Below are 57671 nucleotides of genomic sequence, written 5' to 3' on the forward strand. Positions count from 1 at the left end.
ACAGTACCATGGGATATTTTGTTGAAGTAACGGGAAAAGCCGGTGTTAAAACTCGCTATCTCCACCTCAATAAAATACTCGTTACTAAAGGGGCCAGGGTTACACGGGGAGGTGCTATTGCGTTATCCGGTAACAGCGGACGTTCATCCGGTCCTCATCTGCATTACGAGCTGGTCATCAATAACAACCCTGTTAACTCTCTGGCGTTCCGGGCAGCGGCACCCGCTGATAACAAACTCGAACAGCATGCCTTTGCGCATGCCAGAGACTACGAACGATACCTGGACTGATAACGGGACCGCGACGCGGCCCCGTCTGCCGGATTAATTTTTTTTATCGTTTTCACTTCCGTGATGTTGATGATCTCCATGCCCTCCGTGGCCGTGGAAAAGATGCATTAGCGGGCAGACCAGCAATAACAGATATGGCCAGTAACCTGCCACATGTGACCAGTGTTCGCGCAGGAGGGCAAATGCCGCGATCGCGGCGACAGCAATAAGCGCATAGGTGGTACTTTTCATACTGGACTCCTTCTGTTCGTAACTGACCCTTCACTCAGTGTTATTTCCCGAGCCTGACACTTTTCAGACGCAACGCATTCACAATGACGCTGACGGAGGAAAGAGCCATGGCCGCCGCCGCAATAACTGGCGACAGCAGTATTCCATACACAGGATAAAGCAGACCTGCAGCCACAGGCACGCCAAGTGCGTTGTAGATAAATGCAAAAAACAGATTCTGACGGATATTTTTCATGGTGATCTCTGACAGATGACGGGCCCTGTTCAGTATCATCAAGTCGCCTTTGAGAAGGGTGACTCCGGCACTTTCAATTGCCACATCTGTACCCGTTCCCATGGCTATACCCACGTCAGCCGCTGCCAGCGCCGGGGCATCATTCACACCGTCTCCGGCCATCGCAACCACATGGCCAGACTCTTTCAGTCGGGTTATCACTGCTTTTTTGCCATCCGGCAGAATTCCGGCTTCAACCTCATCTATTCCCAGTTTCCGTGCGACTGCTTCAGCAGTAAGCTGGTTATCCCCGGTGAGCATAACAATGCGGATCCCCGCCTGACGCAAAGCTTTAAGCGCATCCGGCGTGGTTGTTTTCACGGGATCCGAGATAGCTATCAGGCCTGCAAGGTCCCCGTCTGTGGCCACATAGATAACGGTAGCGCCTTCCATCCGCAACGTATCCGCAACGGCCTTTTGATTATCAATAACGATACTGTTTTCCTGCATAGCCAGTTCATTACCAATAACAACCCGTTGACCTTCGACATCGCCTGAGACACCTTTACCCGACGGTGCATCGAAATGAGTGACTGCGGGTATTGCGATCCCCTTTTCCTGTGCTGCTTTAACTACTGCCATACCCAGCGGATGCTGCGAGCCTTTTTCCACTGCGGCTGTTACACGCAAAAGAGATGTTTCCCCACCCGGATTGAGACTGATAATCCCTGTCACCGTAGGCGAACCTTCCGTGAGCGTGCCTGTTTTGTCGACAACCAGCGTGTCCACTTTTTCAAGACGCTCAAGGGCTTCGGCATTCCTGATTAACACCCCGGCCTGGGCTCCTTTGCCCACCCCCACCATTATCGACATCGGCGTGGCCAGCCCCAGCGCGCAGGGACAGGCAATAATCAGGACCGACACAGCCGCAATGAGACCGTGCGCCATCCTGGGCTCGGGCCCCCAGACAGACCAGATCACGAAAGCAACAACCGCGATAAGTATCACCAGAGGAACAAACCAGCCTGAAACGCTGTCAGCCATTCTCTGGATGGGGGCACGCGAACGCTGTGCATCAGCGACCATCTGAACAATTCGTGAGAGCATTGTTTCATCACCGACTTTCTCTGCACGGATGATGAGACTCCCTGTCTGATTAATGGTCCCCCCGATGACAGGGTCACCCTCCGTTTTGGTAACCGGCATAGATTCCCCGGTCACCATCGATTCATCAACGGTTGTTTTGCCTTCGATCACAATACCGTCGACCGGAATACTCTCTCCTGGTCTGATGCGGAGCTTATCGCCAGGCAGAACATCTTCCGCATTAATATCCGTTTCATGACCGTCATGATCCAGCCGCCTGGCGGTTTTGGGGGCAAGATTCAGTAGTGCAGTAATGGCACCTGAGGTTTGTTCCCGTGCCCGCAGCTCAAGAACCTGTCCCAGCAGAACAAGCACCGTAATAACTGCTGCGGCTTCAAAATAAACGGCCACCAGGCCATCCATGTTTCTGAACGATGCAGGAAACCAGGAGGGGAAGACGGTTGCAATGACGCTGTACACCCAGGCTACGCCGGTGCCCATTGCAACAAGGGTAAACATATTCAGGGAGCGGTTACGTAACGACATTCCGGCCCGGGCGAAGAATGGCCAGCCACACCACAACACGACAGGAGAGGCCAGAAGCAGCTGCAGCCATGTGTTGTACTGTGGCGGTACTGTATTCCTCAAGGCGGGAAACAGATGAGATCCCATTTCGAGTACCAGAACCGGAAACGCCAGCAACAACCCCAGCCAGAAGCGTCTTGTCATGTCGCGAAGTTCATCACTTGGCCCCGTGGATGCCGTAGCTACGAGCGGCTCCAGTGCCATTCCACAGACAGGACAGCTTCCGGGACCACTGCGGCGTATCTCCGGGTGCATCGGACATGTCCACACACCTTCAGAATTCTCTTTCTCCGCCTGGTGGTGAGGCTGTTTTATCTGATCAGGGCTGACTTCGTGATGATCGTGGTGATGGTGATGGGAATGTTCACTGGCATCTTCGGTAAGATAACGATCGGGATGGGCTTTAAATTTACTCTCACAGCTGGCGGAGCAGAAATAAAGTTGATGGTCCTGGTATCGAATGCTGCTGTGCGCCCTGTCGGGCAGGATGTCCATCCCGCACACGGGATCTCTCACCTTATGCAATACGTGGCCCTCGTCCGGGGATAATGTCTGCTCAGAAGCAGTCTGGTTGTTGTGTTGCACTGCATTGTCATTTTTCACAGTAACTCTCCTTATGCATACCGAAGCATCTTCTGTCTTCAGGGTATGTCATGGATGCGATTACCACGAATGCCGCCGGCATAAGAGTGCCTGCTGCCGGCGTCCCGTTATCAGCCGTTCCGCTGACTATTCGATTCGCTGGAAGACTTTTTTACTTCCATCCGGTGAGAATGCGATAACATCGTAAGCCTCTTTTCGGGCTCCCATCTCCATTCCAGGACTTCCTGCTGGCATACCGGGGGTGGCGAGACCGTATATACCTGAACCAGACTGCATTGCCTTATGTATCGTTGTCGCAGGCACATGGCCTTCAATGATCAAATTACCGGCAACCGCGGTATGACAACTTCGCAGTCCTGCAGGAATAGCATGCTTTTCTTTCAGGGCTGACAGCGCCTGATCATTCATGACGTGAGTTCGTACTTCAAACCCGTCTTTTTCCATCGCTTTGCCCCACAGGGAACAACAGCCACAGTTTTCAGATTTGTACATATCAATCACTTTTTCACTCGCCATCGCGGGCAGTGAAAGGCCGAGAGCCAGCGCCATCAGAACCACTTTTTTCATACTCACCTCTGTATATTATCGATTTAAACCCTGACGTCAGGGTGAATCAGTAAAGAAGGACACCCACAGGGGGTGCCCTTTCAGGTTCAGGACACGCTTTTTTTATGTCTGCGCAGCCAGATTAATTTGTAGGCGGCAGGAATAATGAACAGGGACAGCAGCGGAGCCGTGATCATCCCACCAATCATGGGTGCCGCGATACGGCTCATGACTTCTGAACCTGCACCGGTTCCCCAGAGTATTGGCAGCAGACCCGCAATGATCACCGCCACGGTCATGGCTTTCGGCCGGACACGCAGTACGGCACCATGATAGAGGGCTTCATCAAGGCCTTCCGGTGTGAACGTCTCTTTACGGGACAATTCCGGGTGCGCTTCAATGGCATGACGCAGATACATCAGCATGACCACGCCAAACTCTGCTGCCACCCCGGCCAGGGCGATAAATCCGGTTCCGGTCGCCACAGACATATGGAAGCCCTGCCAGTACAGGAACCATATCCCGCCAATCAACGCAAACGGCAGACTCATCAGAATCAGCAGGGCTTCGTCAACACGGCGAAATGCCAGATATAACAGGATGAAAATGATCATCACCGTCATCGGTACCATCAGTTTTAATTTCTTGTTGGCGTGCTCGAGTAATTCAAACTGTCCTGAGAATGCCACACTGGTCCCCGGTCTCAGTTTCACTTTCTCGCTGATGACCGTCTTAATATCGTTAACCACTGACACCATGTCCCTGCCGCGGGCATCAACATAAATCCAGCTGGCTGGCCGGGCATTTTCGGTTTTCAGCATGGTTGGTCCGGAAACGACTTTAATATCGGCAACATCGCCCAGTGTGATCTGCTGCTTCATCGGGGTCAGGATCGGCATATGTTTCAGCGCCTGCGGACTGTTGCGGTAATCCTGTGGGTAACGAATGTTAATAGGGTACCGGGCCACGCCTTCCACCGTTTCCCCTACCGTCGCACCGCCGATGGCTGATGAGACGAACAGCTGGACATCACCTACTGTCATCCCGTACCGGGAAGCTTTTTCCCGGTTAATGTCCACATCAATGTAACGTCCACCTTCCAGTCGCTCAGCCAGGACAGACACCACACCCGGTACCGTTTTGGTTACCGCCTCGATACTCTGCGCCGTCGCGTCGATATCCGACAGAACAGTCCCGGACACTTTGATACCTATCGGGCTTTTGATCCCGGTTGAGAGCATATCAATACGGTTACGGATTGGCGGCACCCAGAGGTTTGCCAGCCCCGGTAAACGGACGGTCCTGTCGAGTTCTTCAATAATCTTGTCAATCGTCATGCCTGGACGCCACTGATCCTCAGGTTTGAGCTGGATCGTGGTTTCAACCATTTCGAGCGGTGCGGAATCCGTGGCGGTCTCTGCTTTACCGGTCTTGCCAAATACAGAGGCCACTTCAGGAACGCTTTTGATTAACTTGTCCGTCGTCTGCAGGAGCGCTGCAGCTTCAGCCGGAGAGACACCCGGCAGGGTCGACGGCATATACAACAGGTCGCCCTCGTTAATCTTCGGCAGAAACTCACCGCCCACCTGGCTCAGCGGCCAGATAACGGTGAAAATGGACAAGGCCGCAACCAGCAGGGTTGTTTTTGGCCAGTGGAGAACCCGCAACAGCAATGGATGATACGCTTTGATCAGTACCCGGTTCAGGGGGTTACTGGTCTCTGCAGGAATTTTCCCCCGGATCCAGAATCCCATCAGAATCGGAATGACGATGATGGCCAGCGCGGCCGCGCCCGCCATGGAGTACGTTTTCGTGAATGCCAGCGGGCCAAACAGACGTCCTTCCTGACCTTCCAGGGTAAAGATAGGAATAAAGGACAGGGTGATGATCAGCAGGCTGATAAACAGTGCGGGTCCCACTTCAACGGAGGCATCGGTAATCACCTTCCAGCGGGTGGCGTTGTCAATCTGCTCACCCGGATGCTGATGATCCCACTCCTCAAGCCGCTTATGCGCATTCTCAATCATCACAATGGCGGCATCCACCATCGCACCGACGGCAATCGCTATCCCTCCCAGCGACATGATATTGGCGTTCAGTCCCTGGAAGTGCATGACGATAAAGGCGATACACAGACCAAGCGGCAGAGAGATAATCGCCACCAGGGCAGAACGTACGTGCCACAGGAACAGGGCACAGACGATGGCCACCACGATAAACTCTTCCAGAAGTTTGGAACTGAGGTTATCAATCGCCCGGTCGATGAGCTGGCTGCGATCGTAGGTGGTCACGATTTCAACGCCTTCCGGCAGGCTGGCCTTCAGCGTCTCAAGTTTATCCCTCACTGCCGTGATAACGTCGCGTGCATTTTTACCCGACCGCAGGATCACCACGCCGCCAGCGACTTCGCCCTGGCCGTTCAGCTCGGCAATACCACGCCGCATTTCAGGCCCGGTCTGCACGCGGGCAACATCCCGCAGATAAACCGGCACGCCGTTCTCGCCTGTTTTCAGGACGATGTTATTAAAATCATCAATGCTCTGAAGATAACCGCTGGCACGGACCATATACTCAGCTTCGGCCATTTCAACGGATGAGCCACCGGCCTCCTGGTTAGACGATTCAAGGGCCTGTTTCACTTCGGGCAGGCTGATACCATACTGAGACAGTTTTACCGGATTGACCTGAATCTGGTACTGTTTCACCACGCCGCCAACCGAAGCGACCTCAGCCACGTTCGGGATGGTTTTCAGCTCAAATTTCAGGAACCAGTCCTGCAGAGAACGCAGTTCTGAAAGGTCGTGTTTTCCGCTGCGATCGACAAGGGCATATTCAAATATCCAGCCCACCCCCGTGGCGTCCGGACCGATTTCAGAACTCACACCGGCGGGCAGTTTTCCCTGTACCTGGTTCAGGTACTCCAGCACGCGGGAACGGGCCCAGTACAGATCGGTGCCGTCTTCAAAAATGACATACACATACGAATCACCGAACTGTGAAAAACCACGCACGGTTTTTGCGCCAGGCACGGACAGCATGGTGGTGGTAAGTGGATAGGTGACCTGGTTTTCTACAATCTGCGGGGCCTGGCCGGGATAGCTGGTTTTGATAATGACCTGCACATCTGACAGGTCAGGCAAGGCATCGACAGGCGTGTTAATAATCGTCCATGTGCCCCAGATGCTGAGAAACAGGGCCCCCATCATGACCAGGAAACGGTTGGCGACAGAGCGCCGGATAATCCATTCAATCATCGTCGTCTCCTCAGTGCCCTGAATGCATATTTACAGGCTGGTCAGACATTGCTGGCATACTGCTTTCTGTTTTTTCAGGGTGGCGCATACGTTCCAGTGCGCCCGTAATATTGGCTTCAGAGTCAATGAGGAACAGGCCACTGACCACCACGGTATCGCCTTCATTCAGGCCGGAGCCGATGCCGGACTGTTGCTGTGACTCATGCAGAACGTGGATCTGTTTCGGCACAAACTTGCCTTCATCATCAACAGTAATCACGCGCTGTTCTTTGCCGGTATCGATAACGGCCTGGCTTGGTATCAGCAGCATCTCCTGGCTCCTGGTATTCAGTTTCAGATAGGCATTCATGCCCGGCTTGAGAAACTCATCCTTATTAGAAACCTGGAGACGGACCTGAAGCGTACGGGTTGTCTGATCCACGCTGGGAAGAATGTTCCATTTTTCGACATGGAATGTTTTATCCGGATAAGCCGGTACCGAAATTTCAAACTGCGACGTATCTTTCAGCAGATAGGCGATAGATTCTGGCACTGCAGCGCTGATCCAGACCGGGTCCATTCCCTGAATCTGAGCCACCACCTTATCTTTCGAAATATTCATGCCGGTGCGCAGGTCAAATGCAGTAATGACGCCATCAATAGGTGCTTTAATGGTAAAACGGGTCTGGATGGTGCGGGTTGTACGCAGCCTTTGAATATCCTCTTCCGGCATACCAGCCAGACGAAGTCGCTCCAGAACCCCTTTTATCTGGGTTGGCGTACCGCCTGTACCGGATAACAGCAGGAACTCACTTTGTGCCTCAACCCATTCAGGAATGGTGATATCGATAAGCGGCGTGCCTTTCTTCACATGATCGCCAATCGTCAGGGGATACACTTTTTCGACGAAACCGTCAGAACGCGCCTGCACAATGACAAACTGATACTCGTTGTAACTGACATTAGCCGGGATTGTCTGAGAATAATTCAGCATTCCTCGCGTGACTTTTTGCGTTTTTAATCCCAGATTCTGAACCTGGGTTGGGTCGATACGGATCCCGCCACTGCTTTTATCGCCACTTTCATCAGCATATTTTGGCACCAGGTCCATATCCATAAAGGGCGATTTTCCGGGTTTATCAAATTTGGTATCCGGTTTCATCGGGTCATACCAGAAAAGTACCTTTTTCTCCGGTGCCTTTTGTTCTGTTTGTACTGTTTTTTGTGATGAGTTTACATACTGCCAGGCAGTAACCGATATCAGCCCTCCTGCTATGAGGCTGCTGATAATTATTGCAGCATATTTTATCTTTAAAGAAGCCATACAATTTCTCGCTGAAAAATCAAAACACCTGGCATATGCGCCCGATCATTCATTCACAGTAATCCCTTAATGAATGTTCAGGCGCACTGGATGTATTCGCTCCGGACTGTTAATCAGGATTGCGTCACGTTAATGCTTTTGAGTAAGGAGATATTGCCCTGCTGAATAAACGAGAAATCGACATGGTTGCCGGTTTTCAGGGCATTGATAGCGTCGTCTGCATTAACAAAAGTGAAGCGCATGGTCATTGCAGGCCAGCCCACCGCAGGGATTGCTTCGTGCGAAATGGTGATTTTTTTACTATTCATATCAATGTCTTTAACGACACCGGTGCCCTTGATAACCTGCTGTACCGAAGCATCACTGGCAGCATTCATATCGCCATGCTGATGTGTTTCAGCATGAAGACCGGCAGAGAACATGACAGAGAAGGCACCAAATAAAACGGCTTTAAGTGAATTACGCATTTTTAATTTCCTGATTAATTAAATAAATTTACTCTACCCAACCGCCACCCAGCGCGGTAAACAGATTAATTTCGTTAACCTGTCGGGAATAGGTAAGATCGAGAATGGTTTGCTGCGTAGCGAAGAGGGAACGTTCTGCATCCAGCACTTCGATGTAACTGACAGCACCACTTGCATACAATCCTCTGGCACGCTGGAGAGTTATCTGAAGTGAATCAAGATAACGCTGCTGTGACTCAAGTTGCTGGCTAAGGCTGTCGCGCAGCGCAAGCGTGTCGGAAACATCCTTAAAGGCTGACTGAATTTTTTGTTCGTAATTAACCACCGACTGTTGCTGGCGAATTTCAGCCAGCTTCAGATTGGCTTTATTCCTGCCAGCATTAAATATAGGAATTTCAATTTTAGGGATAAAATTCCACATTCCACTTCCTGACGTAAACAGGCTGGACAGCTCCGTACTGCTTGCGGAAAGACCACTGGTCAGGGTAATGGAGGGGAAAAAGGCCGCTCGCGCTGCGCCAATATTGGCATCAGCCGCTTTCAGCTGATATTCCGCTTCCATAATATCCGGTCGCTGCAGCAAAATTTGTGAAGACAGATTTGGTGGCAATTTTACTGGTGCTATCTCCCCGCCTTTCATCCCTTTTTCTGACGGAAGTGCGCGGTACGTTCCCAGCACCAGTTGCAGGGCATTGTTTGCCTGAGCCAGATCGCCTTCTCGTTTGGCTATTTCGGCGCGGGTACTTTCGATTTGTCCTCTCGCCTGTTCAAGCGCCAGAACGTTCGTACTCCCGGTCACGAGCTGCTGCTCAACGAAAGCATAGGACTGTTGATAATTTTTCAGCGTTTCCCGCGCAATACGGAGTTGTTCGTACGCCAGTTGCTGGCTGAAATAGCTTTGTGAAACGTTGGATACCAGCAGGATGTGTACGGCCCGACGGGCTTCTTCGCTGGCAAAGTAGTTCTGGCGATCAGCGTCACTCATGTTCTTAAGTTTGCCGAAAAAATCGAGCTCATAGCTGAGTTCCAGACCCGCGTCGTACTCCTGTGTGGTCGGCTTGTCGCCTTTCAGGCCACCGCTGTATGTGATCCCGGATGAGGCATTCAACTGGGGATAACGATCTGCATCCGTGACGTTGAACTGGGCCCGGGCCTCTTCAACCTTCAGGGCAGCCATTCTCAAATCACGGTTATTATTCAGGGCTTCAGTAATCAGCCGTGTAACCTGGGGATCGACAAAAAAGTTACGCCAGCCCGTATCCTGATAACCATTCACTGCTGGCGTCAGGCTGTTTCGGGACAGTGAAAACTGCTGGGGTACCGGTGCTGCCGGGCGCTGATATTCAGGAGCCAGAGAGACACAACCGGCCAGGATGAATATCGTGCTAATGCTGAGTAATTTTAATTTGAACATAACGCTTCTCGTCCAGGCAGACCTGGTAAATGGTTCAAATGAAGTCCAGAGTATTGATAGGGGTACTTTACCGAACGCTCTCTGTTTGGCGGGTGACAGGATAATGACAATGTTGTCATTTTTGCTGTAATCCGTTGATAACGATCGTGGGCGCAATAGAATGACCTTAGCAGCCAGCCGGGGAGCAAGATGAAAATATTGATCGTCGAAGACGAAATTAAAACAGGTGAATATCTCAGCAAAGGGCTTACAGAGGCAGGGTTCGTAGTGGATCACGCTGATAATGGTCTTACCGGATATCATCTCGCCATGACAGCCGAGTATGATTTAGTCATTCTGGACATCATGCTGCCTGATGTGAACGGCTGGGATATCATCCGCATGCTGCGCACTGCCGGAAAGGGTATGCCGGTCTTACTGCTGACGGCCCTCGGCACGATCGAACACAGGGTCAAAGGACTGGAACTGGGTGCGGACGATTATCTGGTTAAACCCTTTGCGTTTGCCGAACTGCTGGCCCGGGTGAGAACCCTTCTGAGGCGGGGAAACACGATGATCACGGAAAGCCAGTTGAAGGTGGCTGATCTCTCGATGGATCTCGTATCCAGAAAAGTCAGTCGCGCCGGAAACCGCATTGTGCTCACCAGTAAAGAGTTCAGCCTGCTGGAATTTTTCATTCGGCATCAGGGCGAGGTTCTTCCCCGCTCCCTGATTGCCTCTCAGGTCTGGGACATGAATTTTGACAGCGACACTAACGCGATTGATGTCGCCGTAAAGCGACTCCGCGCTAAAATAGACAACGATTACGGGACAAAGCTGATCCAGACTGTCCGGGGCGTGGGCTATATGCTGGAGGCCCCGGATGCATAGCAAACCTTCCAGGCGCCCTTTCTCACTCGCCCTGCGGCTGACCTTTTTTATCAGCCTGTCCACGATACTGGCTTTTATCGCCTTCACCTGGTTTATGCTGCATTCTGTTGAAAATCATTTTGCCGAGCAGGATGTCAGCGATCTTCAACAAATCAGCACTACCCTGAACCGTATACTGCAGTCCCCGGTGGATCCGGATGAAAAAAAAGTAAGCAAAATAAAGGAGTCGATTGCCAGCTACCGCAACGTTGCCCTTTTGCTCCTCAATCCCAGGGGGGAAGTGCTCTTTAGTTCAGCGCAGGGGGCGGCACTACGCCCGGCCGTGAATTCCGCAGATTTTAGCGAGCACAGCCGCGCACGGGATGTCTTTCTCTGGACGGTGGAGGATCCTGCGAGACCGATGGATACCGGGTCTGAAATGAAGATGGAAACATACCGGATTATCGCCTCCTCTGGCCAGGCGATATTTCAGGGCAAACAGCAGAACTATGTCATGCTGACTGGCCTCTCCATTAATTTCCATCTCCATTACCTCGATGCGCTGAAAAAAAATCTGATTGCGATCGCCGTCGTGATAAGCCTGCTGATTGTTCTGATCATTCGCATCGCTGTCCGTCAGGGGCACCTGCCCCTTCGTAATGTCAGCAATGCCATTAAAAACATCACCTCCGAGAATCTTGATGCGCGGCTGGAACCGACACGCGTTCCCATTGAGCTGGAGCAGCTGGTTATCTCGTTCAATCATATGATTGGAAAGATTGAGGATGTCTTTACCCGCCAGGCCAATTTCTCTGCCGATATCGCGCACGAGATCAGAACGCCCATCACCAATCTGGTGACGCAGACTGAAATCGCACTGAGTCAGGATCGAACCCAGAAGGAACTTGAGGATGTCCTCTACTCCAGTCTTGAAGAGTATAACCGGATGACCAAAATGGTCAGCGACATGCTGTTTCTGGCGCAGGCGGACAATAATCAGCTGATACCTGACAGGGTCCGGTTTGACCTCAGAGCAGAAGTCATGAAAGTCTTCGAGTTTTTCGAAGCCTGGGCCGAAGAACGCAATATCACGCTCAAATTTAACGGAATGCCCTGCCTGGTTGAGGGAGATCCACAAATGTTCAGAAGAGCGATCAATAATCTGTTATCCAATGCCCTGCGTTATACCCCGGAGGGACAGGCCATCACCGTCTCAATAAGAGAGCAGGAGAGTTTTTTTGACCTTGTGATTGAAAATCCGGGGAAACCAATCCCTGAAGAACATTTATTAAGGCTTTTTGACCGTTTTTATCGGGTGGATCCGTCCAGACAACGAAAAGGAGAAGGCAGCGGCATCGGCCTTGCGATTGTAAAGTCAATCGTGGAAGCACATCACGGAAGAGTGCGGGTGGAATCGGACGTACGCTCCACGCGTTTTATCTTATCCGTGCCCAGACTGGAGAAAATGATCCCGGAAATCCAATGCTGAGAATAAAGATTTAAATGACAAAGATGTCATTAGCCTGTCATGCAGCAAACAGAAGCCATTCGATATAATTAGTGCAACTTATCAGGAAGGCTGGATTGCTTCATCAATACCCGGCGTCAGAGTACGCCAGGAAATGAATATCCAGCCTTCTCCCGGAGAAATAAACGCTGCCGAACCTGTTTCAGTTATGGAACTGAAAACACCGGTTGTACTTCCCCGGACATCACTAATTCAGAAATGGAGAGTTATCATGAAAAATATCGTATTAGCATCTTTGCTGGGCTTTGGTTTAATTACATCGTCCTGGGCCACTGAAACCGTGAATATCCATGATCGCGTCAACAATGCACAGGCTCCTGCTCACCAGATGCAGTCTGCTGCGGCTCCTGTCGGGATCCAGGGGACTGCTCCTCGTATGACCGGTATGGACCAGCATGAACAGGCCATTATTGCTCATGAAACCATGACGAACGGCTCGGCGGATGCGCACCAGAAAATGGTGGAAAGTCATCAGAAGATGATGGGAAATAACACAGTATCCACGACCGTCCCGTCAACATCTTACACGGCGATGAATGAGCATGAAAGAGCAGCGGTTGCCCATGAATTCATGAATAACGGGCAATCCGGCCCACATCAGGCCATGGCCGAAGCGCACCGCCGCATGATCAATGCAGGCTGAATGCGACTGTAGTATCCGTGCTTTTACCCTTTCCTTGATAGATTATTCCTTAACCGGATATGTTGTGAGATTTTTGCCCCCGTCAGGGGGCTTTTTTATCTGACTCAGCTACAATTAACCGGTACCTACCTGAAAAGGATTTATTAAATGAAAATCAAAAACACCCTTTTTGTAATATTAATGTTATCCCTGCCAGCCATTTCTGCTGAACATTCGGAAATGAAAATGTCAGATATGCACTCATCGGCATCGTCACAGGAATATATGGCTGGCATGAAAGACATGCATGACAAAATGATGGCCGCCGTTAATGAGCCCGATCCCGATAAGGCCTTTGCAAAAGGTATGATCGCACACCATGAAGGAGCAATAGCAATGGCTGAGACCGAACTTAAATACGGAAAAGATCCCGAAATGAGAAAGCTTGCGCAGGACATCATTAAAGCTCAGAAAGGTGAAATCGAGCAGATGAATAAATGGCTTGGCAGTCAAAAATAAAGATTGCAAAAACGCCATAATAAGCGTAATTTTAATTCACTCCCGGGCACGGGAGCCTGTTAAACGTTAAATAATTAAAACCCGATTAATTTCGGGTTTTTTATATACTATACTCCGGTCCTTTGCTGTGGACCGGAATATATGCAGCAGCGATAATTTTTACACATTATCTCGTCATGGCAACAATATCGCTCAGGATCTCAACCAGCTCAATCCTTTCCTGCATTCCGTCATGATAGGTTGATCTTGAGATGATTCTTTCCGCTGTCATCCGGGGCCAGAATTTATCAAGCACATTATCGGGCTTCATTCCCACCGCCCGGCCAATTATTTTTTTAGCATCACAGGTGTCCGTAAACGTGACGGCTACACCGGTCATTTCTTCGATCAGATCCGGGCAGAGATAGTTCTCTATTTCACGTTTACGCGTGGCGAAGAATACCTTACCGGCATCCTCCACTTCTCTTTTACGTTTCTGAATGGACATAACCTGTGCAGGGTCTCCCCCAATATCGGAGTCCAGAAAAACGCACCAGGGAAGCCCCAGATCGTTGGCCAGATTCAATGTAACCCAGTGTTTGACGCTGCCACACCCTCCTATGAGGACTGGCACTATTTTCACGTCCTCCAGAGAGGCTGGCAGCACACCTGACTGTTTTAATGAACTGGCCGCATGCCTCAGGAAAGTGACATCCGACTTTCCCTCTACCAGAACAATCCCCTGCGCCCTTTCCATACCGGTCTCTGGCAGCACCCCCAGGCTTTCAGTGGCTTCCTTCAGCACAGCGTCATCCGGCATTTTTACTACGGGTTCACCCGCCTCATTTCGGGTGACATAACGTACACCTTCGACAGGGATCAATCCGGCCAGCGCCGGGACATGGGTGGTGACGATAATCTGACGGTGCGGCTGGCCTGCCAGTGCCAGCAACGCTTTCATCAGCATCATCTGATAGTTTGGATGCTGTGACGTTTCAGGCTCTTCGATGGCATAAATCATGTTTCTGGGCGTCCCCGCGACATTCTTTTCAGCCTCAGCCCGGAAAAAATTCAACAGGATAAGCCTCCTTATCCCGCTGCCGCGCTTATTGATGGGGATGCCATTTTCCCCGTCCAGGGTGAAATTGAAGGTCCACTTGGGTTTTTCCTTAAATCGTGGAGTCAGTTCACTGGCGAGTTCGGGGGCCATTTCACGTAATTTATCCAGCGTTCTCTGTGCGACATCCAGTACGCTGTCCTGGATCTCATTTTCCAGCGCTGTAATTTTGTCCTGCAGCGCCGCCTGAGCGTCTTTTACGGCCTGCTGTAAGGGGTTTTTAGCTTCTGAATCCCCGTCGCTGCTTTCCCTGTCGGCTTTGAAAATCGCATACGTGGGCAGCAAATCGAGGATCTTACCCCATAATGATTTTGTGTCGGTTCCAAACTCTTTATCGACATCCAGCAACATTTCCGAACAGGTATAGGGAGCGGCGGCTTCCCTGATGGCCTGACGCCATAACGATGCGGTGCGTTTATCCGCCACATTTTTTTCAACTTCTTTTCCCACCGCCTTGAGTTCGGAAATTTTCATGCCCAGTAAATTTCTCAGGGGCTCCTCATCCGGGTGGATGCAGCGGATGCAGGTCTGCTCCGGTTTTCCTGAGGTCGTTGCTTTAAACGTTTTGACGATTTCAAAATTGCCGTCTTCATTCAGCAGATGTTCTGAGGCGAGCGTGGTCTGCACCCTGTCGTCGATCATGATAAAATCGGGCAGATCATCGAATTCACAGGCTATTTCAAAACGGCCCTCCCCTTCTCTCAGGCTGAAACAGTTCATGTCATTCTTGTCAGCCTTCATTCCTTCTGTTTCAAAAAAAATAGCCAGCGCTTCCAGAAGCGTTGATTTCCCAAAGTCATTACGACCAACAATGCCCGTCATGCCTTCATCAATAATGATTTCAGTAGAGTTTCTGTAGCCTCTGAAGTTTTTCAGTTTTAATTTTTTGAGCCGCATATGAAGTCCTGTGTGTAAGAAAGCGTTTTGCTGCAACCTGAATACAAAATATATTTTCAAATGCCTGCCAGCATGCAGGGATAACCGTTATTGAGAATATCTTAACGACATTTCTGGATTATGATCTGGTCGCGCTTTCTGAACTTTACTGCTCCTCAAAACACCGGAAGCCAACTTGTGGTTCGATACATGGCTAAGTTAAAACTCCAGAATGATGGGTAATAATTTCAATGCTCATTATATTTTTTGGAACTGACTCATGGCTTTTATGACTTAAATGATAATAATACACATTCTTTGATATTAATTATGTCGTACGGACATTGATAAATTTAAAGGTAGATAGATTTTCATTTACGGATTATTTCCTAAATTCATCGATAATGTGATCGACATAAAATTTTCATTTAAGAGTGAAGAGATAATTTATGGTTGTCCGAAACAGCTCAAACTGGTGTATTTAACATAACAGAAGAAACGAAAGGCTTCATAGCAACCTGATACTTCAGGCCGCTAAGGGGTTAATATTGCTGCAGACAATTAGACCGGGAAGCGCATGGCGTCACCATTTCTCCCGCCTGGCTGGAAGTGAAGAATCATTGTGCAAAGCTCCGTATTCGGGCTTTGCATCTGACAATGGTTCCCTGGATGAAAGTACGATCTCCACTCCAAGGACGCTGAACACTCTAAACAAACGCTCAAAACCCACACTTGCAGGGTTGGCCTCCAGTCGGGCATAAGTTTGCTGTGTTACACCCAAACGTTCAGAAACATCTCTTTGCGTCAGTCCATTGGCTTTGCGAAAGCCGATTAAAACAGGACGCAACTGATTCAAGGTCTTCAAAGCGTATTGAGTGTTCATAAGTGATCTTCCGTATCGACGGGTTAACAAGCACAACGAATGGATTTACAGCAGATAAGCTGTAATACTCATTAACAGACTATAGGCTGTAATACGCCTCTTGCCAAGATTCGGCATCTTTCAAAAACAAGGCCGTGTTGAGTAAGCAGTACTGGTATCTAGCACCCCTGACCACTTTGCTTGAGAGTGACCCAGTGACATTTATCGTGATCGTAGGTCTTTTAGACGTTGTTGCTAACCGGCATCATACTCAGGTGGTAACCCCCAGGGATACTCGGGAAGTGATAATTTATTCCCGCCCTAATCAAAATATATAACCCTATCTTATTAGCTTTCTTAGTAGTTTATAAATGAAGTAAAAATTAGCGAAGAAGCTTTACATTAAAAAGTGAGCAAAAATTTTTACCATTGAACCGGCAAAATTTGCAATCTGCGGCTTTTAGCCTGAGAAAATCCACATTAACAGAATAATCATCAAGTCCAACAGAGGCATAACTTACGTCCTCGAATAAATCGGTAATAAATGAGTTGAAATTACAAAAATTAACCTCACTCAATATCCTGAACACCGCAGAAATATAACTACTATGCATTATCCTGACTTCAATAACCTTTAATAAACTAGAATGCGATTTACTTTTAAAGAGGTCAAAGAGAAAGTAAACCAGCTCATTTTTATTGTCAGAAATCCATTTTAAAATTTTATCCCTGGCACATGGCAATAAATACACTGGAGTTTTGAAAGGATTTGAAATGTCAACCACAAGGGAACAATAACCATGAGGATTTATTCCACTTATAATTAAGTCACTAAGTCCTTTCACTGCATCCAAATAGTTGTCAAAACAAACCTCATATAAACAGGTACTATGAGCTGCACATTTAGATTCAAACAACCATCTATGACGAAGATAACCAATGCCTTTAGAGTGTATATCTTCAATAATACATTTATGGCAGTAACGAATCTTTGAGATGTTTACCAATGGATATGAATTAGTTATGTGTAAATTATTTCGACAGGCATCTTCAACAGCGTTGAAATACCCGTAAACACCAGAAGATAACGACACTATATTGGAAGTTAGTATATAACCATTTCTTGTGGCAAGAATGTCATATATATCCTGCAAACTATGCAATTTGTACATATCAATCAGTTCGAGCCGAGGAAAGGCATCGTACCTTAGTTCACCATGCTTAGATATTATGTTCCTGCAATTGGATAAGTTATACATTATCTGTGAACGCAGAAGAAAACTGTGCCACAATTCATTTTCGTAAACCATATCACTCCCTCTTATTTAATTAGATTCTTTTTCCTGAGAAGTGTCATTGTCATTGGTAGTTTATCTCTGTATTTCAAAAGCCAGTTATGCCCCCCCAGTAAAGCATCCAGGCTTGTAAGTGACATCGGGTATTGCCCCTGAGATAAAACAACATTTATTAATGATGATGAGATTATATCTCTCTCGCTCCAGTCTACTCTTTTATTTCTATAACATCGTACTGCTTTAGGAAGACAGGAATTAAGCCAGCCATTTTCATGTTTATTTAGCCAAAAGAAACTAGCATAACAACTTTCCTTGACTAACTTTCGCGTTACAGAAATGGATTGATTATGTATAAATCTTAATATTTTCTGCTTATGACGCCGTCTTAAAGAATCTTTTTTACATTTTTTACGCCATGAGCATAAACCGTAACAAGATGAAATTACAGAGGATACAGTTCCTTCCGATAATGAGTTTTTCTCAGCTATGGATGCCAGACTAAACCCCCTTACAGCCATAGACTTGATAAGCAATTCAGTGAATATATTAATTTTTGTGTTTCGCTTAAACGCCCTCAGGTATTTTTTATAAATAAGTGTTTTAATGTAACATCTGCTGCGATTAAATTCTCTCCCAAGGTTGCTAACACTAGTATTATTATCAGCCATATGAAAGCTGTATTCCTTATGACTTTTAAAGATTTCTTTCTTTTTATTAGGACGACTTCCTGCATACGTTGGCCAGCAAGTATTTAACAAACAATAACAAAGCAAAAGGTGCTTTGTGGGATGCTGACAACATTTATCTTTGAGTATAGGCTCCCAGTAGTGATAATCAGTAAGGGATGTCGGTAGAAGCTCCGATGAACCCTCCCCAAATAACTGGCACTTAGCATAAACATGTGCGTAAAATACATTTTTCTTCAGATTCCCGTCCAATGATAATAAATTTAACTTTTTAAGTACATCCATGTAATTTGGGTGACAAATTTCTTTTCTTCTGATTATATTTATGGACTCATAACAAAATTTAGCAAAATCGAAGTCTGTCTCATTGCTGAGTTGTTCTGTATACGAAACAGGAGGCATCAGTCCAATACGTATGTGCGGTGCAGAAGGGACATTGATGCTTTCAAGCACTACCTGGTGCCGATGGCAGGTTGTAACCCCATGAAGTTGATGCGCCAGATGCCAATAAGTAACACCATAATGAAAAGTATCTTCACGAGCGCAAACCGGGCAAAACTTCAATAGTGTCCGCTGTCCTAGTGAAAAATTACTAAGGCGGCACAATCGATTAAGCCTGGCAGGGGTCGTGTTGAAATCCATAATTTCATTACGACTGATTGGTAGTGCCCAGGCAAACAGAGGGAGTAAAGTCTGTTCATGCCAGAGCTGGTCTGCACTTTCGGATGTATGAAGAGAAATAGCCTTTAATCCTGAATTGAGAATTGGATGGACGCTCATATCAGGTTTGTGGAAAATGATCGTTAACAGAGAAGATGGGGACATACCGTACACGGTAGCTGTCCGACAAAACCGACTGAACAAGGATTCATCAGGTAAAACAGACAACATTCTCATTTACCCCACCTCTCTTTGACCGTTACGAACTGATGACCTCATTACAATTTATTAAGTGGATCTGTATTTATAAGCCCGCAACGCTGAAGAGCATCGTAGGTATTTTTCTTTTCAGCTGTTCTGGTGATAACAAGATCATGGTCAAGAGACAGTATTTTCTCGTCGAAATTGCGCATAACCTCGTCTATTTTTCTTACGAATTCCTTGTGCTGTGGCCTGTCTATATCTCCAGGGATCAAAGCTTTTAAGGGCTTCTCTGACATGAACTTAGCCGAAGCATCACTTTCATTAGATGCAGAGAGCCATTTGGCTTCCTCGTCTTCAGTCGCTGCCCCCGGGAGTAAAGTATCCTTATATTCCTCCGTATGGCTTACGAGTACCGGTACAGAGGCCGACAAGACTGCACCAGTTATGATTTCATTACCGCTACCGATAACCTTTAATTGTGCCCCCCGATAAATCATCTGAGCCAATCCAATGTTGCCTTTAGATAAAATGAATAATTTTTCGTTTAACTCATCATTTAATGGTGTTTCAACATTTGTCCATTGTAATGGCCATAAATAATGAATAAACGATTGCCAGTCTTGTGAGTCGTATCTGACATTTGAAATTTTCATATAACCACCAGACTCTGCCCGCCTGGCAATTCTCATTTTCTTTGTCAGAGTCTCGTCAAAAGGATGATTTCCACAAAAAACCATAGATACCCCCATCGAATCTACAATTTCATGTAAAAAATCAATCAACTTACTCTCACCTCCAGTTCTTGAAAATTTTAGCCTCTGCATTTCATCAATAACAAGGATACCTAAAAATGATGATTTTATTCTTTGCGCAATCTGGCGAGCCAGAGCACCATTTCTAATCTCTGGTGTAGTTCGTTCAATACCAATTGCATCATCTAATTTTTGTAAAATCTCTTCACAAAGGTCTCTCACACTTGAGTTGTATGGACAATTAATCTTTACCCATACGATTTGCTTACTGAAGCCGGGAAAAACTCCTTTATAGCTGCTGTGTTCTATAATCTGAGGGAAATGATCCATGACTTGCTCGATCATGGTAGTTTTTCCAGAACCACTCATTCCAACTATCGTAATGGTTTCAGCCTGGGATTTAAAATATCCACTTTCGGGTTCAATATCAGGACGCTCAGTCCCATAGTAATGAAGATATTGAATAGTTCCGCTTTTTAAAGGATTACGGGCTGCATAGCTTTCCCTAAGTGCCCGTAAAATCATTTTATAAGCCTGGATAAGATTGGTTTGAGGGCAACGGAATTTCTTTATACGTTCGACATACTGCTCTCTAACATTCGCCGGGGCAGTCCAGCGGATTTTTTCGTCAATTTCGGGAAAATAACTCATTTCCAGAAGTACTTCATCTTCCGTAAGCGCTTCAGGAAGTGCTTCAATTAAGGGGTTGCCACGATACTCAGGTAACTCCTGTTCTTTATATATCGCTGAAACGCTCCGTATAAGGTTCATTATTCTGCGTCCTCAGTCTTCTTCTTACCTTTTAACCATCTTTGTTTCTCCTCCCGGCCAGGCAAAAGCAGAACCTTACTGGATGACGGAAGTAGGGGTTCAGGTCTTCCATTAGCAACATCAGTTCGCCCTAATGAATCAAGTTCATTTTTCCTGTTCTTTTTAATATCTTTACCATGTACCCGTCGAGATTCGTATATTTCATTTAATCTTTCGTTACCTTTCTTGTTAAAATCATCTTTATTATTGATATTGCTGAGTGAATCCAGAGTAAATAAATTAATTTCTTTTTGAGTATCTACCCAATCAGCCATTACATCTGTATCAAGATGAGCTTTACCTTTAAATATATCTCTTTTCTTAAGCAGGTAATGCTTTTTGAAAATGCTATTTTTGTCAAATCTTACATATATATAATCTACGCAATTGTCATCTATTCTTGCTTCACAAGTGGTTCTTCCAAATACTCTGGCACCTGATGCAATGTCTGGATCACATTCATAAAAAAGATTATTGTACTGAATCCCACCGGCGGTAATGTTAGCGTTCACAGGGATCAACAATCGTGCGATCACTTCGTCGGCCCCAACGGCTCTTGCGCTGAATCTCCCGTGCTTTAAGCTTATCATCCAACTATTTTTTGGTGATATTACGAGATCATTTTCAATCAGTAAGGGATTGATATAAGCCAGTTCTTCATATGTTCTCTGATTATGTGCAAGTATCTCCCGAATCAGTAAAGACGTGACCTCCTGAATCGTTAAACAAGCCCTGGATTGCGGTGTTGGCTCTCCTTTAACAATCTTACCCCTTCGTGTTGTTCCAATAAGCCTATGAATAACTTCATCATTTAGAATACCGAAACAGCGTTCAACAATGCTTTTTCTGTCGCCTCTACCGACTGGCGCAAACTCAAGTTTTGTCAGGGGGGTCATCTTTTCCTGAGGTTTAAGACCAATCATCTCCCCGTTGTCACACATCAATGTTAATGGAATATGAGAACAAGGCCAATCATCATTAGTAATAGAGATTCCAAATAATCTACAATATTCTTTTTTTGGCATAAAGCAATTTGCTAACGCTTGTCGGGCAGCTCGCCATGAAGCATGGTATAAAGAAACATGAAGGCCAACAATCATTCTTGTTGCGCGATCCACCACTGTATAAATAGTTGGGCGCCCAATGACTTTTCGTCTGTTTAAACTCGAAATAAGATGTACATCAGCGACAGTTGAGTCTATTTCGAAAACATCACCCGGTAAAACAGTTGTATTAGCCGCACTACCTAAAAGCGCCCGCATTTTGAGGTCTATTTCTTTTTTCGTGTTCTTCTTCTTTATCGAGAAATCTTTAGTGAAGAGTTTTTTATTCCAGTATGAAAATTGTTTTAAAGAAGGAACATATGGAGCTCTATTTTCTAAGTTCGCTGTTTTAATTTCATCCCTAAAATACAAATCAATATGTCTCTCTAATGTTTTCTTTATCGTATCTCCGTTAACTTTATAATGATACATAATGAGAGATTTTCTAATATTATTTATATCTCTTTCATTAAGAATGAAAACACGTGAACGTTCATTAGGTAATGCTCTGTTTTTCTTGGAATTCCCAAGTTTAATTTCATGTTTGATTCTACTTTTCCCAGCGGCACCACAGTTCGAGAATGCGGGTAGTAATGCATAAACATCCTGCCCATGTCGCCAGTACAACGCCAGAAGCGTTCTGATAGTATATTGTGATATTTTTTTATTTCTGGAGTAGTCCATTAAAAGGTGAGACTTTTTATGTAATGCATAGTCGAACAGAAACATTCTGTCATCTACAAGATCTTTAATGATATTGTAATTTTCATCTCGCCTTCCCCTGTCTTCATCTGTTATTTCTTTCTCATCTACTAACATATATGAAGGGTATATATAATCTTTACAAGTTATGCTATTTGATTCAATATAATATTTAAACAATGAAAATGAGAAAGGAATTGGCTTACCCGTTCTTTCTGATTTTATTTTAAACAAAATTAACAAATCAACCTTTTTGTCAAAATCCAAAACACGATAAAGCCCCTCTGCAAGCAAATCAGTGCCTTGAGAGAGCCAGACTGAATTTCTAATAATATCCATTTGCGTTCAGTCCTATATAGTGGCCATTGGATATTATCTTTATCAGACCGGTTTCGAGTATTGGATATGATAAATCAATTTTTATCATTTTTAATCCAATCATTGCCTGCAATAACATCATCGCTTCTTGTGCATCTACCCCAATGATTGATGAAATCATTGCACGTAGTCCCACTATGGGATAAACATCTGGTTTAAGCTTCCATAGGATTTTATCAAGAGGATATTTATCATAAAATACAGAACCATCTCTTAATACAGAAGTAACCCAACAAATATTTTTACCGACGACGTTATTGAGTTCCGAGCCAACATAAATTTGAAACTCAACATCAATCAACTGCCAAAACATCCTCTCTATTTCAAGTTTTTGGGCTTCGCGTTCAGGTATGCTCTCGTTTTGTTTTACTGCTACAGCTTTGTATCGAAGTCCGCCTTCAGGAGTTCTCAAGGTCAGTAAAAAATCGGTTGTCATAACATTCAGAACTTCGACAGGTACTCCTCTTACTCCCCTCACCATAGGATGTTGAAAATGTAGATGATTTGCTATTTGTTGGGTAAGCCGGAGAGGAAAGAGTGGGAATTGTTCCCGGATATCAATCACCGAGTCATTAAACTCAGCCAGATAGAAAAAGTTACTTTCGACAGAAGAAAGGAGATGATGGTTTCGAAACGTCTTAAGGCCAAAGACTATCGAACGGTTTCCACGGGATTTAACGTCCTGAGCTCTAAGCCAGGGCTGATAACTTTGGCCATAGCCCACTCCTATGCCGTCACCTAGCGCATTTTCATAATCCAAATAGGATTTGAGACGCCTACCCCTACCCATGATCGTACCCAAAAAACGACATTGATACGTACCTATATGTGCATTTTATAGTCTCCAACCCTATAACCACACATTCAGTAAGTATACAACATTAGCGTCGTTTTTTGAGAATGGTTACAACTTTAGTGCTTTGTGTACAACTTTATTGTCTTCGGACATCGGCCAGCGCCTGCGCACACGCCCAGGCACTTGCCCACGCCCACTGGAAGTTATACCCGCCGAGCCAGCCGGTGACGTCCATCACTTCGCCGATAAAGTAGAGCCCCGGCACGTTGCGGGCTTCCATGGTGCGCGAGGAGAGTTCATTTGTATCAACGCCGCCCAGCGTCACTTCCGCCGTGCGGTACCCCTCGGTGCCGTTTGGCTGAACGCGCCAGTTTGTCAGCGTCTCCACCAGCGTCTCTTGCTCGCGGCTGTTCAATTGCTTAAGCGATACGTCCGGGATCTGCCCCAGCACCTGAAGGCACTCCACCAGACGTTTTGGCAGCTGCATCGCCAGCGTGTTTTTCAGGCTCTGATTCGGGTGCGCCTCGCGCTGCTCGTTGAGGAACGCGTCCAGGTCGCAGTCCGGCACCAGATTCACCGTGACAAATTCACCCGGCTGCCAGTAGCTGGAGATTTGCAGTACCGCCGGGCCAGAGAGCCCCCGATGGGTAAAGAGCAAGTTTTCACGGAATACCGTCCCGTCTTCGGCAGTCATGACGGAAGGAACGGAGACGCCAGAAAGCGTCTGAAGCTGTTCAAGAAGGGGTTTGTGCAGCGTGAACGGCACCAGACCCGCGCGCGTGGGCAGTACCTTAAGACCAAACTGCTCGGCAATCTTATAGCCGAACGGGGACGCGCCCAGACCCGGCATAGAGAGGCCACCGCTGGCGATGACCAGATTATCAGCACTGACGGTTTCACCGTTCAGCTGCAGCGTGTACCCCTGTTCGTCGCGGGCGACCTCCAGCACTTCCGTGCGCAGACGCACCACCACGCCGCCCTTCTCGCACTCGGCGACCAGCATATCGACAATCTGCTGCGCGGAGTCGTCGCAGAACAGCTGTCCCAGCGTCTTTTCATGCCACGCGATGCCGTGCTTGCCCACCAGGTCGATGAAGTCCCACTGGGTGTAACGCGCCAGTGCAGATTTGCAAAAATGACGGTTTTGGCTCAAATACGCCGCGGGTTCGACATAAAGATTGGTGAAGTTACAACGCCCGCCGCCCGACATCAGGATCTTGCGGCCAGGCTTTTTTCCGTTGTCCAGTAACAGCACACGACGACCCGCCTGTCCGGCCATCGCCGCACAAAACATACCCGCCGCACCGGCGCCAATTACCACGGCATCAAACCTTTCCACGTCAAAATCCTCTTCGTTAACTGCCGCGGATTGTAAAGTTTCCTCTGTGGTCACACCAGCGTAAAAAGTTCTTACAAAGCCATTCCATTGAAATTTAACGATTATCCCTTCAAGCACTTTTCTCAAATCAGGTGGTATGTCAAAAAAAGTCTATATTTCACTTTGCCCGTTGCGCATTTGTCCTGGATAATGCGCCGCGTTCATGTCCTCAAAATGGCGTAACGTCCTATGCTACATTTGTTTGCCGGCCTGGATTTACATACCGGGCTTTTATTATTGCTTGCTCTGGTTTTTGTACTGTTTTACGAAGCGATCAACGGCTTCCACGACACTGCAAACGCAGTAGCAACGGTTATCTACACTCGCGCAATGCGATCGCAACTTGCGGTTGTTATGGCGGCGGTATTTAACTTTTTTGGTGTCCTTCTGGGCGGACTGAGCGTGGCGTATGCGATCGTGCATATGTTGCCAACGGATCTGCTGCTTAACGTGAGTTCCGGTCATGGCCTTGCCATGGTGTTCTCAATGCTGCTTGCTGCCATTATCTGGAACCTCGGTACCTGGTATTTTGGCCTGCCTGCATCCAGCTCTCACACTCTCATCGGCGCGATTATCGGTATCGGGTTAACGAACGCCCTGATGACCGGGACATCCGTCGTTGATGCGCTGAACCTGCCTAAAGTACTGGGCATTTTCGGTTCTCTGATCATCTCTCCAATTGTGGGTCTGGTGGTTGCGGGTGGACTGATTTTCATCCTGCGTCGCTACTGGAGCAACACCAAGAAACGTGCGCGCATCCACCTGACGCCAGCAGAGCGTGAGAAGAAAGACGGTAAGAAAAAACCGCCATTCTGGACGCGTATCGCGCTGATCATTTCCGCTATCGGCGTGGCCTTCTCTCATGGCGCGAACGATGGGCAGAAAGGCATTGGTCTGGTGATGCTGGTACTGATCGGTGTCGCACCGGCAGGTTTCGTGGTTAACATGAACGCCTCTGGTTACGAAATCACCCGTACCCGTGATGCCGTCAATAACGTTGAGACCTATTTCCAGCAGCATCCCGATCTGCTGAAAAAAGCGACCGGCGTTGATCAGCTGATCCCATCTCCGGAAGCCGGTGCAACTAACGCGCCGGGCGAATTCCACTGCCATCCGGCAAACGCGATTAACGCGCTGGAACGCGCCAAAGGCATGCTGGGCGATATCGAAAGCTACGACAAACTGGCCGTTGAACAGCGTGGTCAGCTGCGTCGTATCATGCTCTGCATCTCTGACGTGACCGATAAAGTCGCGAAACTGCCAGAGGTGAATGCCGAGGACAAACGTCTTCTGAAGAAACTGAAAAGCGATATGCTCAACACCATTGAGTACGCGCCAATCTGGATCATCATGGCCGTCGCGCTGGCACTGGGTATCGGTACAATGATTGGCTGGCGTCGTGTGGCAACCACCATCGGCGAGAAGATCGGTAAGAAAGGCATGACCTATGCGCAGGGGATGTCCGCGCAGATGACGGCGGCGGTTTCTATCGGCCTGGCGAGCTACACCGGGATGCCGGTATCCACCACCCACGTACTCTCCTCGTCCGTGGCAGGTACCATGATTGTTGACGGTGGCGGTCTGCAGCGCAAAACCGTGACCAACATCCTGATGGCCTGGGTGTTCACCCTTCCGGCGTCCATCCTGCTGTCTGGTGGTCTGTACTGGATTTCGCTGAAGCTGATCTAATCAGCTGAAGGCGACAAAAAGCGGGTCAGGAAACTGACCCGCTTTTTTTATGCTCAGTGCCAAATCATCAATGCAATCATACTGACCACAACCAGCCCGCACAGGGCGCTGGTCAGAATGAACTGCCGACGCAGACGCTCGCAGCGACGGATAAACTCTTCATCGTGATGATCGCGGTAACGCTGGTAGTAGATGTATCCCACCAGTCGCATCTGTTTGCTGGGCTGTCCATGCGAGGTGAAGAACCCTCCACCGTCCACATACTGATAAAGCAACGGATCGCAACCACGAAGTACCACTAACAGCGCACGTAACGATGAGAAGTAGCGCGCCATATTCACTATGCAAACTACGCATAACGCCCAAAACAATGCGACGGTGCTAATCATACATCCTCCCCGGCGTCCGCCCACGGAGCAAGGCTCCTGAGCTCCCGCACCCCAATGCCCTGACAGACAGTTCAGTGAAAGAATGACCAAAAGTCGATCCGGTTCGCGTTTTAATATCCGAACGGCTCATTAAATAGTGTAGGAGATCCGTTAATTTTTTTGCCACAAGGTTAATCGTTATCAACACCAAAGCTTGAAAAATATGTTTAACTGGGCCGTAATGAAAGTATCAGACGACGGCATTCTCATTTAGTCATCGATAACTTAAGGAAGGAGTAACACTATGGCTTACAAACACATTCTCATCGCGGTAGACCTCTCTCCGGAGAGCAAAGTGCTGGTTGATAAAGCGGTATCCATGGCACGCCCCTACAACGCGAAAGTTTCCCTGATTCACGTTGATGTGAATTACTCCGACCTCTATACCGGTCTGATCGACGTGAATCTCGGCGATATGCAGAAGCGCATCTCCGAAGAGACGCATCACGCCCTGAGCGAACTGTCCACCAACGCGGGCTACCCGATTACCGAGACCCTGAGCGGCAGCGGCGACCTGGGTCAGGTATTGGTTGATGCGATTAAGAAATATGACATGGACCTGGTCGTATGCGGTCACCACCAGGACTTCTGGAGCAAGCTGATGTCGTCCGCGCGCCAGCTGATCAACACCGTTCACGTGGATATGCTGATTGTTCCACTGCGTGACGAAGAAGACGAGTAAGTGCGTTAAATTCCCCTCACCCTAACCCTCTCCCAAAGGGAGAAGGAATAGATCGAGGATGTAGGCCGGGTAAGGCGAAGCCGCCACCCGGCTTTTTTTATTCCGGTGTACCTGAATAGATATCAAACCGGTGCCCTTTCGTGGTCACCGCGTTAGTCGTGGCCACGTCCGCCAGGGGCGGCGCGTAGTCAGGGCGCTTCACCACCACCCGCTTCGTTGCGAGCTGTCGGGCAGGCTCCAGCAGACCATCTGCATCTAAATCCGGCCCCACCAGCGACTGAAACACCCGCATCTCTTTCTTCACCAGCGCGCTTTTCTGCTTATGCGGGAACATCGGGTCGAGATAGACCACCTGCGGGCGCGGGGTGATATCAGTGAGCGCCGTCAGGCTGGAGGCGTGGATCAACTGCAACCGCTCCTGCAGCCACGGGCCGATTTCCGGGTCCGCGTAGCCACGCGTCAGCCCGTCGTCGAGCAACGCGGCGACCACCGGGTTACGCTCCAGCATTCGCACACGACAGCCAACAGACGCCAGCACAAACGCATCGCGACCCAGCCCCGCCGTGGCATCGACCACGTCCGGAAGATAGTTCCCTTTAATGCCCACCGCTTTGGCCACCGCCTCGCCGCGACCGCCGCCGAACTTGCGCCGGTGCGCCATCGCACCGCCGACAAAATCGACAAAAATCCCGCCGAGTTTCGCTTCGTCGCGCTTACGTAATTCAAGATGCTTCGGTGTCATCACCAGCGCCATCAGGTTATCTTCATCGTGCTCCAGCCCCCAGCGGGCCGCCAGAACAGATAAGGCGCCGTCTCCGGCGCCTGTTTCATCCACTAAGCAGATTTTCACGAACTATCAGCCTTTGATCCCGTAATGCTCAAGCATCGCATCCAGCTGCGGCTCGCGGCCACGGAAGCGTTTGAACAGTACCATTGGCTCCTCAGAACCGCCGCGGGTCAGGATGTTATCGAGGAACGACTGGCCGGTTTCACGGTTGAAGATCCCCTCTTCTTCGAAGCGGGAGAAAGCATCCGCTGCCAGCACGTCGGCCCACAGGTAGCTGTAGTAACCTGCCGCATAGCCGCCTGCGAAGATGTGACTGAACGCATGCGGGAATCGGCCCCAGGTTGGCCCAGGGATCACAGCAACCTGCTTTTTAATCTCGGCCAGCGTTTCGAGGATTTTCGCCCCTTGTTCCGGGCTAAACTCGGCGTGCAGACGGAAATCAAACAGGCCGAACTCCAGTTGACGCAGGATGAACATCGCTGCCTGGTAGTTCTTGGCCGCCAGCATTTTATCCAGCAGCTCTTTCGGCAGCGGTTCGCCGGTCTCATAGTGACCAGAGATAAACGCCAGCGCGTCCGGCTCCCAGCACCAGTTTTCCATAAACTGGCTTGGCAGCTCGACCGCATCCCACGGTACCCCGCTGATGCCAGCCACGCCTGCGGTTTCGATGCGGGTCAGCATGTGATGCAGACCATGACCGAACTCGTGGAACAGGGTGATCACTTCGTCGTGAGTGAACAGCGCAGGTTTGCCATTCACCGGACGGTTAAAGTTACAGGTCAGGTAAGCGACCGGCTTTTGCAGAGAACCGTCGGCTTTACGCATCTGGCCGACGCAGTCATCCATCCACGCTCCGCCACGCTTATTCTCACGCGCGTAGAGATCAAGGTAGAAGCTGCCGCGCAGCTCATTCTTGTCGTCATACAATTCGAAGAAGCGCACGTCCGGATGCCAGACGTCGATATCGGTTCGCTCTTTGGCTGTGATGCCGTAGATGCGCTTCACCACTTCGAACAGGCCGTTAACGGCTTTGTTTTCCGGGAAGTACGGGCGCAGCTGCTCGTCGCTGATGCTGTAAAGATGCTGCTTCTGTTTTTCGCTGTAGTACGCAATATCCCACGGCTGCAGCTCGTCCACGCCGAACTCCGCTTTCGCAAAAGCACGCAGCTGAGCCAGCTCTTTCTCACCCTGAGGACGGGCGCGTTTTGCCAGATCGGTCAGGAAGTCGAGCACCTGCTGTGGGTTCTCCGCCATTTTGGTGGCGAGGGATTTGTCGGCGTAGTTTTCGAAGCCCAGCAGCTGTGCCAGCTCGTGACGCAGGGCGAGGATTTCCGCCATCACCGGGCTGTTGTCCCACTTACCGGCATTCGGCCCCTGATCGGAGGCGCGCGTGCTGTAGGCGCGGTACATCTCTTCACGCAGGGCCTGGTTGTCGCAGTAGGTCATTACCGGCAGGTAGCTTGGGATATCCAGCGTTAACAGATAGCCTTCCTGCTCTTTCGCTTCGGCCTGCGCTTTCGCTGCTGCCAGCGCGCTTTCCGGCATCCCGGCCAGCTCGGATTCATCGGTAATCAGCTTCGTCCAGCCCATGGTGGCGTCGAGGACGTTGTTGCTGTACTGGTTGCCCAGCTCGGACAGGCGCGCGGCGATTTCACCGTAGCGAACCTGCTTCTCTTTTGGCAGACCAATCCCGGACAGCTCGAAATCACGCAGGGCGTTATCGACCGATTTTTTCTGCGCCGTGTTCAGCTCGGCGTAATGGTCGCCGTCACGCAGATCGCGATACGCTTTGTACAGCCCTTCGTGTTGGCCGACCCAGGTGCTGTACTCCGAGAGCAGCGGCAGGGTCTGTTCATAGGCCTCGCGCAGTTCCGGGCTGTTTTTCACCGAGTTCAGGTGGCTTACCGGGGAGAAGATACGCCCCAGCACGTCGTCCACTTCGGCCAGCGGCTGACACAGATTTTCCCAGGTGTACGGTGCGCCCTGCGCCACCACGCTTTCTACCGCCGCGCGGCAGTTGTCCAGCGATTGCGTAACGGCTGGAACCACATGCTCAGGGAGGATTTTAGAAAACGGCGGCAACGAAAAAGGCGTCAGTAATGGATTGGTCATAAACGCTGTCCTGTTGAAATAGGTGAATGAAGCGCGCATCCGGCGCTGTGCATATCATTAATTAATGGGGTTAAGTGTAGAGGATTTCAATGCCGGACGTCGTGGAAAAGCGCCCGGTGGCGCTGCGCTTACCGGGCCTGCGGGTAATCTGTGCCGTTCTGCTGTAAACTGTGGCAAATCGTCAATTCAGCGGAAAATCATTACCCATGCTCAGTTATCGCCACAGCTTCCACGCTGGCAACCATGCCGACGTCCTCAAACACACCGTTCAGAGCCTGATCATTGAATCGCTCAAAGAGAAAGAGAAGCCGTTTCTCTATCTGGACACCCACGCGGGCGCGGGCCGTTATCAGCTGAGCGGCGAGCATGCCGAGCGTACCGGTGAATATCTGGAAGGGATCGCCCGCATCTGGCAGCAGGACGACCTGCCAGCCGAACTGGAACCGTACATCGGCGTGGTGAACCACTTCAACCGCAACGGCCAGCTGCGCTACTACCCAGGCTCACCGCTGATTGCCCGCCAGCTGCTGCGCGAGCAGGACAGCATTCAGCTGACCGAACTGCATCCGAGCGATTTCCCGCTGTTGCGCTCTGAATTTCAGAAAGATAATCGCGCCCGCGTGGAGAAAGCCGACGGCTACCAGCAGCTGAAAGCCAAACTGCCGCCCGTTTCCCGCCGCGGCCTGGTGCTGATCGATCCGCCGTACGAAATCAAAACCGACTATCAGGCGGTGGTGACCGGCATCCACGAAGGCTACAAACGTTTTGCCACCGGCACTTACGCCCTGTGGTACCCGGTGGTGCTGCGCGCGCAAATCAAACGCATGATCAAAGATCTGGAAGCGACCGGGATCCGCAAAATCCTCCAGATTGAGCTGGCCGTGCGGCCGGACAGCGACCAGCGCGGCATGACCGCCTCCGGCATGATTGTGATTAACCCGCCGTGGAAGCTCGAAGCGCAGATGAACAACGTACTGCCGTGGCTGCACAAAACGCTGGTGCCAGCGGGTACAGGCCACGCCACCGTCAGTTGGATCGTGCCGGAGTAATCGCAGCCATCGGTGGAAACTATTGATTTCAGGTATACAATCGCGGCAATTCACGATTAAGGATAAAAGCTATGACTAAGCATTATGACTACATCGCAATCGGCGGCGGCAGCGGCGGCATCGCCTCCATCAACCGTGCGGCCATGTATGGCCAGAAATGTGCGCTGATCGAAGCTAAAGCGCTGGGCGGCACCTGCGTGAACGTGGGTTGTGTACCGAAGAAGGTGATGTGGCACGCAGCGCAAATCCGTGAAGCTATCCATATGTACGGCCCGGATTACGGCTTTGACACCACCCTCAATCACTTTGACTGGGACAAGCTAATCGCCAGCCGTACCGCCTACATCGACCGTATTCACACCTCCTACGACAACGTGCTGGGTAAGAACAACGTCGATGTGATCCACGGCTTTGCCCGCTTTGTGGATGCGAAAACGATCGAAGTGAACGGTGAGACGATCACCGCCGATCATATCCTGATCGCCACCGGCGGTCGTCCGAGCCACCCGGACATTCCGGGCGTGGAATACGGCATCGACTCAGACGGTTTCTTTGAACTGCCTGCGCTGCCTAAGCGCGTTGCCGTGGTTGGCGCGGGTTACATTGCGGTAGAGCTGGCGGGCGTGATCAACGGCCTTGGCGCGGAAGCGCACCTGTTTGTGCGTAAACACGCGCCGCTGCGCAGCTTTGACCCGCTGATTGTCGAGACGCTGGTTGAAGTCATGAACGCTGAAGGCCCAACACTCCACACCCACGCGGTGCCGAAAGCGGTAGTGAAAAATGCGGACGGCAGCCTGACGCTGGAGCTGGAAGATGGCCGCAGCCAGACCGTCGACTGCCTGATCTGGGCGATTGGTCGTGAACCAGCTAATGACAACTTTAACCTGGCCGTGACCGGCGTTAAAACCGACGAAAAAGGTTATATCGTCGTCGATAAGTTCCAGAACACCAGCGTACCGGGCATTTACGCAGTTGGCGATAACACCGGTGCCGTAGAGCTGACCCCGGTGGCCGTTGCGGCGGGACGTCGTCTCTCCGAACGTCTGTTTAACAACAAGCCTGACGAGCATCTCGATTACACCAACATCCCGACCGTGGTCTTCAGCCATCCGCCCATCGGCACCGTTGGCTTAACCGAGCCGCAGGCGCGCGAGCAGTATGGCGACGACCAGGTGAAAGTGTATAAATCCGCGTTCACCGCGATGTATACCGCCGTCACCTCTCACCGTCAGCCATGCCGCATGAAGCTGGTCTGCGTGGGCCCGGACGAGAAGATTGTGGGTATCCACGGCATTGGCTTCGGCATGGATGAGATCCTGCAGGGCTTCGCCGTGGCGCTGAAAATGGGCGCGACCAAGAAAGACTTCGACAACACCGTGGCAATCCATCCGACCGCCGCGGAAGAATTTGTTACCATGCGTTAAGGCAGAAGCCCCTCCCCGGAGGGGCTTTTTTTATTCACATTCATAAATCGTTGCAAAACGAATGCTCCGAAAATAGTGATCTACCGCACATTTCCCTCCCCATCTACCGAAGCGAATGTCTACGCTTATAAGACGCCCGGAAAAAAACTGTCTTTAAGTACACACAACCGGAGGTCCCTATCACCATGTTCAACCAGAAACTACAGGCTACCGAGAATATCGAATTCGAGATCGCAGAAGAGCTGCGCTACGAGACCGATCCCTGCGAGTTGAAACTGGATGAAATGATTGAGGCGGAGCCGGAACCCGAAATGATCGAGGGGCTACCCGCCTCCGATGCCCTGACGCCCGCCGATCGCTATCTGGAACTGTTCGAGCATGTTCAATCAACACGCCTGTTCGCGGACAGCAAAACCTTCCCTGACTGCGCGCCGAAGATGGACCCGCTGGATATCCTGATCCGCTATCGTAAAGTGAAACGTCACCGGGATTTCGACCTGCGCCAGTTTGTAGAGAACCACTTCTGGCTACCGGCCACCTACGGCACGGAATATGTTTCTGACCCCGGTCTGTCGCTAAAAGAGCACATTGACAGCCTGTGGCCGGTGCTGACGCGCGAACCGCAGGACCATATCCCCTGGTCCTCTCTGCTGGTGTTACCGCAGGCCTATATTGTGCCCGGCGGGCGATTCAGTGAGACCTATTACTGGGACTCCTATTTCTCCATGCTGGGGCTGGCGGAGAGCGGACGTAATGACCTGCTGAAGTGTATGGCGGATAACTTCGCGTGGCTGATCGAACGCTACGGGCATATCCCAAACGGTAACCGTACCTATTACCTCAGCCGCTCTCAGCCGCCGGTCTTTGCCCTGATGGTCGAGTTGTTTGAAGAGGACGGGGTACGCGGCGCGAAGCGTTACCTTGAGCACCTCAAGATGGAGCACGCCTTCTGGATGGACGGTGCCGAGTCGCTGCTGCTTAATCAGGCCTATCGCAGCGCGGTACGTATGCCGGATGGATCATTGCTCAACCGCTACTGGGACGACCGCGATACGCCCCGGGACGAATCGTGGATTGAGGACGTAGAAACGGCCCGTCACTCCGGACGTCCGCCAAACGAAGTGTATCGTGACTTGCGCGCGGGTGCAGCCTCAGGCTGGGATTACTCCTCCCGCTGGCTGCGTGAGCCTGGCCGACTGGCCAGCATTCGCACCACGCAGTTTATCCCGATCGATTTGAATGCTTTCCTGTTCAAGCTGGAGAGTACTATCGCCAATATCTCGGCGTCGAAAGGGGATAAAGAGACCGCTGAACTGTTCCATCAGAAGGCCAGCGATCGCCGCGCCGCGATTAACCGCTACCTCTGGGATGAAGAAAGCGGCTGCTATCGCGACTATGACTGGCGCCGCGAAGTGATGGCGCTGTTCTCTGCGGCGAGCATTGTGCCGCTGTACGTCGGTATGGCCACGCATGAACAGGCCGATCGACTGTCGGATGCGGTGAAAACGCGACTGCTGACGCCGGGCGGGATTCTGGCAACCGAGTATGAAACCGGCGAACAGTGGGATAAACCCAACGGCTGGGCCCCGCTGCAGTGGATGGCCATTCAGGGGTTCAAGCAGTATGGCAATGACTCACTGGGCGATGAGATCGCCTGGAGCTGGCTGCAGACGGTGAATCATTTTTATAAGACCCACCACAAGCTGATTGAGAAGTATCATATCGCCAGCAGTACGCCACGCGAGGGGGGCGGGGGTGAATATCCCCTTCAGGACGGCTTCGGCTGGACCAACGGCGTAGTGCGACGGCTGATAGGGTTGTATGGGGAGCCTTGAGTGGGGTGCGGTCTGGTGCTCTCACCCCGGCCCTCTCCCACAACAGGGAGAGGATAAAGGAATCAGCGGATAACCTCATAAATGGCAGTCTGAATAGACTGCCATTTTTTCGTGGTGGCATCCGGTTGCGACTGCGCACGCCGCCTAGCCATATCCAGATCGTGCTGCTGGCGCTTCACCACGGCGGGCACGGTGCAGAACGCTTTGAGATACGCTTTACGCACTGAGGTCAGGGACTCACCGTTCGACATCGCGTGGCTGAGCGTGTTGATAAAGCGACGGCATGGCTTCTCTTCCGTCATGTTCCGTCGGTAGCGCAGCATGAGTTCCAGCACGTCGTCATGGCCTGCCGACATCGCCTCTTCGGTCCATGACAGCTTCCAGTCCATCCCGCCCTGCAAAAAGAGCTGCGCGACACGGGTATCGTTGCGATTAATCGCTGAACGGAAATTATTGTCGTCCCAGGTCACCCCCATGCGGGTCAGCGTCTCGCGCGCAGAAGGGGTTTCGCGCATATCTTTCGGCGGCGCCGCTTGCGCAGTGTGTTCGGCCGATGGCTGCGGTTTGCTGCTGGTCACCAGCCAGAAGCCGCCCACCAGGATGGCGATTACCATCACGCCAACCGCGCCCCATAACGCACCGGAGATAAGCTGCTCACGCTGTTCGGGCGTGCGCGGCGCGCGCTGGGTCGGCTTTTCAATCGTGTCACGAACCTCAAACAGATCGCCACCGGTAACCCGATCCATTTTCTGCGCCTTTTCCCAGAAAGTGTGCAGTTCACTGGCGTCCACCGCCATCAATCCGGCCGGGTTGACGCGCGTTCTCCCCTCTTCGAATGCACGTTGAACCGGTCGGGAAATCTGCATGTAGTAGTTATCCAGCAGCTGAATTTGCGCCGAACTTAACGTTTTCTGAACCGTGATGTTGTTGCGAATTTGCCGAATATCATCAAGGAAGGTTTGCAGCGTTTTACGCGGTTCTACCAGGAGCGTCAGCATGGCAGGATCGTTAAACAGCGAGGCGTAATACCGGCTGAACTCTTTTTTATCCACCAGCATCTGCGCCAGTTCACTGAACATCATCCCGCTCAGGATATCGTTGATCTCCCCGAGCTTCAGCCAGCGTCTTACCCGGTCGGCATTAAATAAGGTCTTAAGATGATTATTGAGCCGCACCTGATCGGGCCAGGCCTGCTGAATAAGTCCTTTAATCATCAGCTCAATGGCGCGAACCTGCTTGTGCGCCTGCTGTTGCTGCAGTTCGCTACCCGTTGCCAGCTCCGTGCTGTAAGTCAGCAACGGTTGCTGCAAACGAAGATGTTCCAGCGTGGTCACAAAGCGCATCGCCGCAATCAGCTGGTTTTCGCTGACATCCTGCCCGCTTTCATACTGTGGAACGCGCTGCTGCAGCAGGCGCAGCTGCAGCGTAAATTCCGACATCTCGGCATCATTCAGATTGAGCGTCTTCGCAACGGCTGCCCATCCCCCGAGCGCTAAACGTGCGCTATCCAGTTGTTCCAGGAGCCAGCGTGGATCTTTTCCCTCAGAAACATGTACATTCAGGAGAAGCAAAATTTCAACCGACGCCTGGCGAATGACCGCCAGACAGTGTTCAAACTGTTCGCGAATATGATGTGATGTGCTGAGAGTCATTGTTTTCCTTAAGCGACAACGAAGACATCAGGAATGGGCACTTATGGCCATTTTTCTTTTATTTATACATGCTTAACCATACCTGACTTTCTGTTGAAATAAAGTGACAACCCTAAAATCATTAAAAATGTTTCAGGAGAATCTTAATGCCGGTTTTAATGACTTCACGCCTGAATTGCTCGCCTCTGCAGGAGCATGACTGGCCCTTTTTTCTGGCGTTGCAGCAACATCCTGACGTGATGCGCTTTGTGGCGGAAAACCGTCCCGTTGCCGCGATTCGTGAGGCGTTTGATTCTCGTCTGCCCCTCTGGACGCCGGGCAGCACGCACTGGCTGTGTCTCGTCGTCCGTGATGCCACCTCTCAGGCACCGCTGGGCGTGACCGGGTATATTCATCGTGAGGACGATTGCGCTGAAGTGGGCTTTCTTTTTGCACCCGAGGCGCAGGGGAAAGGTTACGGTTTCGAATCCCTGCAGGCGCTTTGCGATTACGCCTTTCGTGAGGGCGGACTACGTCGGCTCACCGCCACCGTCACGGCGGGAAATGTCGCCTCCAGACGTCTGCTGGAAAAAGCCCACTTTCGTCTGGAGGGGGAGCTTCGCGAGAGCTATCACCTTTCCGGACGCTGGCAAAATGACTGGTTATTGGGTTTATTGCGGCATGAATATCTGAACCATAACGCCTGATCAACAGCCATTTGGCGGATATTCTTCATTGTTCAATTCCTCTACAGTATCGCCATTACGAGGAAATGAATATGAAAGGTCATGCGCTGAATATCTCTTATGCCGCCATTGATTTAATAAAGAAGCATCAGGGGCTTTCACTGGAGAAATATCGTGATGAAAATGGTTTATGGGTGATCGGCTATGGACATGCGATCCATGAGGAGGACAATTTTCACGGAGGCATTACTCCGCTCCAGGCAGAATGTTTGCTTCAGGAGGATATTCAGTTATGTGAGAGGCTGCTGCGGGAAAATATAACACGCCCATTAACCCAACAGCAGCATGATGCATTGGTAGTATTGATATTCAGTTTCGCCGAGACGCCTTCACGTCTGAACGCGCTGTATCAGGCTATCGCCCGGGTATAGTACATGGCCGCCTGGGTCCGGTTTTTCACCTCCAGCCGCCGAAAAAGTGCTTCCAGATGCGCTTTTACCGTGGCCGCGCTGATGTTGAGATTGCGGCCAATCTCTTTATTTGACTCCCCCGCAGCCAGCAGTTTGAGTACCTCGCGCTGACGCTCGCTTAAACAGAGTAACGGCTGCGCTGATGATTGCTGGCTAACCCACTCCCCGGGAAAGCAGACCATCCCTCTCGACACGGAATCCAGCACGGCGGCAAACCGTTCGGGGTTAGCGTTACGGGGGATAATGGCCATCACGTTTCGCTGCATGAGCTGCTCAACCCATCTGGCCTCTTTTCTTGCCAGAACCATAATCACCCGTATCGCCGGGAAGGAATCCATAAGCTCTTCCAGGAAAGCACTCTCCTCTTCCTGGATCAAATTGCCGTCAATCATCACGATAGCAGACGGTGAAGCAGATATTTGCCCCCATAAATCGTCCGCCTGACAAGCGCCCGTTATATTTATTTCAGGAATTAACTCCTGCAGACCGTGTATCGCTCCATGAATAAATATCGACTGCCTGTCAAACATGATTACTCGCATCGTTTTTCTCCCTCTGAGAATAGCGAAGGGGGATTCTACAGAGGCAGTATTTAAGAAAAAACTCAATGAATGGAGAGGTTACAAATCCGCGAGTGGTTTTTATATTTGCCCGTATTTTGACACATCGGCATTAAGGATTTCCTTAAGGGGTTCCCTCCCCTTTACAGCAGGCCTCACAGGAACATACCGCCTGACACCTCAATACGTTGCGCATTCATCCAGCCCAGCTTATCGCTGAGCAGTGCCGCGATGGCATCGCCGATATCGTCCGGCAACCCCACCCGCCCCAGCGCCGTCTGTGATGCCAGCATCTGATTAAGCTGCGCGTTGTCGCGAACGCGTCCACCGCCAAAGTCGGTTTCTATCGCGCCCGGCGCGATAATATTGACGGAGATACCACGCGCACCCAGCTCCTTCGCCTGATAGCGGGTCAACACCTCCATCGCCCCTTTCATCGCTGCATAGGTACCGGAGCCTGGCTGGGTAAAACGGGCCAGCCCGCTGGAGACGTTGAGGATCCGGCCTCCGTCATTCAGCAGAGGCAGCAGGCGCTGTGTCAGGAAGAAAGGCCCTTTGAAATGAATATTCATCGCCTCATCAAACTGGGCTTCCGTTGTGTCGGTATAGGGTGCATATAAACCCGTCCCGGCATTGTTCAATAAATAATCAAAGGTGTCGCGTTGCCAGACGGTCTTAAGGATTTCCTGAAGCTGCTGAGCAAACTTATCGAAGCTGGCAATATCACCGACGTTGAGCTGTAATGCTGCAGCATTCACGCCTTTTTCCTGAATTTCGCGAACAACCTCCAGCGCGTCCTGCTGATTGCTGTGGTACGTCAGAACAATTCCCGTTCCGTCTGCCGCCAGCTTCAACGCCGCGTTTTTACCCAAACCACGGCTACCACCCGTCACTAATGCGATACGTTCAGTCATCATAAACCTCGTTTTGGCTGTTATGGAGATTGAGAAAGAGCTTATTAGGTGATAGAAGATCAATAAAGAGGGTTTAAAACGCTTCACTGTTTCAACAGCAACAACAATGAGCTTCATCTATGGATAAAATTCACGCAATGCAGCTGTTTGTGCGCGTCGCGGAACTGGAAAGTTTTTCCCGTGCTGCAGAAACCTTAACGCTGCCGAAAGGCAGCGTTTCGCGGCAAATTCAGGCCCTTGAAAACCGCCTTGGCACCCAGCTGTTGCACCGGACCACGCGTCGCGTCAGCCTGACGCAGGACGGCATGGTCTATTACGAACGGGCAAAAGATCTGCTGGCAAACCTTGATGAACTGGACGGACTGTTTCAGCACGATCCCTCCACCATAAGCGGAAGGCTGCGCGTGGATATGCCCGTCGGCGTTGCTCGAAATTTAGTCATCCCCAGACTGCCGACTTTTTTGCAGCAGTACCCGGGTATTGAACTGGAACTCAGCAGCAGCGATCGTCTGGTGGATGTGATTCGCGAAGGGTTTGATTGCGTGGTCCGCGTGGGTTCCCTGAAAGATTCAGGGTTAATTGCCCGGCCGCTGGGGAAACTGACGGTAATTAACTGTGCCAGTCCGGATTATCTGGCGCGTTTTGGCTACCCTGAAACGCTGGATGATTTGGGCTCACACGCTGTGATTCACTACGCCGCCATGCTGGGTACCCGTCCGCAGGGCTTTGAATTTTATAACGGCAGTGCAACGCAGTGGATAAAGACGGGCGGCGTATTAACCGTCAACAGCACGGAAACCTATCAGGCGGCCTGCCTTGCCGGGCTGGGCATCATTCAGGTTCCACGTGTTGGGGTACGTGATTTACTGCGGGCGAAAAAACTGATTGAGATCCTCCCGCAATATCGCGCGGAACCGATGCCCGTGTCCCTGATTTATCCCCATCGCCGCAACCTCTCCCGTCGGGTACATCTGTTCATGGAGTGGCTGACCGAACTCACAAAAGCTTACGTGGATTAGTCGCAAGCTATAATTCAGTAACATCCAGCCTAACGAAAAGGAAAAGACGCGTGACGCCGGAAAATAACCCGCAACGACCCACCCAACATTTAGATTATGATCCCATCAAGAAGATGGAAACCGGGCCAGAAAAGGCTAAAACCCCAGGGGCGGCCAGCAAGACGCTGGGCACCGTCACCAGCCTGGCAGAAAGAATTCAGCAGTTTCCCATGGTTGCGCATTTAATACGTGCGACCGAGCGCTTTAATGACCGCATGGGGAACCAGTTTGGTGCTGCCATCACCTATTTCTCCTTCCTGTCGATGATCCCCATTCTGATGGTGTCGTTTGCAGCGGCCGGTTTTGTGCTCGCGTCACACCCGACGCTGCTGCAGGATATTTTCAATAAAATCCTGAATAACGTCAGTGACCCGACCCTCGCCACCACGCTAAAAAGCACGATTAATACCGCTGTTCAGCAACGTACGACCGTTGGGATCGTTGGTTTGCTTATCGCCCTTTACTCCGGGGTAAACTGGATGGGCAACCTCCGCGAGGCCATTCGCGCCCAGTCGCGTGAGGTGTGGGAGCGTAAGCCGCAGGATCAGGAGAAAATATGGGTTAAGTATCTCCGCGACTTTGTTTCGCTGATTGGCCTGCTCATTGCGCTCATCGTTACGCTTTCAATTACCTCCGTGGCGGGCTCCGCACAGCAGATGATTATCTCTGCACTCTATCTGGATTACATCGAATGGCTGAAACCGGCCTGGCGCGGCATTGGGCTGGCGATTTCCATTTTCGCCAACTACCTGCTGTTCTTCTGGATTTTCTGGCGTTTGCCCCGTCATCGTCCGCGCAAGAAGGCCCTGCTCCGCGGAACGCTGATTGCGGCGATAGGCTTTGAAGTGATTAAAATCGTGATGACCTACACCCTGCCGTCGCTGGTGAAATCCCCGTCGGGCGCGGCGTTCGGCTCCGTGCTGGGGTTGATGGCCTTCTTCTACTTCTTCGCCCGCCTGACCCTGTTCTGCGCCGCGTGGATTGCCACCGCCGAGTACAAAGGCGACACACGCATGCCGGGAAAAACACACCGCTAACCCCTCTCTCGGGCTGAAATTTCAGCCCGACTCATCATTTCAGCATATAAATCCAGTCCGTAACTTTTATTTAACCAAAAACCAGTTTTATCCACCAATATTTAAAAACTGTGAAGCATTTCATGGAAGCATTTTCGCTGGCCTGAAAATTATCCGCTTTTTGTTGCTTTTATCACCAGAACGCGACTTTGTTACAGATTGAAATGTCGCTTTTGCTGTGCGTAATATGGCCTTTCGTTCGATAAAAAATAAGAAAATATTATGCAAGCAACAGCCACAACACTCGACTCTGGCGCGGAAAACGTCCCGGTCAACTCGCGCAATAAAGTTGTCGTCGCATCGCTGATTGGCACCGCCATTGAGTTCTTCGACTTTTACATTTACGCCACCGCTGCGGTCATCGTCTTCCCGCATATTTTCTTCCCGCAGGGAGACCCGACGGCGGCGACGCTGCAGTCTCTGGCAACCTTTGCTATCGCGTTTGTTGCACGTCCGATTGGCTCTGCGCTGTTTGGACACTTTGGCGACCGTATTGGTCGTAAGGTCACCCTGGTGGCCTCGCTGCTGACGATGGGGATCTCCACCGTGGCGATCGGCCTGCTGCCGACCTACGAAACCATTGGCATTCTGGCGCCGGTCCTGCTGGCGCTGGCGCGTTTTGGTCAGGGTCTGGGGTTGGGCGGTGAATGGGGTGGCGCGGCGCTGCTGGCGACCGAAAATGCCCCGCCGCGTAAACGCGCGCTGTACGGTTCATTCCCGCAGCTTGGCGCGCCGATTGGCTTCTTCTTTGCCAACGGGACCTTCCTGCTGCTTTCCTGGCTGCTGACGGATGAACAGTTCATGAACTGGGGCTGGCGTATTCCGTTTGTCTTCTCTGCCGTGCTGGTGCTGATTGGCCTGTATGTCCGCGTGTCCCTGCATGAGACGCCGGTGTTCGCTAAAGTGGCCGCGGCGAAAAAACAGGTGAAAGTCCCGCTGGGCACGCTGCTGACCAAACACGTCCGCGTCACCGTGCTGGGCACGTTCATCATGCTGGCAACCTATACGCTGTTCTACATCATGACGGTTTACTCCATGACCTACAGTACCGCCGCCGCGCCGGTTGGGCTGGGTCTGCCGCGTAACGAAGTACTGTGGATGTTGATGATGGCGGTCATCGGGTTTGGTGTGATGGTGCCGATTGCCGGCCTGCTGGCGGATAAATTCGGTCGTCGTGCGAGCATGATTACGATCACCACGCTGATCATTCTGTTTGCCCTGTTCGTCTTCCCGCCGCTGCTGGGTTCGGGTAGCCCGGCACTGGTGATGGCCTACCTGCTGATTGGCCTTAGCCTGATGGGGCTGACCTTCGGCCCAATGGGCGCGCTGCTGCCAGAGCTGTTCCCGACGGAAGTGCGTTATACCGGTGCGTCGTTCTCCTACAACGTCTCTTCCATTCTGGGGGCGTCCGTTGCGCCATACATCGCCACCTGGCTGCAGGCAAATTATGGTCTGTTCTACGTGGGCGTTTACCTGGCGGCCATGGCGGCGCTGACGCTGATTGCGCTGCTGCTGACGCATGAGACTAAGCATCAGGCACTGTAAGCTCATGCCGGGTGGCGGCTACGCCTTACCCGGCCTACGATTCAAAATGTTGGCCGGGTAAGCGCAGCGCCACCCGGCAAAAACATCCCGCACCTTACTTCTTCATCTGCGACAAAATTGTCCGACACTGGTTCGCCTCACCTTCTGACGGCGAGATCAATGCCAGCAGCGCGGCGGCTGGGGTGACCAGCGTCGCGAGGGCTGCGGCCACCGCACCACGCGCGATCAGCGGCCCGGGCTTCACGCCTGCCTGCGGATTTTTAAAGGTGCCGCGGACATAAAGCGGCGAGCGCAGGGTAATAATACGGATCCCTTTACTTTCCGGGTCGATCGTCAAATCCAGCTGCTCTGAGGCCATGCTGGCGGTACCGGTCACGTTAATCACCGCGTTTTCCGTGTCGAAGGCAAAAATCTGCGGACGCGCCACGCCGTTAACCAGATCCAGATTGGCCGCGGCGCAGTTCACCCGCACCTCGTCATCCCCGAAAATTTGCCCGATGATAAAGTTGCCCACGTTCAGCCCCAGGATCTCCATCAGGTTGCGGCTGACCAGGCCGTCGTTCATCAGCAGTTTCAGGTTACCATTGCCGCTGCCCAGCAGCGCCGCCACGGAATTCCCTACCCCGCGAATGTCCGCGTCACCGTTCATTTCACCGAGGGTTTTCTGCATCAACTCCACGTTTGGCATCAGCTCTTTCAGCTTCAGCCTGCGGGCCTGAATTTCGGCGCGCCCCTGCATCGGCTTTTTATCGCCCTCGAGGTGAATGTTCGAGGAAATCGTTCCGCCCGCCATACCAAACTTCAGCGGCTGCAGGCGCAGATCGGCGTTTTTAAGAATGACATGCGTCGAGAGATCGCTCAGCGGCAACGTGCTGCCATGCTCAATTTTACGCCCTTTGAAGCGTACATCGGCATCCATCACGTCCCATTTGTCAGTTTCGAAGCGATCGTAAGGCAGCACTTTCCCCGCAGGCTGAACGTCCTTTTTGACCTCTTTCGACTTCGTGCCTTTGCCCGAATCCACGCCAATCAACGGGCCCAGATCGGCCAGACGTAGCTGGCGGGACTCCACATCCCCTTCCAGTTTCGGGCGCGGTTTTCCAGTGGTGTAGGTTAGCGAGCCGTGGATATCGCTGTCACCGATGCGGCCGTTAAAATCCCGGTAATCAAAGACAGACGATTTTTCGGTGTCGATTTTGGCAACCAGATGCCCGTCCGTTTCGAACGGCGGCGTATCGGGCAGCAACACACCGGTCAGCTCATACAGTTCACCCAGCGAATCACCGGCAAATTTCAGCCGCAGATCCACGCCCCCCATGTTCATCGGGTCGTTGACCGTGCCCACGAATGCCACGCGCGTATTCCCTGAACGGAAATCCGCCTGCACCGGGAACGGCGTACCTTCGCTCCTGAGCGCCAGCATGCCGCCCATTTTTCCTTTCCCACTCAGCGGCTGGCCGTTGTAGCGCCCTTTGGCCGTCAGGCCGAACACATAATCTCCCGCCTTGGCGTTATCGCCTTTCGCCTGGTTGCCCGTCACTTCGCTAAACGGTAGCGGTTTACCCAACGGATCGACCAGGATCTCCACATCCGCCTTGCTGACCTTATCGTCGATGGCGATCCGCCCGCGATCGAAAAGAATATTGTCCAGACGGAATGACCATGAAGAGGGCCGGGCATTGGGATCTTTTTCGCCGTCGCTGGCAAGGTTAAACGTCCAGTTGTTGTTCTTTTCAGAAAGGCGGATCAGACGCGCATCGGGCTGCTGGAGTTTAATCCACGGCAGATAGACGGTTTTGGTCAGGAGCGCTAACGGCGCCAGCGTGGCTTCAACGCGTGGCAGATGGACCATGGTGACGTCCGGAATATCCGGCGGGTTGCCGAGAATAATGTCGTCGGCGTGGACGTGCGGCCAGGGGATCCAGCTTCGCCAGCCGGTCTCCTGTTTCTGACGTTCCCATACCACGCCCAAATCGCCGCGGATGGCGAAGGGACGGTTCAGCTCAGCTGAGACTTTCTGGTTGATGGTCGGCTTAAGGCGATTCCAGTCAAACGTCGCAATAATGACGACGATAACCACGATCAACAACAAGAAAATCCCTGTAGTCCAGGAGATAACCCTGGTTGTCTTTGTCATTTTTGTCCCCTTTCCTGATGGCCTGTCCTGTAAAACTATAGTCCAGACAAGGGGAAACGGGCGGATCAGAGGTTAGTTATGACGGTATCGAGGGTATCCATAGGAACCGGACGAGAGAGGAAATAACCCTGTGCGGCAGCAGCGGGTGAGTGTTGCAAATCGCGCCACTCTTCCAGCGTTTCCACACCTTCGACAATCACCCCTTTGCAATAGCGGTTCATCAGCTGCAATAACAGCGTAAACAGGTTTCGCCCTTCCGGGGTCTGACGCAGCATAATAAACAGATCGCGGGCCACTTTGATGTAGTCATAACGCACTTCGCTCAGCGCAGAGAAGTTCGCAATGCCCGTACCAAAGTCATCCAGCCACAGCGGGCCAAATTCACACATCGAGGCAAACGAGGAGTCCTGGGGCAGCCGGACGTGCTCCACCAGTTCAAAACGCATCCACGGCAGAGTGGCGATCAGTTCCTGCAATTTTGCATTCTGACGCAGCGCCAGCAGTGTCGGGCCATCCACGTTAACCGAGGCGAGGATATTGTGCCGCTCGAAAAAGGCCTGTTTGGTCGCCAGCATACGAAGCTGCTCTTCCAGCACGTCAAGGCGCTGGCGAACGGCAACTTCGGCAAAATAGCGATCTGGCGCGATACGCTGTAAAGGGTTTGACGGGTGCGTAACAACGGTCAAAATTTCAATGGCCATCAGTCGACCGTCCGTTCGGTAGATCGGCTGATAGGTATACGCACGCTCACATTGCAGCCAGTAGCGATGCTCCTGCAAGTTCTCAATACTTGCCTCAGGCGTAGTGCTCAGCCGCTGGATAACCTGCTCTGACTTCATTTCAGATGTCCTGTTGTTGGATGGCCTTTCTGGACTCGTCACTGGGTTATCGGCGCGACAATTGAGAACTTTATGTTCAATTCACCGGGAAAATGAAATTAAGATGACAGAAATTTGCCGGAACACGTGCTGGCTCAAATTAAATAATGGAACGTCGTTTTAATATAGTTGACCATCTAATTCACTCAGCGCACACTGCTGATAAATTCTTCTGTTCAGGTTCACGACTATGTCCAAAAAAATTGCCGTGATTGGCGAATGCATGATTGAGCTGTCCCAAAAAGGCGCGGAAGTCAGCCGCGGATTTGGTGGCGACACGTTAAACACTTCCGTCTATATCGCCCGTCAGGTTGCGCCAGAAGCACTCTCCGTGGACTATGTTACCGCCCTCGGCACGGACAGCTTCAGCCAGCAGATGCTGGAAGCCTGGCAGAATGAACATGTGGGCACCGCGCTGATCCAGCGTATGGAAAACCGCCTTCCCGGGCTTTACTACATCGAAACCGACAGCACCGGCGAACGCACGTTTTATTACTGGCGTAACGAAGCCGCGGCGAAGTTCTGGCTGGAGAGCGATGCAGCCCCGGCCATTTGTGAAGCACTGGCAAGCTTTGACTATCTCTATCTGAGTGGGATCAGCCTGGCGATCCTCAGTCCAGTCAGCCGCGAAAAGCTGCTGTCGCTGCTGCATAAATGCCGCGCCAACGGCGGTAAGGTGATTTTTGATAACAACTACCGTCCACGCCTGTGGGCCAGCCGTGAAGAGACGCAGCAGGTTTATCAGCAGATGCTGCAGTGCACGGACATCGCGTTCCTGACGCTCGACGATGAAGACGCCCTGTGGGGTGAGAAGCCCGTAGATGACGTGATTGCACGCACGCAGGCGGCGGGCGTAAGCGAAGTCGTCATTAAGCGCGGGGCGGAATCATGTCTGGTCGCGATGGCGGGTGAAGCGGTGGTTGAAGTCCCGGCGGTGAAGCTGGCCAAAGAGAACGTGATTGATACGACAGCGGCAGGGGACTCCTTCAGCGCGGGTTACCTGGCGGTACGTCTGACCGGGGGAACGCCGGAAGCCGCGGCACAGCGCGGACACCTGACGGCCAGCACCGTGATTCAGTATCGCGGGGCGATTATTCCGCGTGAGGCGATGCCTGTTTAACCAAAGTGCGGGCTGATGCCCTCACCCTGGCCCTCTCCCACAGGGAGAGGGCATGTCTACGCATTACTGTCCTTGCGGAATATCCGTCGCGTCCGGGTGTAAATCATCCGCTGCGGTCGCCGGCTGCGGCGCGGTAACCATAATAGAATCCCAGGTCTTCTGAAGTTCCTTCATGTCATATTCCGGCTCGCCTTTCGGCTGCATAAGGATCAATGCCATATCCTGCGACAGCTGCTGACGTAAATCCTGATTTAACATATCCACGGTCAAACCGTTCAGGAAATCCTGACGAAGCTTCTGGTACTGTTCAGGCGCAATGTCGACAACCTGATTCTGCAGGGAGCGGATGCGCTGGCTGATCAGAATATCGGTATCGGCACGCGCGTAGGTCGCAAACAGCTTCTGCAGCTCCAGTTTTTTCTGGGCCACCAGCGCATTGAACTCCTCTTCAGAGAGGCCCTCTTTACGCACTTTTGCCAGCTCTTTGGCGACCACACCCAGATTCGCATTCAGCTTATCGCCCGGCGATTCAACGTTAATGGCACATTGCGCACGCTGGAAAAGCACGCGACAGTCAAAGCCAAGACCAATATTCTTCACGTTATTCTTACTGAGCGTCTGCTGGACGTGCCAGAACAACGCTTCACGCGCCAGGTCGGCACGCCAGTAGCGCAGCAGCGCGGCGGATTCGCGGATAGGCTGCCAGGCGTTATCCCACATCACGGAGAGTCGGTCCTGACGCACGGTGTCCGTCATAATGCTGACAGGCTCGGCGCGCAGCGGAGAGAGTGTCGGAACCGGGGCAGGCGTTTCACGCTTGCCTTTCAAATCGCCAAACGCTTTGTTGATCTGTTCAACCACCGCGCGGCTATCGACATTGCCAACCACAATCAGCGTCATGGCGTCCGGGGTGTACCATTTCTGGTAGAACGATTTCACCTGTTCGGCATCGACCGGCTGCTTCAGCGGCTCCGCCGGATCGTGACCCAGCAACGTTGAACCTTTCAGACGGTAGCGCCACCAGCCCTCTTTGGTATCCGCAGGCCAGGTCGCCACCATGTCGCTGTTGCTCAGCGCATAGTTAACGGTATCCGGCGTAATCGCCAGGTTGCCTGAGGCATCAGCGAGATAGGTCAGCGCTTCTTTGAGCAGATCGTTACGGTTATTTGGCAGGCTCAGGTTAAACATGGTGTAGTCATAGGAGACCACAGCCGGAGGCAGCGGGCGTTTTGGATCGATGGCCTGTTGCCACAGCGAACGCACCTGAACCGCTTGCAGGCTGCCGCTCTGAGTGAGCGCCAGACGGGGAATAAAATGGCTAAAACCGGTTTGCTGAGTACTTTCCGTAAGGGAGCCGGTATTAACGGACAGACGGATTTCAACACGATCGCTCGGACGTTGCGGGGTGGATAAAACCTGCCACTGGAAACCGTTCGCTAACGTGCCTTGTTGCCAGGCCGGGTCTGGCTGGAGCGCATCTGCCTGCACATAACTGGCTGCTGCCATCATCAGCAAACCGCCGGTTAAGAGTCGAATTTTTGTGCCCTGCATGTGAACCCCTGATCAACATTCCTGGTTAAAAAGAGTGTCTCGCGACGCGCTGCACTCTAAAAGATGACGATGAAAACACGTCGATTAGACCGCGCGTTCGGCAAAACGTCACGGTCCGAAGTGAAATATACCCAAAAAAAATCTTGTCGAATTATGACAGGTATGAAGGGTTATTATGCGCAGGAGCCCGCATCCCGACAAGGGAATGCGGGCATTTGTAACAAGATTAGGAGGTTAAACCAGGAGTTTTGCTATCAGACACGCGATTATTCAGCGTATCGTCGAGTTTTTTGTGATCCAGCTCTTTCACCCATTTCGCGACAACGACCGTCGCCACACCGTTACCTACCAGGTTGGTTAATGCGCGCGCCTCGGACATAAAGCGGTCAATACCGAGAATCAGCGCCAGGCCCGCCACCGGCAGATGCCCCACCGCAGAAATGGTGGCCGCCAGCACGATAAAGCCACTGCCCGTTACGCCTGCCGCGCCTTTCGAGGAGAGCAGGAGCACCACCAGCAGGGTGATCTGATGGAAAATATCCATATGGCTGTTGGTCGCCTGAGCGATGAACACCGCCGCCATCGTCAGGTATATCGACGTACCATCAAGGTTGAAGGAGTAGCCCGTCGGGATCACCAGCCCGACCACCGACTTACGGCATCCGAGTTTTTCCATCTTGTCGAGCATACGCGGCAACGCCGATTCTGAAGAAGAGGTCCCCAGCACAATCAGCAGCTCTTCACGAATGTAACGGATAAATTTGAAGATGTTGAAACCTGTCGCACGGGCAATGGAGCCTAGCACCACCACCACGAAAAGAATACAGGTGATATAGAAGCAGATAATCAGCTGGCCCAGCTGCACCAACGTACCGACGCCATACTTACCGATGGTGAAGGCCATCGCACCGAAGGCACCGATTGGCGCCAGGCGCATGATCATATTGATGATGCCAAAGATGACCTGTGAGAAGCTCTCAATCACGTTAAAGATAAGCTGGCCTTTGCTGCCCAGACGGTGCAGGGCAAAGCCAAACATGACGGCAAACAGCAGTACCTGCAGAATGTTTCCGCTGGCAAACGCGCCAATGACGCTGCCGGGTATCACGTCCAGCAGGAAGGCCACCACGCCCTGATCCTTCGCCTGCTCGGCATAGACCGCGACCGCTTTGGCATCGAGCGTTGAGGGGTCAACGTTCATGCCCGCACCAGGCTGGACCACGTTAACGATAATCAGACCAATAATCAGCGCAAGGGTACTGACCACTTCGAAATAGAGCAGCGCCACAGCACCGGTACGGCCTACCGCTTTCATGCTTTCCATGCCAGCGATGCCCGTGACAACCGTACAGAAGATTACCGGGGCGATGACCATTTTGATGAGCTTCACGAACGCGTCGCCAAGCGGTTTCATTTGCGCGCCCAGCTCAGGGTAGTAATGCCCCAGCAAAATACCGATGGCGATGGCTGTCAGGACCTGGAAATAGAGACTTTTGAAGAGTGAGGTTTTCATAAGGTGTCCTTGGGAAGAAAAACCACAGGTTTTGTAAGGTTATGGTTAACCTGCGGCTCTAAAATAACACCCGTATAACAGGACAGAAATAAACTCAGTTCAAATTTGAAACACAAATGTTAAGAACTTTGAGCTGGCTCGCACAAGCCAGCAACAAAATTACACTTTTGCGTGATTGTCAGCACCGGGAAGGTAGCGTTGTTCAAAGACATCCGCAGGAACAGCAGCGGCAAAAAGGAAGCCCTGACCGCTCTCTACGCCCGCCTCTGCCAGCCAGATGCGCTGCGCGTCGGTTTCAATCCCCTCGGCAATCAGATGCAGATTGAGACTGCGCGCCATCTGAATAATGGCCTGCACCATGCTGCTGTCCTCTGGCAATCCTTCGACAAACGCTTTGTCGATTTTCAGCACATCCACCGGCAGGGTTTTCATATGCTGAAGCTGACGCAGCCCGGCGTAGCCCATACCAAAATCGTCCAGCGCGATGCGAATGCCGGCATTGCGCAGCGGCTTCAAAATGGCAACGGCTTCGTTAGGATCGTCAATGCGTCGGCTCTCCGTCACTTCCAGCGTCAGCGTATCAGGCTTGATCCGGTAGCGATTGATCAGCTCCAGCATTTCGGAAACCATCGTCGGATGCATGAGCTGCAACGCAGACAAATTAACCGACAGCGGCAGCGTCACGCCGCGCTCCTGCCAGGCGGCAAGCTGGCGGCAGGACTCCTCCAGCACCCAATAACCGACGGTGACCATCAGGCCACAGGATTCAATGCGTTCAATCAGCCCCTCCGGCAGCTCCCATGAGCCGTCCGGCTGCTGTACACGAAGCAGCGCCTCGGCGCTTTTTACTTCACCCGTCTGTAAATTCACCTGCGGCTGTAGCCAGAGAGCAAACTGACGGTTATCCAGCGCGGTCAGGATATCGCTCTCTTCCGTCAGGCGCTGCTGCGCCTTTTCCATCTGTTCCGGGTCGAAGAACTGGATCTGATTTTTGCCTTTGCGCCGGGCGGTAAACGCCGCCGAGAACGCGCGGCGATACAGCTGCTCCGCCGTTAAATCACCGTAGTACATGGCGATACCGATACTGGCGCTTGGACGCAGCTGGATCCCCTGAACAGGCAGCCGCTCGTTAATGACAGTGAGCACTTGCTGACCTAATGTGATGGCATGCCACGGCTCTTTCACACCGTTGGCTATCACCACCAGGTCGTAACCGCTGACCTGCGTCAGCACCATGCGCGGGGCCAGGACAGATTTCACCTTTTCCACCAGCGTCAGCAGCAGCATTTCACGCTGGCTCTCCTTGAGCACGCCCGCCGTATCCTGCAGGGTTTCACAGGCGATCACCATCAGCGCCGTGGTTTGCTGGCGCGCAACCGTCTGCTCCAGCATCGCCATCAGAAACGCCTTATTAGGAAGTTCTGACACCGGGAATCGCGTGGCGCTGTTATTTAACTCATCCTGCTGACGCTGAATGCGCTGCTGGTTGAGGTTATAGCTGCGTACCAGCATCCCGATCTCATCGTCATGATGAAGGCGAGGCAGTTCAAGCTGGTGCCCCAGCTGATCCTGCGGCGCAAGCGCATTCAGCTCGCGGGCGATACGGCGCAACGGATGCACAATCAACCGGTTAATACACCAGGTTAACGCCACGCTGAGAATCAGGGTCATAAGTAAGCAAGTGGTCACTAACGTCACCACCCAACTCATGACGAACTTATACATGCGATACGAGTCTGCCTGCAGGACCAGGTAGGCCAGCGGCTGCGGATTGGCAGGACGTTCCAGCGAATAGAGAGGCAGAGAAATTTGCACCGGCAGTTCAAACAGGCGCATGACCATCATCGGGACGGGGCGTTCCGGGATAAAGCTCATCCGCAGCGCCTGGAACTGGTTGGGCAAGACGACATCCGCGCGGCTCACGATGCCAGCAGGCTGAATGCGTTTTAAAATGGTTTCCGCTTCGGGAATATCCCCTTTCAGGATCGAGGCGGAGAGTGGGCCGCGCACCGAGCGGGCGATACTTTCTAACTGCGAAGCCGTGTTATAGCGATTCTGCTGCACAGAATGAAACAGCAAAATGACGCAGAAAAGCAGGACAAACAGCATCGTGACGGCAGACACCATCGCCATCTGTTTGATCGTTAAGGAACGGCTGACACGCAAAATGACTCTCCACAAAACTCGAAGCGCAGGGCGCGCCAGGGTGTAAACCTGGCGCGCCTGAGTATACCCGATTGCTGTGCTATTAAGAGAGACTTACAAATGGATTAAGGAAAATCCGATTACCAGTCCGCGTAAGGAATGAGCGGCTGCGGCGGTAAGTCCATATCGCCCTGCCAGCCTGCGGCAGAGTAACGCACATAAATCAGCGCATGGCTTGGGGTATAGTCTTTCGCTTCCTGAATATCCACGCCCATGCCCACAAACCAGTTGGACGTGACCCGGCGTTCGATAATCGCCCGTGCGGTGTAACCCGTGCCGGAGCTGCTGCTGCCGGTTTCCATCGCGCCCCGGTCAGTATAGCGGCCGGGTTCATCGGTCGGGATCAGACTCTGAATCGGGTAGCGCAGTTCATCTTTGGTTTTGGAGTGTGACCAGGAGACAGAGCCGCCCAGCTCCCAGGACCAGTTTTCCGTGCGTTTACGCCAGGTCACCGGCAGTGCGAAGGAGACATACTCCTGCGGGCTGTAATAGCCGCCCTGACCCAAGGTATATCCGCTCAGGTCTTTGTCGTAATGCCAGAGCATATTGGAGACGCCGACCGTCAGGCGCTCGTTGTTTTTATTAATGAGCTTGTAGTAGTAACCCGTCATCCAGCGGACGCGCCAGTTATCTTCCACATTTTTACCCGTCAGCGTTTCTGCGTTCAGGCTTGACCAGACGCCGTTCGCCTCACCTTTGTCATAGCTGATGCTTACGCCACCCCCGGTCGCCCGTACGCCGCCCCAGGTGGTGCCGGTATTGGTATCTTTCTGCCCGGCGAAGGCCAGCAGTGAACTGGAGATTGGCCGACGATGGGCGTTGACGGTATAACCGATGGGACCCAGATCGCTGCTGTAGCTCAGGCCGCCCACCACGTCGACGACGTCAAAGCCCATTGGGGTGGTACCAATATCCATCGACCAGGTTTTATTCTGCCAGCCGACGGCGACGCTGGCGCCACTGTCACTCTGATGGGTGCTGCCGCTACACGGTGTTTCGTAGCAGGTCCCCCATTTAGGGTCGTACGTACCGTTATTGTTATCAAATGAACCGGCGTCCATATTGACCAAATCGCTTCTGAAGAACATGCGGCCATCAGAGAGCGGGGCATCGACCTGGAGCATGGTGGTATGGGCTTTCAGATCGGAATAGCCCCCCGTGCCGCTGGAGCCCCAGTAATCGTGCTGCAGCGTGACGTTAACATCCTGCTGACGGTACAAATCACCGGCGTCACTCCGTACGCCGCGCTTCAGCCAGTCATCTTTTTCATCGTTACGCGTCAGACGGGTGAAACTGTCGTTGTCCACCGGACGGGTCGTCGTGATGCCTGATGACACCATCGCGTCTTTATACGTCTCCAGCGCTTGCTGAGGCTGACCGTTCTGCGCCTGGAAGCGCGCGGCATCACGTAACACCAGCGCTTTTTCCATTGAGGCAGGCTGCGATTTGGCCTGCGGAATGATGTTGTTGAAGGTCTGCTCTGCGGCGGCGGAATCGCCCAGCCCCGCCTGCGCCATCGCGATCCGGCGCTGCATATTAAGGGATAACGGTTCGCCATTTTGCGCGGCAGGCAGTTTCGCCAGCTCGGCACGCGCAGCGTCCTTGTTACCTTGCGCGCTATAAATCTCGGTCAGACCGAGGATCGCGTCCTCGTTCTGCGGCTCACGCTGCAGGACGGCGTTGTACGTCGTTTTCGCCGATTCCAGATCGCCACGCTGCTGCGCCCAGTCGGCCAGCGTTAAGTCGATACGGGTAGAGGTCGGCTGCTGACGCAGAAGGTTTTCCGCCTCCTGCTCTTTACCGCTGTCGCGCAGGCGGTTGGCGGTTTCCAGCACCTGGTTACTTTGCAGACGGTCGGCCAGTTCCTGAATGTTGCCATTCCACTGGCTACGCGGCAGCGTATCCAGATGCGCCAGCGCGGCCCGGTCCTGATTGTTCCCGGAGAGATAGAGCCCGTTGGCATACACCTGATCCGGGTCAGACGGTTTCTGGCTGGCAAGCTGGCGCATCAGGGTGTCCGCCTGGCTGCGCTGGCCCGCGCTGTAGAGATCGCGCGAGAGACGATACGTTATCCAGACGTCGCCTGGCGAGAGCGCCAGACGGCGGCGCTGTATTTCTGCTGCCTGGGCGTATTTCCCCTGATTCTCCAGCTGTTCGGCCTGGGCAGACAGTTGCTCGTTAGTCAGGCTACGTTCAATATCATCAATGCTCCGGCGCTGGCTGGCAGAAAGCGACTGGATAAACTGCGAGGCTTTCTCCGGTGACTGTGCGCGGTAAATATTGGCCAGACCGCGAACCGCATTGCTGTTACCGCTGTCCATACGCAACGCCTGACGATAATAACGCTCCGCCGCATCGTTATCTTTACGTGCCGCAGCGGCATCACCCAGGCCCAGCACCGCGTAACTGTCGGTATTGTCGATGTTACGTGCCTGCTGATAGTAACGTTCCGCCTGTGACGGGTTATTCGCCTTGAGCGCCGCATCGCCCTGCTGGATCAGCAGCCAGTAGCGGTTGACCTTCAGCAAACTGTCCCATTTACCCCGGTTATCGCTCTGCGGGTCGAGGGCTATGGCCTTTTCGAACTGCGCCACCGCGCGGGCACGATCGCCTTTCTGGGAATAAGCCTGTCCCAGGGCACCCACCGCTTCACTGTCAGCATGGTTGGCGCTGACGGCTTTTTGCAGCTCCGCAACCGCCTTACTCCCCTGCCCGGCATCCACTGCCGCCAGACCTTCCGCTTTCGCCCGGAAGGCGGGGTCTGCGAGCTGTTTTTGCTGCGCTTCAAGCTGGGCTCGCGCCGCCGCGACGCTATCGCCGTCGCTGAAAACGCTCAGGTATTTTTGCAACGCGCTGACGCTGGCGCTGCTGGCAGGCTGGTCTTTGATCTGCTCATACCACATGTCAGACGCCTGGCTGCGGCCGCCGGTCGATTTAGCCATCTCCCGCAGGACCGCAAAACCCTCATCGCGGCGCCCGCTCTGGAACAGGAGCTGGGAAAGCGTCGTCTGCAGCTGCGTATTACCGGGGCTGCTGCTGTTAATTTTTTTCAGCTGATTAATGGCCGCATTGCGGCGGGCAGGATCTTTCGCCACCACATTCCAGTATTCCGTCGCCACGTCGCCACCCGGCGGGTTGCCGTCAAAGAGCTTGTCATAGGCGGCAATCGCCTCCTGAGTGTGCCCTGTCGTGGCGAGCAAGCGCGCCTGCTGTAACTGCTGTCGGCCATCCGGGGTGGAAAGCAGCATCGTATTGCGTGAGGACTGATACGCGCTGGAGCCCGGAGCGATCCCTTTCAGGCGATCCAGCTCTTTTTGCGCACCGGCGGTATCGCCCTGGCGCAGCAGGTAACGAAAACGGGCGGCGATAACATCAGGGTTGTTCGGATCAATCAGTTCAAGACGATAGAGCGACTGACGAACCAAATCCTCACGCTGTGTCGACTCGCCCAGCCGAACCTGCTCCAGCAGCTGTTTCTGCTGCGGAGAGTTAACGGCCTGCGCCAGCGGCATCAGTGCCAGCCCAAGCGATAAAGTGAGTAAATTTACTGTGAACTTGCGCATTCCTGGCCCCAATCCGGTATTAAGTCACCTTTAGCGGTGAAGCGAAAACGATGCTGATCCCATCCCTGACCAAAGAGAGTCAGTACATAGCTGTAATAGGCGTTGTTATCGGGAAAATGGTCTGCAACGCGCTGGCGCTGAACCGCCTGAGCATCGCGCTGTTGTAAAAACGGCAGCATGGCGGCAGAGAACCCGACCGGACCATTGCCGGTGCGTTTACCCGTCGCCACGTCCACTTTTTCCGGCGGCACGCCCTGTTTCATTGTTTTTGCCGCCATCGGCTGGAAGCGCGTCAGCAATCGGGCTTTCTGAGGATCTTTATCATTCATCATGCCCACCCAAAGATAGACACGAATAGCGTCGTAGCCCCCTACCAGCGCTTTATCCTGCTTTAACTTCCAGCCTCTGTTTTTCTGATACTGCACCCAGTCCGGCGAGAACCCCTTTGGCGCGCTTTCCAGCAGCAGTCGCAGATTCGTTTCACGAAGCGTGGTCCACGGGGCACCAAAGCGGGTGAAATAGCTTGCTAACTGCGGAGGAAGATAGCTGGGGTTAAAGCGCCAGGCGTTTTCATCAGCAAAACCGACTTTACCCGGAAGCAGCATGGCGCCGAGCCCTGGTACTTTCACCACTTCCTCACCGGCAATGCGTTTCAACAGCGCCTTACCCGTGCGGGTGTAGTCCGGATGTTTCCATAACCGGCCCGCTTCAAGCAGTGACCAGGCGATCCAGACATCGGCATCTGAGGCGGAGTTGGTGTCAATCACCGCCCAGTTTTCTTTGTCTTTCTGCCCCCAGAGCCAGGCAGGCAGATGGTCGTTGAGATTACCGCCGGCAAGGTTATCGCGCGTCCATGTCAGTATTTGCTCAAACGCGCGGCGGTCGTTGGCGGCCAGAGCAAAGAACAACGCATAGCTTTGCCCTTCCGACGTCGTAATTTTGCGCGTGTCACTGGGATCAATGACGCGTCCACCCTCGCTGATGTAATCCTTTTTGAACTGCTCCCAGGCAGGCCAGGTACAGGCGGCGCGAAGAGGAAGCGCCGCCAGCATCAACGCTGCTACTGCACACCAGCGAAAGGCTTTCATCACATCTTACTCATCCGGGTTGAGGCGACGACGGCTGATGATACGCAGCAGACGCCACAGCACCCATGCCAGCAAGACCACGCTGACCGCGGCCAGGATGGCGAGCAGAACCGGATGGTTAGACAGCGCATACCACAGGCGTTCGAACCACGGCAGATGGCCGACGTAGTACACATCACCCACGCGCAGGCTGTTGACGCCAGACTCACGGATCACCGACACAGAGCCAAACATCGCGGCACGTTTACCACTGTCGTTCATCGCCGTATTCAGCAGTTCATAGCCACGCGGGCTGTCCGCCAGAAGCGCCACCACGCTACGCTGATCGTTATAAGGTGACTGGAAGCCCACTACCGCAGCCATCGCCCCCTGAGAGGTGACGGCCGTTTGCGCGCTGGCCTGGCGATCGTTCGCATCCGGCATGATGCTCGGGAAATCGGTCTGGCGCAGCGGGGTGTTAACCCAGGACTCCGTGGCTTTCACCAGCAGATCGATACGCTTATCATCCTTCAGCTTATCCGGAATCGTACCGATGACCATGATGTCAGCGTCTTTGTTCTGGATCTGGCTGCCATCGTCCGTCAACGTGACGTTAATTGCCGGCAATCCCGTCTGGGCCCC

Annotated in this window: 45 protein-coding genes (2 of these 45 cut by a window edge); 16 read left to right on the forward strand and 29 right to left on the reverse strand. The window is 52.1% G+C overall.

Translation table 11 applies throughout. From position 1 onward, the window contains the following. Window positions 1-290, forward strand: the final stretch of a protein-coding gene (locus L383_RS06830; RefSeq protein WP_000287501.1) for a peptidoglycan DD-metalloendopeptidase family protein. The gene continues 448 nt to the left of window position 1, outside the view; the window shows 290 of its 738 coding nt (coding positions 449-738); its start codon lies beyond the left edge, outside the window; it ends in the stop codon at window positions 288-290. 33 nt (window positions 291-323) lie between these two features. On the opposite strand, the gene L383_RS06825 is transcribed toward L383_RS06830, so the two are convergent. The 7 genes from L383_RS06825 to silC all read right to left on the reverse strand — a co-directional run bounded on the left by L383_RS06825 (window position 324) and on the right by silC (window position 9993). Further along, window positions 324-521 carry a DUF2933 domain-containing protein gene (locus L383_RS06825; RefSeq protein ID WP_000843494.1) on the reverse strand — a complete coding sequence of 66 codons (198 nt, stop codon included), beginning with the start codon at window positions 519-521 and terminating at the stop codon, window positions 324-326. Window positions 522-561: 40 nt separating this feature from the next. Then, window positions 562-3009 (reverse strand): Ag(+)-translocating P-type ATPase SilP, encoded by a 2448-nt coding sequence (gene silP, locus L383_RS06820; protein WP_023331515.1) that lies wholly within the window; start codon window positions 3007-3009, stop codon window positions 562-564. Between the two features lie 126 nt (window positions 3010-3135). Further along, window positions 3136-3576 carry a DUF411 domain-containing protein gene (locus L383_RS06815; protein ID WP_000758228.1) on the reverse strand — a complete coding sequence of 147 codons (441 nt, stop codon included), beginning with the start codon at window positions 3574-3576 and terminating at the stop codon, window positions 3136-3138. Window positions 3577-3662: 86 nt separating this feature from the next. Continuing rightward, window positions 3663-6809: a Cu(+)/Ag(+) efflux RND transporter permease subunit SilA gene (gene silA, locus L383_RS06810; RefSeq protein ID WP_023331516.1), complete on the reverse strand. Its 3147-nt coding sequence runs from the start codon at window positions 6807-6809 to the stop codon at window positions 3663-3665. A 10-nt stretch (window positions 6810-6819) separates the two neighbouring features. After that, on the reverse strand, window positions 6820-8112 hold the full coding sequence (gene silB / locus L383_RS06805) for a Cu(+)/Ag(+) efflux RND transporter periplasmic adaptor subunit SilB (protein ID WP_013087116.1): 1293 nt from the start codon (window positions 8110-8112) through the stop codon (window positions 6820-6822). 113 nt (window positions 8113-8225) lie between these two features. Then, on the reverse strand, window positions 8226-8579 hold the full coding sequence (cusF, locus tag L383_RS06800) for a cation efflux system protein CusF (protein ID WP_001246153.1): 354 nt from the start codon (window positions 8577-8579) through the stop codon (window positions 8226-8228). 28 nt (window positions 8580-8607) lie between these two features. Further along, window positions 8608-9993, reverse strand: a complete 1386-nt coding sequence (gene silC / locus L383_RS06795) for a Cu(+)/Ag(+) efflux RND transporter outer membrane channel SilC (RefSeq protein WP_023331517.1) — start codon at window positions 9991-9993, stop codon at window positions 8608-8610. A gap of 189 nt (window positions 9994-10182) precedes the next feature. Here silC and silR point away from each other — a divergent pair, with 189 nt between their 5' ends. The 4 genes from silR (at window position 10183) to L383_RS06775 (ending at window position 13511) form a co-directional block, all read left to right on the forward strand. After that, entirely contained in the window at window positions 10183-10863 is a 681-nt protein-coding gene (silR, locus tag L383_RS06790) for a copper/silver response regulator transcription factor SilR (RefSeq protein ID WP_023331518.1), read from the forward strand. Then, window positions 10856-12331, forward strand: a complete 1476-nt coding sequence (gene silS, locus L383_RS06785) for a copper/silver sensor histidine kinase SilS (protein WP_023331519.1) — start codon at window positions 10856-10858, stop codon at window positions 12329-12331. The genes silR and silS overlap by 8 nt, the downstream gene beginning before the upstream one ends. 250 nt (window positions 12332-12581) lie before the next feature. Beyond that, window positions 12582-13013, forward strand: coding sequence for a silver-binding protein SilE (gene silE, locus L383_RS06780; protein WP_023165800.1), 432 nt, complete (start codon window positions 12582-12584; stop codon window positions 13011-13013). Between the two features lie 147 nt (window positions 13014-13160). Continuing rightward, window positions 13161-13511 carry a CopM family metallochaperone gene (locus L383_RS06775; RefSeq protein WP_008786877.1) on the forward strand — a complete coding sequence of 117 codons (351 nt, stop codon included), beginning with the start codon at window positions 13161-13163 and terminating at the stop codon, window positions 13509-13511. 166 nt (window positions 13512-13677) lie between these two features. On the opposite strand, the gene L383_RS06770 is transcribed toward L383_RS06775, so the two are convergent. The 8 genes from L383_RS06770 to L383_RS06740 all read right to left on the reverse strand — a co-directional run bounded on the left by L383_RS06770 (window position 13678) and on the right by L383_RS06740 (window position 25010). Next, window positions 13678-15504: an AAA family ATPase gene (locus L383_RS06770; protein WP_023331520.1), complete on the reverse strand. Its 1827-nt coding sequence runs from the start codon at window positions 15502-15504 to the stop codon at window positions 13678-13680. A gap of 562 nt (window positions 15505-16066) precedes the next feature. Further along, a complete protein-coding gene (locus L383_RS0124240; RefSeq protein WP_001097217.1) occupies window positions 16067-16366 on the reverse strand; it encodes a helix-turn-helix domain-containing protein in 300 nt (99 codons plus the stop codon). Between the two features lie 362 nt (window positions 16367-16728). Further along, window positions 16729-17655, reverse strand: coding sequence for a hypothetical protein (locus L383_RS06765; protein WP_000262426.1), 927 nt, complete (start codon window positions 17653-17655; stop codon window positions 16729-16731). An 11-nt stretch (window positions 17656-17666) separates the two neighbouring features. Continuing rightward, window positions 17667-19223: a TnsD family Tn7-like transposition protein gene (locus L383_RS06760; protein WP_023331521.1), complete on the reverse strand. Its 1557-nt coding sequence runs from the start codon at window positions 19221-19223 to the stop codon at window positions 17667-17669. A gap of 41 nt (window positions 19224-19264) precedes the next feature. Next, entirely contained in the window at window positions 19265-20713 is a 1449-nt protein-coding gene (locus L383_RS06755) for an ATP-binding protein (RefSeq protein WP_001049182.1), read from the reverse strand. Further along, a complete protein-coding gene (locus L383_RS06750) occupies window positions 20713-22836 on the reverse strand; it encodes a transposase (protein ID WP_000351431.1) in 2124 nt (707 codons plus the stop codon). The genes L383_RS06755 and L383_RS06750 overlap by 1 nt, the downstream gene beginning before the upstream one ends. Continuing rightward, window positions 22823-23665, reverse strand: a complete 843-nt coding sequence (locus L383_RS06745) for a TnsA endonuclease N-terminal domain-containing protein (RefSeq protein WP_020833813.1) — start codon at window positions 23663-23665, stop codon at window positions 22823-22825. Before L383_RS06745 ends, L383_RS06750 begins: the two co-directional genes overlap by 14 nt. A 142-nt stretch (window positions 23666-23807) precedes the next feature. Beyond that, the gene (locus L383_RS06740; RefSeq protein WP_023331522.1) at window positions 23808-25010 is read right to left on the reverse strand and encodes a BaiN/RdsA family NAD(P)/FAD-dependent oxidoreductase; all 1203 of its coding nucleotides are present in this window, start codon (window positions 25008-25010) and stop codon (window positions 23808-23810) included. A gap of 228 nt (window positions 25011-25238) precedes the next feature. On the opposite strand from L383_RS06740, the gene pitA reads away from it, so the two are divergent. Further along, window positions 25239-26738, forward strand: a complete 1500-nt coding sequence (gene pitA / locus L383_RS06735; RefSeq protein ID WP_023331523.1) for an inorganic phosphate transporter PitA — start codon at window positions 25239-25241, stop codon at window positions 26736-26738. Window positions 26739-26791: 53 nt separating this feature from the next. On the opposite strand, the gene uspB is transcribed toward pitA, so the two are convergent. Beyond that, window positions 26792-27127, reverse strand: coding sequence for a universal stress protein UspB (gene uspB, locus L383_RS06730; RefSeq protein WP_003861224.1), 336 nt, complete (start codon window positions 27125-27127; stop codon window positions 26792-26794). Window positions 27128-27410: 283 nt separating this feature from the next. Between uspB and uspA the strand changes: the two genes are divergently transcribed. Next, complete coding sequence (gene uspA / locus L383_RS06725; RefSeq protein WP_003861223.1) at window positions 27411-27848, forward strand: universal stress protein UspA; 438 nt, start codon at window positions 27411-27413, stop codon at window positions 27846-27848. A gap of 97 nt (window positions 27849-27945) precedes the next feature. Here the strand turns inward: uspA and rsmJ are convergent, their stop codons facing one another. Both rsmJ and prlC read right to left on the reverse strand, forming a co-directional pair. Next, window positions 27946-28698 (reverse strand): 16S rRNA (guanine(1516)-N(2))-methyltransferase RsmJ, encoded by a 753-nt coding sequence (gene rsmJ, locus L383_RS06720; RefSeq protein ID WP_023331524.1) that lies wholly within the window; start codon window positions 28696-28698, stop codon window positions 27946-27948. A 6-nt stretch (window positions 28699-28704) separates the two neighbouring features. After that, window positions 28705-30747 carry an oligopeptidase A gene (gene prlC / locus L383_RS06715; RefSeq protein ID WP_023331525.1) on the reverse strand — a complete coding sequence of 681 codons (2043 nt, stop codon included), beginning with the start codon at window positions 30745-30747 and terminating at the stop codon, window positions 28705-28707. Window positions 30748-30953: 206 nt separating this feature from the next. On the opposite strand from prlC, the gene L383_RS06710 reads away from it, so the two are divergent. The 3 genes from L383_RS06710 to L383_RS06700 all read left to right on the forward strand — a co-directional run bounded on the left by L383_RS06710 (window position 30954) and on the right by L383_RS06700 (window position 35055). Further along, complete coding sequence (locus L383_RS06710) at window positions 30954-31796, forward strand: 23S rRNA (adenine(2030)-N(6))-methyltransferase RlmJ (RefSeq protein WP_014885583.1); 843 nt, start codon at window positions 30954-30956, stop codon at window positions 31794-31796. A gap of 71 nt (window positions 31797-31867) precedes the next feature. Next, on the forward strand, window positions 31868-33220 hold the full coding sequence (gene gorA, locus L383_RS06705; protein ID WP_023331526.1) for a glutathione-disulfide reductase: 1353 nt from the start codon (window positions 31868-31870) through the stop codon (window positions 33218-33220). Between the two features lie 185 nt (window positions 33221-33405). Then, window positions 33406-35055, forward strand: coding sequence for an alpha,alpha-trehalase (locus L383_RS06700; protein WP_014885585.1), 1650 nt, complete (start codon window positions 33406-33408; stop codon window positions 35053-35055). 62 nt (window positions 35056-35117) lie between these two features. Here L383_RS06700 and L383_RS06695 read toward each other — a convergent pair whose 3' ends face one another. Further along, complete coding sequence (locus L383_RS06695; protein ID WP_023331527.1) at window positions 35118-36707, reverse strand: STY4199 family HEPN domain-containing protein; 1590 nt, start codon at window positions 36705-36707, stop codon at window positions 35118-35120. A gap of 146 nt (window positions 36708-36853) precedes the next feature. Here L383_RS06695 and L383_RS06690 point away from each other — a divergent pair, with 146 nt between their 5' ends. Then, window positions 36854-37393, forward strand: coding sequence for a GNAT family N-acetyltransferase (locus L383_RS06690; RefSeq protein ID WP_023331528.1), 540 nt, complete (start codon window positions 36854-36856; stop codon window positions 37391-37393). 71 nt (window positions 37394-37464) lie between these two features. Continuing rightward, window positions 37465-37803 (forward strand): lysozyme, encoded by a 339-nt coding sequence (locus tag L383_RS06685; RefSeq protein WP_014885588.1) that lies wholly within the window; start codon window positions 37465-37467, stop codon window positions 37801-37803. Here L383_RS06685 and L383_RS06680 read toward each other — a convergent pair. Continuing rightward, window positions 37782-38384: a response regulator transcription factor gene (locus tag L383_RS06680; protein ID WP_014885589.1), complete on the reverse strand. Its 603-nt coding sequence runs from the start codon at window positions 38382-38384 to the stop codon at window positions 37782-37784. The genes L383_RS06685 and L383_RS06680 overlap by 22 nt on opposite strands. A gap of 173 nt (window positions 38385-38557) precedes the next feature. Further along, window positions 38558-39316 (reverse strand): SDR family NAD(P)-dependent oxidoreductase, encoded by a 759-nt coding sequence (locus L383_RS06675; RefSeq protein WP_023331529.1) that lies wholly within the window; start codon window positions 39314-39316, stop codon window positions 38558-38560. 119 nt (window positions 39317-39435) lie between these two features. On the opposite strand from L383_RS06675, the gene L383_RS06670 reads away from it, so the two are divergent. The 3 genes from L383_RS06670 (at window position 39436) to L383_RS06660 (ending at window position 42995) form a co-directional block, all read left to right on the forward strand. Continuing rightward, the gene (locus tag L383_RS06670; RefSeq protein WP_023331530.1) at window positions 39436-40335 is read left to right on the forward strand and encodes a LysR family transcriptional regulator; all 900 of its coding nucleotides are present in this window, start codon (window positions 39436-39438) and stop codon (window positions 40333-40335) included. A 50-nt stretch (window positions 40336-40385) separates the two neighbouring features. Further along, window positions 40386-41411, forward strand: coding sequence for an inner membrane protein YhjD (gene yhjD / locus L383_RS06665; protein ID WP_014885592.1), 1026 nt, complete (start codon window positions 40386-40388; stop codon window positions 41409-41411). Window positions 41412-41672: 261 nt separating this feature from the next. Then, window positions 41673-42995 carry an MFS transporter gene (locus L383_RS06660; protein WP_014885593.1) on the forward strand — a complete coding sequence of 441 codons (1323 nt, stop codon included), beginning with the start codon at window positions 41673-41675 and terminating at the stop codon, window positions 42993-42995. A gap of 94 nt (window positions 42996-43089) precedes the next feature. On the opposite strand, the gene L383_RS06655 is transcribed toward L383_RS06660, so the two are convergent. Both L383_RS06655 and pdeH read right to left on the reverse strand, forming a co-directional pair. Further along, window positions 43090-45132 carry an AsmA family protein gene (locus tag L383_RS06655; protein WP_023331531.1) on the reverse strand — a complete coding sequence of 681 codons (2043 nt, stop codon included), beginning with the start codon at window positions 45130-45132 and terminating at the stop codon, window positions 43090-43092. A gap of 65 nt (window positions 45133-45197) precedes the next feature. After that, complete coding sequence (pdeH, locus tag L383_RS06650; RefSeq protein ID WP_023331532.1) at window positions 45198-45971, reverse strand: cyclic-guanylate-specific phosphodiesterase; 774 nt, start codon at window positions 45969-45971, stop codon at window positions 45198-45200. A 229-nt stretch (window positions 45972-46200) separates the two neighbouring features. Between pdeH and L383_RS06645 the strand changes: the two genes are divergently transcribed. Then, the gene (locus tag L383_RS06645; RefSeq protein ID WP_014885596.1) at window positions 46201-47130 is read left to right on the forward strand and encodes a 2-dehydro-3-deoxygluconokinase; all 930 of its coding nucleotides are present in this window, start codon (window positions 46201-46203) and stop codon (window positions 47128-47130) included. A gap of 63 nt (window positions 47131-47193) precedes the next feature. On the opposite strand, the gene L383_RS06640 is transcribed toward L383_RS06645, so the two are convergent. The 6 genes from L383_RS06640 to bcsB all read right to left on the reverse strand — a co-directional run. Beyond that, window positions 47194-48681 carry a M16 family metallopeptidase gene (locus L383_RS06640; RefSeq protein WP_014885597.1) on the reverse strand — a complete coding sequence of 496 codons (1488 nt, stop codon included), beginning with the start codon at window positions 48679-48681 and terminating at the stop codon, window positions 47194-47196. Between the two features lie 226 nt (window positions 48682-48907). After that, window positions 48908-50194 (reverse strand): dicarboxylate/amino acid:cation symporter, encoded by a 1287-nt coding sequence (locus L383_RS06635; RefSeq protein WP_014885598.1) that lies wholly within the window; start codon window positions 50192-50194, stop codon window positions 48908-48910. Between the two features lie 159 nt (window positions 50195-50353). Continuing rightward, on the reverse strand, window positions 50354-52360 hold the full coding sequence (hmsP, locus tag L383_RS06630; protein WP_023331533.1) for a biofilm formation regulator HmsP: 2007 nt from the start codon (window positions 52358-52360) through the stop codon (window positions 50354-50356). Between the two features lie 119 nt (window positions 52361-52479). After that, window positions 52480-55962 (reverse strand): cellulose synthase complex outer membrane protein BcsC, encoded by a 3483-nt coding sequence (bcsC, locus tag L383_RS06625; protein WP_023331534.1) that lies wholly within the window; start codon window positions 55960-55962, stop codon window positions 52480-52482. Further along, complete coding sequence (gene bcsZ, locus L383_RS06620; RefSeq protein WP_023331535.1) at window positions 55944-57050, reverse strand: cellulose synthase complex periplasmic endoglucanase BcsZ; 1107 nt, start codon at window positions 57048-57050, stop codon at window positions 55944-55946. The genes bcsC and bcsZ overlap by 19 nt, the downstream gene beginning before the upstream one ends. Before the next feature lie 6 nt (window positions 57051-57056). Continuing rightward, a protein-coding gene (bcsB, locus tag L383_RS06615; RefSeq protein ID WP_045135437.1) for a cellulose biosynthesis cyclic di-GMP-binding regulatory protein BcsB crosses the window boundary here: on the reverse strand, window positions 57057-57671 show its 3' portion. It continues 1806 nt past the right edge of the window; 615 of the gene's 2421 nt are visible here — the last part of the coding sequence; its start codon lies off the right edge, out of view; it ends in the stop codon at window positions 57057-57059.

The organism is Enterobacter sp. MGH 37, assembly GCF_000534515.1.
GTDB lineage: Bacteria > Pseudomonadota > Gammaproteobacteria > Enterobacterales > Enterobacteriaceae > Enterobacter > Enterobacter kobei.

Excerpts from the sequence above, each read along its gene's own strand:
- L383_RS06825 (WP_000843494.1), bottom strand. The coding sequence starts at position 521 with ATGAAAAGTACCACCTATGCGCTTATTGCTGTCGCCGCGATCGCGGCA.
- L383_RS06815 (WP_000758228.1), bottom strand. The coding sequence starts at position 3,576 with ATGAAAAAAGTGGTTCTGATGGCGCTGGCTCTCGGCCTTTCACTGCCC.
- silA (WP_023331516.1), bottom strand. The coding sequence starts at position 6,809 with ATGATTGAATGGATTATCCGGCGCTCTGTCGCCAACCGTTTCCTGGTC.
- silB (WP_013087116.1), bottom strand. The coding sequence starts at position 8,112 with ATGGCTTCTTTAAAGATAAAATATGCTGCAATAATTATCAGCAGCCTC.
- cusF (WP_001246153.1), bottom strand. The coding sequence starts at position 8,579 with ATGCGTAATTCACTTAAAGCCGTTTTATTTGGTGCCTTCTCTGTCATG.
- silC (WP_023331517.1), bottom strand. The coding sequence starts at position 9,993 with ATGTTCAAATTAAAATTACTCAGCATTAGCACGATATTCATCCTGGCC.
- silR (WP_023331518.1), top strand. The coding sequence starts at position 10,183 with ATGAAAATATTGATCGTCGAAGACGAAATTAAAACAGGTGAATATCTC.
- silS (WP_023331519.1), top strand. The coding sequence starts at position 10,856 with ATGCATAGCAAACCTTCCAGGCGCCCTTTCTCACTCGCCCTGCGGCTG.
- silE (WP_023165800.1), top strand. The coding sequence starts at position 12,582 with ATGAAAAATATCGTATTAGCATCTTTGCTGGGCTTTGGTTTAATTACA.
- L383_RS06775 (WP_008786877.1), top strand. The coding sequence starts at position 13,161 with ATGAAAATCAAAAACACCCTTTTTGTAATATTAATGTTATCCCTGCCA.
- L383_RS06770 (WP_023331520.1), bottom strand. The coding sequence starts at position 15,504 with ATGCGGCTCAAAAAATTAAAACTGAAAAACTTCAGAGGCTACAGAAAC.
- L383_RS0124240 (WP_001097217.1), bottom strand. The coding sequence starts at position 16,366 with ATGAACACTCAATACGCTTTGAAGACCTTGAATCAGTTGCGTCCTGTT.
- L383_RS06765 (WP_000262426.1), bottom strand. The coding sequence starts at position 17,655 with ATGGTTTACGAAAATGAATTGTGGCACAGTTTTCTTCTGCGTTCACAG.
- L383_RS06760 (WP_023331521.1), bottom strand. The coding sequence starts at position 19,223 with ATGAGAATGTTGTCTGTTTTACCTGATGAATCCTTGTTCAGTCGGTTT.
- L383_RS06755 (WP_001049182.1), bottom strand. The coding sequence starts at position 20,713 with ATGAACCTTATACGGAGCGTTTCAGCGATATATAAAGAACAGGAGTTA.
- L383_RS06750 (WP_000351431.1), bottom strand. The coding sequence starts at position 22,836 with ATGGATATTATTAGAAATTCAGTCTGGCTCTCTCAAGGCACTGATTTG.
- L383_RS06745 (WP_020833813.1), bottom strand. The coding sequence starts at position 23,665 with ATGGGTAGGGGTAGGCGTCTCAAATCCTATTTGGATTATGAAAATGCG.
- pitA (WP_023331523.1), top strand. The coding sequence starts at position 25,239 with ATGCTACATTTGTTTGCCGGCCTGGATTTACATACCGGGCTTTTATTA.
- uspB (WP_003861224.1), bottom strand. The coding sequence starts at position 27,127 with ATGATTAGCACCGTCGCATTGTTTTGGGCGTTATGCGTAGTTTGCATA.
- uspA (WP_003861223.1), top strand. The coding sequence starts at position 27,411 with ATGGCTTACAAACACATTCTCATCGCGGTAGACCTCTCTCCGGAGAGC.
- prlC (WP_023331525.1), bottom strand. The coding sequence starts at position 30,747 with ATGACCAATCCATTACTGACGCCTTTTTCGTTGCCGCCGTTTTCTAAA.
- L383_RS06710 (WP_014885583.1), top strand. The coding sequence starts at position 30,954 with ATGCTCAGTTATCGCCACAGCTTCCACGCTGGCAACCATGCCGACGTC.
- gorA (WP_023331526.1), top strand. The coding sequence starts at position 31,868 with ATGACTAAGCATTATGACTACATCGCAATCGGCGGCGGCAGCGGCGGC.
- L383_RS06700 (WP_014885585.1), top strand. The coding sequence starts at position 33,406 with ATGTTCAACCAGAAACTACAGGCTACCGAGAATATCGAATTCGAGATC.
- L383_RS06695 (WP_023331527.1), bottom strand. The coding sequence starts at position 36,707 with ATGACTCTCAGCACATCACATCATATTCGCGAACAGTTTGAACACTGT.
- L383_RS06690 (WP_023331528.1), top strand. The coding sequence starts at position 36,854 with ATGCCGGTTTTAATGACTTCACGCCTGAATTGCTCGCCTCTGCAGGAG.
- L383_RS06685 (WP_014885588.1), top strand. The coding sequence starts at position 37,465 with ATGAAAGGTCATGCGCTGAATATCTCTTATGCCGCCATTGATTTAATA.
- L383_RS06680 (WP_014885589.1), bottom strand. The coding sequence starts at position 38,384 with ATGCGAGTAATCATGTTTGACAGGCAGTCGATATTTATTCATGGAGCG.
- L383_RS06675 (WP_023331529.1), bottom strand. The coding sequence starts at position 39,316 with ATGACTGAACGTATCGCATTAGTGACGGGTGGTAGCCGTGGTTTGGGT.
- L383_RS06670 (WP_023331530.1), top strand. The coding sequence starts at position 39,436 with ATGGATAAAATTCACGCAATGCAGCTGTTTGTGCGCGTCGCGGAACTG.
- L383_RS06660 (WP_014885593.1), top strand. The coding sequence starts at position 41,673 with ATGCAAGCAACAGCCACAACACTCGACTCTGGCGCGGAAAACGTCCCG.
- L383_RS06655 (WP_023331531.1), bottom strand. The coding sequence starts at position 45,132 with ATGACAAAGACAACCAGGGTTATCTCCTGGACTACAGGGATTTTCTTG.
- pdeH (WP_023331532.1), bottom strand. The coding sequence starts at position 45,971 with ATGAAGTCAGAGCAGGTTATCCAGCGGCTGAGCACTACGCCTGAGGCA.
- L383_RS06645 (WP_014885596.1), top strand. The coding sequence starts at position 46,201 with ATGTCCAAAAAAATTGCCGTGATTGGCGAATGCATGATTGAGCTGTCC.
- L383_RS06640 (WP_014885597.1), bottom strand. The coding sequence starts at position 48,681 with ATGCAGGGCACAAAAATTCGACTCTTAACCGGCGGTTTGCTGATGATG.
- L383_RS06635 (WP_014885598.1), bottom strand. The coding sequence starts at position 50,194 with ATGAAAACCTCACTCTTCAAAAGTCTCTATTTCCAGGTCCTGACAGCC.
- bcsC (WP_023331534.1), bottom strand. The coding sequence starts at position 55,962 with ATGCGCAAGTTCACAGTAAATTTACTCACTTTATCGCTTGGGCTGGCA.
- bcsZ (WP_023331535.1), bottom strand. The coding sequence starts at position 57,050 with ATGAAAGCCTTTCGCTGGTGTGCAGTAGCAGCGTTGATGCTGGCGGCG.